The organism is Arthrobacter silviterrae (assembly GCF_011045165.1).
GTDB classification, from domain to species: domain Bacteria; phylum Actinomycetota; class Actinomycetes; order Actinomycetales; family Micrococcaceae; genus Specibacter; species Specibacter silviterrae.
In genome coordinates this window covers 225736-281371 of record NZ_JAAKZI010000001.1, presented here as the reverse complement: position 1 = coordinate 281371, position 55636 = coordinate 225736, and the positions used below count along the sequence as shown (strand labels likewise).

Sequence of the window (55636 nt, the reverse complement as noted above, 5' to 3'; positions counted from 1 at the left end):
CACCCTGGCGGGCCAACGGGGCTCCACTTTACGGGGCGTCGCGCACTGCGGCGGCCATTTCCGGGCAGCCGCGCCCCTCCAGCCCGGCCACGATGCCCGGAATGTCAGTTGCGGGCCGGTTTTGGCTCAACTTGGCCTTCGCCTCAATCCGCGTGATGACCAGCTCCAGCCCCACGATGGCCCGCAGCTGTCCGGCCACGAACTTTTCGGGAGCGTCCTCCACGGCCCAGGGCTCTGCAAATCCGGCCTCGTTGGCGTCGGTCAGGGCGCGGACGTGGGCGCCGAGCCAGGCGGCGTCGTCGTGGATGAGAAGCCGGCCGTAAACGTGCGCCGTCGTGTAGTTCCAGGTGGGGACCACGCGCCCGTGCTCGGCCTTGGCGGCGTACCACTGCGGCGAAATGTACGCGTCCGGGCCCTGCACAATGGCCAGTGCTTCGCCCAGCGCGGGCTCGGACCATTGCGGGTTGTTGCGGGCCATGTGTGCCTGCAGCGCGCCGTGTTCCCCCACGGAGGGGTCGAAGTGGAACGGCAGCAAGGTGGCAAGCAGCCCCCGGGAAGTCATCGTGACCAGGTTCGCTGCGGACGGCGCGCTGAGCAGCCTCGCCGTGGCAGCGGGCGTGGCGGCAAAGTGTTGGGGAATGTACATGGAAGTTCCTTTCCTTGTGGTGGATTCAGGGCCGGGCAGGGGGAGCGAGGCGCACCCGGACAGCCGTGCCCGCGCACAGCACCACGGCGGCTCCGCCCAAAACTGTAGTCCAGCTGAGGCTTTCGCCCAGCAGCAGCCACGCCCAGGCCAGGCTGAGGACGGGCTGCACCAGCTGCGTTTGGCTGACCGGCGCCATAGGGCCCAGCGCCAGCCCGCGGTACCAGGCAAAATAGCCCAGGAACATGCTCACCACGCCCAGGTAGGCAAAGGCTGCCCACTGCATTGGCGAGGCCGACGGCGGCTGGCTGGCCATGGTGGCACCGGCCAGCACCGCCATGAGCGGCAAGGCGACAACAAGGGCCCACGAAACGGTTTGCCAGGCACCCAGTTCGCGGGCCAAGAGGCCGCCTTCGGCGTACCCGATGGCCGCGGCCAGCACTGCGCCGAACAGCAGTATGTCGGTCACGCCGATGGTGCCGAGGCCGCCCGACTGGACGACGGCGAAGCCGATGGCGGCCAGGGCGCCGACAGCGGTGGCGGCCCAAAACGCAGCCGAGGGGCGCTCACGCCCGCGCAGCACCGCGGCGGTGGCCGTTGCGGCCGGCAGGAGTGCCACCACCACGGCGCCGTGGCTGGCGGGTGCGGTGGCGAGGGCGAAGGACGTCAGGAGCGGGAAGCCCACCACGATGCCGCCGGCGATGACCGCGAGGCGCAGCCACTGCTTCCCCTGCGGAAGCTGCTGGCGCGTCAACGCCAGGGCCAGCACCGCCAGTGCGCCGGCAACCACGGCCCGGCCGGAGCCGACGAACAGGGGCGACAGGCCGCCGTCGGCCACTCGGGTCAGGGGGACGGTGAAAGAAAAGGCGGCCACGCCCAGCAGGCCCCACCACAGTCCGGCGGGGGAGCGGCGAGGTAGCACATCACGCACCAGAAGAGTAGCGCTATCATTGGTTCTCATGAACAACGATAGCAGTTCCCGGATCGTGGCGCGACTGAAGGAACGGATCGCCCGGTCGTCCCCGGGGTCGCGCCTGCCGTCGAGCCGCTCGCTGGTTGCGGAGTTCCAGGCCAGCCCCGTTACGGTCCAGAAGGCCCTGCAGGCGCTGGCGGTGCAGGGCCTGGTGGAGAGCCGGCCCGGGGTTGGGACGTTTGTGCGGGCGGCGCGGACGGCCCGGCCGTCGGACTATGGCTGGCAGAGCGCCGCCCTGGGCGCCGCCCCCATGCCGCCGCTGGCTGCCTCCGCCACCATGCGCAGCGTCCCCAATGACGCCATTGCCCTGCATTCGGGGTATCCGGACCGCGAGCTGCTGCCGGAACGGCTGGTCCAGGCGGCGCTGGTCCGGGCTGCCCGCAGTGACGAGGCCCTGTCCCGCCCGCCGGTGGCCGGGCTGCCGGAGCTGCAGTCCTGGTTCGCGCGTGAACTCGGGGCTGCGACGCCGTCGGGCATCAATCCGCCGGCGCCCAGTGACGTCATTGTGCTGCCGGGGAGCCAGGGCGGGTTGAGCTCCATTTTCAGTGCCCTGGTGGGACGCGGGCGCCCCCTGCTCATTGAGTCGCCCAGCTATTGGGGTGCCATCCTGGCGGCCAGGAACGCCGGCGTCGAGCTTGTTCCGGTGCCCAGCGGGATGGGCGGCCCGGCACCGGAGGACGTGGAGCGGGCCTTGGAGGAAACCGGTGCGCGGATGTTCTACGCGCAGCCGCATTATGCCAACCCGACGGGCACGCAATGGGCGCCGGGGCGGGGCGCGGAGATCCTGGAGGTGGTGCGCAGGCATGGTGCGTTCCTGGTGGAGGACGACTGGGCGCATGACTTTGGCATTGATTCCACCCCCGTCCCCGTGGCCGGGCAGGACGATTCGGGGCACGTCATTTATGCGCGCTCGCTGACCAAGAGCGTGTCGCCCGCCATCCGCATAGCGGCAGCCATTGCCCGGGGCCCGGCCCGCGAACGGATCCTGGCGGACCGCGGCGCAGAGACGATGTATGTCAGCGGGCTGCTGCAGGCGGCCGCGCTGGACGTGGTCACGCAGCCGGGCTGGCAGACGCACCTGCGCAGCCTGCGCCACCAGCTCCGGGCGCGCCGGGACCTGATGGTGGCCGGCGTGCAGGAGCACGTGCCTCAGGCGCACCTGGAGCAGATTCCCAAGGGCGGGCTGAACCTCTGGCTGCGCCTGCCGGACGGCACCAACCTGGAACGGCTGACGCGGGACTGCGAGGATGCTGGCGTCATCATTGCGGCGGGGACCGATTGGTTCCCGGCCGAGGCAGCGGGGCCGTTCATCCGCCTCAACTACTCGGGCCCCAACCCCGGGGCGTTCCGGGAAGGCGCGCGCCTCCTGGGTGCGGCATTGGAACGGAACGGCCGGTAGCTCCCGGCCCGCCCCGCAATTTAGTGGAAAAGACACCGCGGACAGTCCTTGATAGGCTCAAGTGTCTTTGGGGGTTAGACACTTTTCCTTGCTGCCAAAGACTGGCCGTCGTTCGCCCCCGCCACTCTTTGCGCAAAGGTTTTTCTCATGTCCTACGATCTGTCCGTCTACGCTGCCGGGCCCCTGTCCTTCGACGACTTGGTTCGGCTGGTGCGAGGCACCATCGGGCTCGACGTCGACGGTTCGCCTTCCAGCGATGCCCAATCCTTGATGGTGGTCCGGGGCGCACGCCGGGCTTACTGTTTCACGATTGACGGGCCGTTTGGGGTGGAGGCCGAGGACGTGCCGGAGGACGTGACGGCCTCTGTGATTGGCGCCAAGGCCGTGTACCAGGTGTTGGTGGAGGGCAGCGAAGAAGCCTCGATTCCGCACGCCGTGAAGTTTGCCCGCAAGCTCGCCAAGGCCACCGGCGGCGCCCTGTTGGATGAACAAACCGACGAGGTGTGGCCCAGGGCGAAGGGCAGCCGCGTGGCCCGGCCCCGTGAGGCGGCTCGGCCAACCGAGCTCGTGACAGTCAACTTCTACACACTCATGAGTGAGCTCCCGGAGGATCTGCCCGGCAACTACATTGCCCTGGCCCGGAAGTACCTGCCAGAGGCGCTCCCTACGCGTTTTGGCACCTATGAACCACATCAGGGCAAGCTGGACCGGGACGGGGACCAGGCCTTCACCGATATGTGGTCAGAGAATCCTAGAAGCAGACTTTTCTTCAAGTGCGATTATCCGATTGCTTGGGGAGCGATACCTGGGCCTGAATACCCCAGTTCTGTATGGCATGCAAGCTTATATTTGGACGGGGCTGCGCTTGCCGATCCGGGGTGGCTGGATGGCCTGCGCAGGTTCTTCGTGGCGTTCGCGCTGGAATCCAACAGTTTCTTTGCCTCGGTGGAGGTGTTGCGGAACTATGAGTGGGTGTCCCGGTCCTACGAACGGCTGCCCGGGGCCGAGGAGGAGATCTGGCCGATCCATGTTGGCGAATGGAAGGGATTCGTTCCCTACCCGCAGTCCTGGACATGGTTTGGACCGGAGCAGGCTGGCATCGTGTCCCCGTATCTGACCGGTCGCCGCGAACAGCATGGCGAGTACCTGTTCCATGTCCTGGCGGAGAAGCCCGTCGACCGGGACCAGCTCACAGCACTGCTGCCGGACCCGACCCGGCCCTGGATCCCCAAGGAACTCGCCACGCCCTGCACTCGCTGACGCGCTGCCCGTGACCGAAACTTTCTTGAGTAATTCCGTCCTTTCCGAATCGCCCACCCACCAAAGGTTTTTCTCATGTCCTACGATCTGTCCGTCTATGCTGCGGCGCCATTGTCCTTTGAGGGGTTGCTGGAGTTGTTGCGGGGCACTGCCGGGCTCGCCGTCGAGGGTTCGCCTTCCAGCGATGCCGAATCGTTGATGGTGGTCCGGGGACGACGGCGGGCTTACTGCTTCACTGTTGACGGGCCCTTCGAGGTGGAGTCCGATGACGTCCCCGAGGAGGTTGCAGCTTCGGTGACTGGCGCCAAGGCCGTGTACCAGGTGTTGGTGGAGGGCAGCGAGGAGGCCTCGATTCCGCACGCCGTGAAGTTTGCCCGGAAGCTCGCCAAGGCCACCGACGGGGCCATGTTGGATGAACAAACCGGGTATGTCTGGCCCAAGCCGAAGCCAAATCGAGTGTTGGTTCCGGCGGAGGAACGCAGGACGGATATGGTTGCGGTTCGTTTCTACATGCTCAATGAGGACAGGCCGGCGGACCTTCCGGAACTCTACATCCGGACGGCGCGGGAGTTCTTTCCGGCCATGCTTCCAGCCAACTTCAACGACAAGGGATTCCTGAACGCATGTGCCAACGCCGATACTTACGGCGTTTTGGTGAAAGGCGGGTACCCGCTTGGGGCTGTTTCCTACAATCCGTTGGACAGTAAGAATCGAGTTTCCTATATTTCTTTTGAATTCGACAAGGCCGGGCTGACCGACCCCGCCGTGCGCCAGTCCTTGAAGGCCTTTTTCATTGAATTTGCCCAGGCCACCCGAAGCTTTCATGCAAGTGCCGAGGTGCGACGGGGATTCATCTGGAAATCAGGCACCTACTACGGAACCGGTGACTCCGAACGATCCCAGCATCCCAACAATCCCGGCAAGTGGGCCGGCCTTCATGCCCATCCGCAGTGGTGGGCCTGGTTTGGCCCCGAGTACGCGGATTTGGTGTCACCGTACCTGATTGGCAATCGTGAGCGCTTCGGTGAGTGCTTGTTCCATTCCTGGGCTGAGGAGCCCCTGAATCGGGACGAAATCTCGGCCGTGCTTCCCGACCCTTCCCGGCCCTGGCTGCCTACTGTCTTTACTTTCGGCGCCGACGAAGACGACATCATTAATAGTTACGCCAAAATTATTCCGGCACGCCTCCAATAACGGCCGGAACGTCGGGAGCGTGGACCTGGATCATCATTGCTTCCTAATGTGCCTTCCTTCCCGTACGGCGTCTGTCGCTTGCCCAGTATCCACATGGTGCTGAGTTCTTCCTACCTCCCCGCATTGCCCACCCACCAAAGGTTTTTCTCATGTCCTATGACCTGTCCGTCTATGCTCCGGCGCCATTGTCCTTTGAGGGGTTGCTCGCGCTGGTGCGGAGCGCTGCCGGGCTCGACGTCGACGGTTCGCCTTCCAGCGATGCCCAGTCGTTGACGGTGGTCCGGGGCGCACGCCGTGCGTACTGCTTCACGATTGACGGCCCGTTCAGGGTGGAACCGGAGGACGTGCCGGAAGAGGTTACGGCGTCGGTGATTGGCGCCAAGGCCCTGTACCAGGTGTTGGTTGAGGGCAGCGAGGAACCCTCGATTCCCCACGCCGTGAAGTTTGCCCGGAAGCTTGCCAAGGCCACCGGCGGCGCCCTGTTGGATGAACAAACCGACGAGGTGTGGCCCAAGGGCAACCGCGTCGCACGGCCCCGTGAGGCGGCGCGGCCCACCGAGCTCGTGACCGTAAACTTCTATACACTCACGGCCGAGCTGCCGGAGGATCTGCCCCGCAACTATCTGGCGTTGGCGCGCAAGTACCTGCCCGAGGCGCTCCCTACGCGTTTTGGCACCTATGAACCACATCAGGGCAAACTGGACCGGGATGGGGACCAGGCATTCACTGATATGTGGCTGGAAAATCCCAACAGTATTCTGTTCTTCAAGTGCGAGTACCCTATAGCGAGAGGATCAATGAATGGTCCACAGCGAAATAGATCTGTCGGGCGCACAAGCCTGCACCTGGATAATGCGGCGCTTGCCGATCCGGGGTGGCTGGATGGCCTGCGACGGTTCTTCGTGGCGTTCGCGCTGGAATCCAAAAGCTTCTTTGCCTCAGTCGAGGTGCTGAGGAACTATGAATGGGGATCCCGGTCCTACGAACAGCGGCCCGGGGCCGAGGACGAGATCTGGCCGATCCACATTGGCGAATGGAAGGGATTCGTTCCCTACCCGCAGTCCTGGACCTGGTTCGGACCGGAGCAGATCAAGATCGTGTCCCCGTACCTGACCGGTCGCCGAGAGCAGCATGGCGACCACCTCCTCCATGTCCTGGCAGAGAAGCCCATCGACCGGGACCAGCTCGCTGGGCTGCTGCCGGACCCGACCCGGCCCTGGATCCCCCAGGAACTCGCCACCCCGTACGGGCCCTGACAGGCCGTAACCCCACCAGATCCCCGGGGTCACGTCCGCCCAATTTCATTCACCACCCAGATCAAATAAGTCATCACTGATGAGCAAGGAAACAACCACCCCATGGCACTTTTCCGCAGGAAACCCAAGGACCCCGACGCGACATTCCCGCAGCTGACCCGGCAGCAGGGGGAAACGATGCGTCGCATCTGTGTCGAGACGCTGACCGGCATGGGCCACGCCGTCGAACTCGCCGAGGACCACGTCGCGCTCTCCGACGGCCGCATGTTCGGCCTGGAAACCATTGCCCGGACAATGCCCAAGGCACCCGAGCGGGAATGGAAAGACATGATCGAGGACTACTTCGCCCGGATGACCGCCAAGACCGGCCGCTCCATCCTTGACCAAATGCCCGCCGAAGAGCTGCTGGCCAGGACCACGGCCAAGATCATCGACCCGACCCTGATCACCGAGGAGGACGGCGACCGGCACTACAAGTACACCCAATGGGTGGGCCTGCTTCCCCTCGTCATGGCCTATGACGGGGAAGAAACCGTCAACTACCTGCGGGACGACCACGTTGAGCGCGTCGGCGAAGACCTGGCCTGGAGGACGGCCTATGCCAACCTGCTCGCCGAAGGAACCGGCACGCCCCAGCAGGCCACCGGCACCGACGGCGCCTCGTTCCTGGGCATCATGGGCGAGTCACTCTTCCAGTCCACCTGGCTGGCCTACCCGGCCGACCTCCTCCAGGCCCTGGAACTGACGGCCGGGCCCAAGGGGATCCTGATGTCCGTCCCCGCCGCGACGGCGCTGAACCTGCACGTCATCAACGACGACACCAGCGTGAAGGACCTGTTCTTCATGACCCAGGTGACCCGGGCGCAGTACGACGACATGCCCCACAGCCTCAGTCCTCACCTCTACTGGTGGAACGGCGGCCCGGTCCAGCCCATCACCGAGGTCTTCGAAGGCGACCTCGCCATGACACTCCCCGACGAACTCGAATACCTCCTCAGCAAATAGCGGCTGCGGCCCCGGCCGCTCAAAGCCCAGGCGCGTGGCGACGGGCCGCATTGAACAGCCTCGGGTACGCCCAGAGCGACATCTGCCGAGCAATCGGGAAAACCGGGAGGCGCCCTGGGCTATCTGGAATAGGACGACGACGGCGGGGAACGACGCTTTGCCAATACATTGCTGAGGATCCATGGCTCACATTGTGGCGCGGGCGTACAAAGTAACCAGTCTGGTGGGTTTGTACATCTGAGAGTAGTGTTGAAGCATGACTGAGATTTCCAGCACCATGAGCGTTGCCGAGCTGCGCGCCGGCTTATCTGATGCAATCAGCCGAGCCACTTTCGGCCACGAACGCATCGGCATCACCCGTCGCGGCAAGGTTGCGGCCGTCCTCATTGGCCCGGAGGACCTGGAAATGCTCGAAAGACTGGAGGACCGAGAGGACCTGGCAGCCCTCCGCCGTGCCCGGGTGGAAGACGACGGCGAAAGAATCAGCCTGGACGAGGTGCTGGCTGCGAACGGCATCACCCGTTGAGCCGATACACCGTCAACTTCACCCGAGCCGCCGTCAAGGAGCTCAACAAGCTCGACAAACCGCTCCGACAACGCATCCTCGCCGCAATCACCCTGCTGGAAGAGAACCCGAGACCGGACGGGGTGAAGAAACTCGCCGGAGACGACAACGCCTGGCGGATCCGCATCGGGGATTACCGGGTGCTGTATGAGATCCACGACGGCCAGTTACTGGTTGTGATCTTCCGTGCAGCACACCGGCGCGAGGTCTACAGGAGCCACTGAAACAACCAGGAACGTCCCTGGACTTGCCCGCCGCGGCAAGGGATGTGCAACACCTGCTCAAGGGAAGAATCGCTTCGCGGCACTGGACCCGCAAAAATTGCCGCCCCGTCACGACACCACGGTCCGGGCGAAGCGGACAGTTTTGCCGCCGTCGTTGATGTAGGCGTAGGGCTGGGAACTGGCGTACATCGCGTGCTCGCCTGCGCTGAGCTGGAGGGAGCTGCCCTCGAAGTCGATGCGCAGCCGGCCCTCGATGACAAGGATCATTTCGTGCCAGCCCGCGGGATCCGGTTCGGCGTCGTAGCGGTCGCCCGGGCCAAGCGCCCACGTCCAGAGCTGGGCTTCGTGGGACGCCGGCGTCGAGCTCAGCAGCGTCGCGACGCTGTCCGGAGCCCGCCCCCGCCAGGCAACTTCATTGATTGCCGCGGCGGGCGCCGTGGGTGATGCGACGAGCAAGGCGAAGGTGGTCCCGAGCGCGTCGGCGAGGCGGTCCAGCCCGGACAGGCTGATGTTTGCCTCGCCCGCCTCAAGGTTGATGATGGTGCGGCGGCTGATGCCGGAGCGTTCGGCCAGCGTTGACTGGCTCAGGCCGGCGTCGCGGCGGAAGCGCCGGAGGTTGCTCCCGACATGTCCCAGGACGGTGGCGGCAGGGTTGTCTTGCATGTGCACTATTCTGCACCATAAAATGTGCAGAATGATGCACATGTGGGACCGGGTGTTGGCCGGGGCGCGAAAGTCCCCGCTGAGCCGGCAGGAACTGGCCCTCGTGGCGATCACTGCCGTCTGGGGCGGGACGTTCCTGGCCGTCCATGTTGCCATGCAGCACAGCGGGCCCATGTTCTTTGTGGGGCTGAGATTCGCCGTCGCCGGGCTGGCAGCCTGCATCCTGTTCCGCCGGTCCCTGCGCGGGATGGGCTGGGCCGACGTCGGCGCGGGCGCGGCCATCGGCGTCATGATCTTCTTCGGCTACGGGCTCCAGACGTTCGGCCTGCAGTCCATCGCCAGCAGCACCTCCGCGTTCCTGACCGCCCTCTACGTGCCCATCGTGCCGTTGCTGCAATGGGCGGTGTTCCGGAAGCGGCCGCGGGCCATGACATTCGTGGGGGTGGTCCTCGCCTTCGCAGGGCTGGTTCTTTTGGCTGGGCCCGACGCCGTTCACGTCGGCTTGGGCCCGGGGGAGGTTGCAACCGTGCTCAGCACCCTGCCGATAGCGGGCGAGATTATCCTGATCAGCCTCTTCGCCGGCAGGGTCAACCTGGGTCGGGTTACCGTAGTCCAGCTGCTGGTGTGCGGCATTTTGGGCTTTGCTGCGGTGCCGGTGACGGGGGAGGCCGTTCCCGCGTTTTCCTGGGGCTGGGTGGTGACAGCGGTGGGGCTGGGCGTGGCCAGCTGCGTCATCCAGGCCACCATGAACTGGGCGCAAAAGTCAGTGACGCCCGCCCGGGCCACAATCATTTACACGGGTGAGCCCGTCTGGGCAGGCATCATCGGACGCATTGCCGGCGACCGTCTCCCTGGACTGGCGCTGGTGGGTGCGGCGCTCATTGTGGTCAGTGTGCTCGTCAGCGAACTCAAGCCGCATTCAAACCCCCGGCCGCGAAGGGACCAGCCTAGGCGTGCCGAAAATGGGCCTGAGGCCGGCTCGCCAGAAACAACGCCAGGGAACCGGCCCCAACTGCGGCAATGATGCCGGAACCCAGGAGTCCCAGCACGACTCCCGGCGTGGCGTAGCCCATCACGTTTAGCGCAATGAACGCGGCAACCACCAGCGCCAGGAATGCCAGCAGGCACCCCAGCATGCCGCGCAGCCAGCCGTACCAGGCGGGACCAAATTCCCCGCGGCGAAGAGGCATGGCAAGCCGCAAGGCGATGAGGGCAACGGCCTGCCAGCAGGCGATGGCGACGACGCCCCAGATGATGGCCGGCGCGGCGAGCCGCTCGACTTCGGGGAATGTGGCGGCCACGCTTCGGATTTCCGCGGGAAGCAGCCAAAGCTGCGCGCCTACGGACAGCAGCAGGACAAGCAGCACCCCAACAACTGCAAAAGCAATTCCCCTGCGCATCATTTTCCCCGCTCCCCAAGCCTTGCCCGCTGTATCAATACGGTACCCACCTCAGTGGCGCTTGGATAGGTTAAGGCCCGACGGCGGCCGCCGTCGTCGGCGCCAGTGGGTGGCCAAGGGCAAATAGACTCGTTCACATGCCAGAGGATTCGCTGCCTGACCCCTTCCGAACCGCCACCGGGGCATTTCTGCCTCCCGCGGAACATTGTCCGCCGCGGTTCGTGGAGATTCCGGGTGCCAGGGCCAAGCAAAAGCTGATGCTGTGGGGACTGCTTGCCCTCGTGTTGTCTGTTTTCCTTCTGACGGCAGTCCTTACAATCGCGGATGGGGCCTCCGCACCGCGCGACGTGGCTTTCCCGGTCCTCGCCGTGGGAACTGGATTCGTCCTGGCCGCAGCCATCTTCACCTTGATCCTGGGACCTGTCGTTTTGTTCATGCGCCGGAAGCAGGCCGGGGCCAGGGCTGCCCGGCCCAATGCTGCGGTCTTTTTGAGCCAACGCACGCCCGAGCTCCGCGCTGCCTTGGGAACCATTGGCCAGGAACGGCCGCGGCTTGGCTTGATGCCGGTGGTCACTGTTGGTCTGGCGGGAATCGAGTTGTGGCGCTCGCCCCGTTCAGGCACACCGGGCACCACGTTGTCGTGGGCCGACATTGCCTACGTGCACCCGGACCATTTCATTATCTCCAACGGGCGACGGCGCTTTCCCGTCGTGACCATGCAGGTGTCCCACAACGGCAGCGGACAGCTGGTGGACCTGCCGCTGCCCATCATGGGGCGCAACGGGCTGATGTTCGCAAACGCTATTTACGCCAACCAGCTCCTGGGAGCCTTTGCACGCTACACCGCCGTCGTCTGACGGGCGCCGCCGGACCTGGTCCCGCCAATACGGCGGGAATGGACAAGCGCGCCTGACACCATCAATGCTGTAAAGCATGCTTGTCACATGATTTCCGAGGTCAGAAGCAGACGCCTGGAGGCCGGCCTGTCCCAGGCAGCCCTCGGCTTGGCCTTGGGGGTTTCGCGACAGACCATCAACGCCATCGAGACGGGGCGGTATGATCCCTCCCTTGTCCTGGCAGTCCGCCTGGCCTGTTTCTTCGGGTCCGCCGTTGAGGAAGTGTTTCGCATTGAAGCTGACTAGCCGCATTCCGATCTCGAGAATCAACCAGGTCCGTGTCGCCACATTTGTGGTTGGCGCCGCGGCCACGGCGCTGGCCGGAAATTGGTTCGGCGCTTTGCTCCTGTTCCTGTGCGGGGCGGGCGGACTCGCGTGCGCCGTGTATGCGCGCCGGCCGGATTCCCTGGACATCAGCAGGCTCAACGCGATGGAGTACAGGGATGAACGTGACCGTGTCCTGGCGCGCCACGGATTCGCCGCCGTCGGCGTTGCCGCCTTGATCCTGTCAGTGATTGAGTTTGTGGCGGCCGTGGTCCTTGACCGGTCGCTGTCGCTGGCGATGGTCCAGGTATGTCTGCTCACTGCCGTGTGGTCCGTGGCAAATTCCCGGGCAGTCAAGCGCTCTTGACGCCCGACGGCGGGACTTCGGGTGGCATCCACCGCCTGGGCGGCGCTGCCCCTCACATAGCCGCGGCGGCCATTTCGAGTACGTGGAAGAAGTTTTCCACGAGGCTGGGGTAGCTGTGGCTGAGCCTCCTTTGTGCCACGTGCACGACGTCGACGGAGTCCTTTGCGGTGAAACGGACCTCGGGGAAGCCACTGGCCACCACTTTCCAATGCGCGCCGGTAATGCTGTGGGTGAGGACGTCCCCGTAAAACATTCCAATGGACCGGGCGAGGTCTGGGAACGCCTCGGCGGGAATGCCGCCATCGATCGCCGCATCGACGGCGGCCAGACCCTCCCTGCTGCGCGGCAGGCTTTCCCCTCGTGAGCGGAAATAGTTGAGCAATTCGTCATAGCCGCCGACGTTCGTTACAGGCGGCGCAGGAACAGCTTCGGCAACGGGCTTGTATTCAGCGAAATGCCGTGGCATCCCGGGTGGAAGGCGTTGCAACGCCTCATCAGGCTCCACTTGATCGCTCATGCCCATAGCCTATGCCCTGGCTATTGTCCGCCGATCAGCACGCAGCCAAACAACCCTCGATCCGTTCGGACAACGATGGTGGTGCCTGGGCCCAGGGAAGCGGCGTGTGCGTAGATGTCGCCGCCGCCCGCGGTCCGGCCCTGGATGGTCAATCCGTCCAGCGACTGGTTCTCCGGCGATGCAGGATGCGGGCAGCTGTAAACGCGGCCGGAAAATTGCACCTTCGATGGAACAGCGGCGGGCCACAACGCCCAGTCCGAGGTTTGTTGATGGACGGTCCACAGCCGCACCCCAACCGCGGCGGCCGCCGCCATGAGAGCAGCAATGGCCACGAATGACAGGATGCGGATGGGCCGGCTCATGGGGCAACCCTCGTCGGTGAACGCGAGGGTGTCAATGGTTGCCAAGTTTGCCGCCGTCGTCAGGTCAATTCATTGACGCGGACGGGCTACCCATCTTCGCCGTTCGCGACAGCCTCGATCCAGTCGACGGCTTCGTCGGAGAGGGAAAAATGGGCCGGGTCGGCGTCGCCAAGCCATGAAGAATCCGCAGCCGGCGCGCCCGCGGCGGTGGCAATCCGGGCCTGAATGTCCGGCGGCACGGTGTCACCGTTGTTCTCGATCAGCCACTGCTGCGTTGGCGCGTCCAGCCGGGGCCACCAGTCCTGAATGTTCATCCCCCCAGTCTGGCACCGGCCACGGGGGATGTCAGCCGGACTCTCGGATACGATTTTGTAATGGCCACACTCATCACACCTGACCCACGCCTGCACACGTCCTGGTTGGAGGGCGCCGAGGAATTTGCGGGCGCCCACAGGGACGGCGGCGGCGGCGAGGACTGGCCGCTGGAAAAGCTGCGGGATCCCGAGGAGTTCGCCAGGTTCGTGGACCAGCTCATTGCCGACGCGCTGCCGGAAACACCCCGGAAAGCCGGCTATGTGCCGTGCACCTACCTCTGGATCGCCGACGGCGGCACCGTCCTGGGATCCCTGGCCATCCGCCACGAACTCAACGAATTCCTCCTCAACGAGGGCGGGAACATCGGCTACAGCGTGCGGCCCTCGGCACGCCGCCGCGGACACGCCGCCCAGGCGCTCAAGGACTCGCTGCCCATCGCCCAGGCGCTGGGCCTGAAGCGGGTGCTGCTCACCTGCGACGAGGACAACGCCGGTTCGCGGGCAACCATTGAAAAGAACGGCGGCGTCTACGAAGACAGCCGCAACGGCAAGCGCCGCTACTGGATCGACACCCACTAACCACCAACCATCCGGCAGCTCCCGTACGGAAAGTGGTCCTGCCCCGCCTTGCCCGGGCAGCCATTCGCTGTGAGACTGGCGGCATGGCAATTTCCCAAGAGGTGTCCTGGCAGCTTGACGGCATCACCATGGAAGGCACGGTGGTGAAACCCGACGGCGAGGGGCCAGTCCCGGCGGTGGTCCTTGTCGCCGGCAGCGGACCCACGGACCGGGACTGGTGCTCCCCGATGCTCCCCGGCAGCAACGGCAGCGGGCGGCTCTTCGCGGAGGCGCTCGCCAATGCCGGGATCGCTTCGCTGCGCTACGACAAGCGGGTGTCCGGCCCGCACGCGATGGAGAATGTCCCCAAGCTCATCGGGAAACTGAGCATGCAGTCGCACCTGGACGAACTGGTTTCCGCCGTCCAGGTGCTCGCCGGCCAGGATTTCGTGGACCCCGCCCGGATTGCCGGTTTCGGCAACAGCGAGGGCAGCCTCCACGTGCTCCACTATGCCACCAGCACCCAGGCCGTCCCGTTCGCCGCGATCGTCCTCGCCGCGCCGCCCGGACGCCCGGTCCAGGCAGTGCTGCTGTCCCAGCTGGCGCTCCAATCCGCCCAGATCCCCGGCGGCACTGAGCTGATGGGGAAGGTGGAGGAGGCTGCGGCACGCTACTCGGCCGGGCAGCCCATGGCTCCCGATCCCGCCCTTCCCGACAGCGTCAAGATGGTCCTTGCCAGCTTCGAGACGCCGGCGAACCTGCCATTGGCCCGCGAGCTGTGGAACGAATCCGCCACCGACGCGCTGGCCAAGGTCCGGATTCCCACGCTGGTCCTGATCGGCCGGCGGGACGTGCAGATTGATGCCAAGGACGACGGCGGCCCCCTCCGGGAAGCTGCCGCCGGCATGGCGAACGTGACATTTGCCTTCCCTGCCAACGCCAACCACGTGTTCAAGGAAGACCACCGCACCCCTGCCGAAGTCGCCGCGTCGCCGGGCAATGGCTATAACGACGCCGGCACGCGGCTCGACCCCGAAAGTGTCGACACCATACTTGCGTGGCTCCAGGGTTCGCTGGCAGGTTGAACCCACGTATGGCCCGGCCCGGCCTGGAAGTTCTTCACGAGCCGAGGTTCTCCTGGAGGAACACCGGCGACGCGTGAATGCACATCATGCGCAGCCTGCCCGCACCTGTGGCGCGGAATCGGTGGGGCGTCCCACCTTCGACAATGAGGATGTCGCCTTCTTCCGCAAGGGTGTCCGTCCCGTCCGCGGTGACCACCGCCGTCCCTTCGAGAACCACCCAGGTCTCGCTGTAGGGATGGCGATGGAGATCCGGTCCCTGGCCAGGGTCGTTGTCGACCAGGAAGAAGGAAACTCCGGATCCGTATCCTTGGCCTTCGAATTTGGCGGTGCGCCCGGAGCCGATGACGAGTTCACTTGCCTTAACCTTGTTGAGCATTTTGTATCTCCGTTATTTCAAAGCGGTATGCCGAGATGAAAGCCTTGACCCCCAGTTCGATAACCTCCTTCAACTCGGTCTCCGCTTCGAATTGATCGGGGATACCGCAGAACATGACCCTGTTGCTGGGGATCCACAGCAATATTCCGGCAAGGTGCTGCGCAGCGACGGCGGGGTCGGCGATTGCCAGCAGTTGGCGCTCGGCCAATACCCGCAGGCAAGCGGCGACCGACGCCAGGACCCTTTCGAATCCGCGTTGCCAGTAAAGCCGTCCCAAGTCCGGGAATCGGGCAGCTTCGGCAATGACCAGCCGCCGGATTTGCTGTACCTGTGCGGACATGATGGAGTGCGCGAATTGTTCCGCCAGGATCCTGACGGCGGCTTCGGAATCCGGGGCAGTGCCCATTGCAGCAGTGAGTTCTTGAAACGGATCGTGTATCCGGTCGCTCACTGTGGTGATCAGGGCAGTGAACAGGCCTTCCTTGTCATGGAAGTACTTGTAGAGTGTTTGTTTGGACACCGAGGCTGCCGCTGCAAGCTGATCGGTGGTGGTCCCCAAATATCCATTGGCTGTGAACACCCTGCGGGCGGCGTCGAGGATGGCCTGGCGCTTTTCCTCACTACGCCTTCCGGTCCCGCTGGCGGACTCCATCCAAGCCTCCTTAGTACTAGACGGTACCGTACCATTTGGATACAGTGACGTCTATCACCTCACTAGCAGGCCAAGTTCAAGGAGACGGAAATAATGTCCTTCCAGGCATACCTCGACACCATCGAATCAAAAACCGGCCTCACGCCGCGCGAACTCCTCACCTTGTTACACGAGCGCGGGCTGTCCGAACCGCCGGTGCGGGCCGGAGCAATCATTGACTGGCTGAATGAGGAATACGGACTCGGAAGGGGCCATGCAATGGCCATTGTGCATGTCGTCAAAAACGGGCCAACCATCAGCGAAAAGCGCGTCGGCACGGACGGAACGCACCGTGATGAGTCCACGGAGTTGTGGCTGGACGGCAAGGACCACCGCCCCCACTAGCAACCGTTCAAAGGTCCCATTTCGGACACTGTGCCTTTCAGCCGTTGCTGCTCGGTGACGAAAAAGCCGCCGCAACATGGAGTTGCGACGGCATTCGTTGGGCAGCGGGATTAAACGGTGAAACCCGCATGTGATTCCTCGCCCACGCTGACCGTGAACATGTTCGGTCCGCTGCGGACCACCCTGACATGTTCCTTCGGGGCGTTGGCCCGGGCGGAGATGTGGGTAATGGCAGATTCCAAGGTGGGCTCCATGGTGGAGTGGTCCCAGATCTTGAGGGTCATGGAGTGCGATTCAAAGCTCATGCGCCGTTGCTTCCTTTGATTGTCTTCCGGCTGCCTCGTCGTTGAGGCAACGCCTTCAACGCTACTCGAAGGCCCGCGCGCCGGGGGAGCCAGTGTGATTGAAGGCACACGCCCGGGCGCTCCCGGGACGTAACAAATGGCTGCCGCCATGGCCCGGCCTACGGAGACCGAACACGTCGAAAACAAGGGGGGCGTTCGGGGTGCTTTTACGGCAAGATGGAACAGTGACTAGCCAGCCTGTGAATCCCGCCGAAGAAGTGCCCGCAGTGGAAGGGGCCACTGCCCCTGGACCCGGTGGCGCCGCCGTCGAGCCCCCCAGCACCCCATTCACCCAAGTCCGGGAGCGGTACGCGGAGCTGGTGGAACTAATCACCAAGTACCGGGCCGCCTACTACAACGACGACGCACCCCTGGTCTCGGATGCCGAATTCGATGTCCTCTACAGCGAACTGGAGCAGCTCGAGGCACTCCATCCTGAACTGGTCACCAACGACTCCCCGACGCAGGTGGTAGGCGGCGATGTCTCGGTGGCATTCGCCGCCGTGGACCATCTGGCCCGCATGTACTCGCTGGAGGACGTCTTCTCCCTCGAGGAGCTGGAAGCCTGGCTGCTCAAAGCCGCGGCATCCGTGGAAAAGCAGCACGGAACCCCACCGAAGTGGCTGACGGAGCTGAAGATTGACGGGCTGGCCGTGAACCTGCTCTACCGCGACGGCGTGCTGGTGCGGGCGGCCACGCGCGGGGACGGCACCACGGGCGAGGACATCACGCACAACGTGGCCACCATCAAGGACATCCCGCAGAGGCTGCACGGCAGCGGATTCCCCTCCGAGGTGGAGATACGCGGCGAGGTGTTCATCGCCTCCAAGGACTTCACCGCCCTCAACGAGCAAATGGTGGCCGCCGGCAAGGCGCCCTATGCGAACCCGCGCAACACCGCGGCAGGATCGCTGCGGCAGAAGGACCCCGCTGAGACCGCCAAGCGCCCGCTGCGAATGTATGTGCACGGCATCGGCGCCCGCGAAGGCCTGGAAACGGCGACCCAGTCGGAAACCTACGCCCAGCTCAAGGACTGGGGCATGCCCACCAGCCCGTACTTCAAGGTGCTGGACACCCTGGCCGAGGTGCTGGAGTTCATTGCCCATTACGGCGAACACCGGCACGACCTCATTCACGAAATTGACGGCATTGTGGTCAAGGTGGACGACCTCGCCACCCAGCGGGCCCTCGGCAACACCTCCCGCGTGCCCCGCTGGTCGGTGGCCTACAAGTACCCGCCGGAGGAGGTCCACACCAAGCTGCTGGACATCCGGGTCAACGTGGGGCGCACAGGCCGCGTCACCCCGTACGCCGTCATGACCCCGGTGAAGGTGGCCGGCTCCACCGTGGAAATGGCCACCCTCCACAACCAGGACGTGGTCAAGGCCAAGGGCGTGCTCATTGGCGACACCGTGGTGCTGCGCAAGGCCGGGGACGTCATCCCGGAAATCGTGGGCCCCGTGGTGGCGCTGCGGACCGGCGAAGAACGCGAATTCGTGATGCCCACCCACTGCCCGTCCTGCGGCACCGAACTTGCCCCGGCCAAAGAGGGCGACATTGACATCCGCTGCCCCAACGCGCGGTCCTGCCCGGCCCAGCTGACCGAGCGTGTGGCGCACCTGGCCGGCCGCGGCGGCTTCGACATCGAGGCCCTGGGCTACGAAGCAGCCGCCGCCCTGACCAACGGGCCCGGCCCCGACCCGGCGGAGAACGGCGGCGCCATTGCGCCCGCCGGCCCGGGGCCCCTGGTGAGTGAGGCTGAAGTCTTCAACATCGCCCAACTGGACCTCTCCGGCGTGTTGGTGTGGCGGGAAATCCGGTCCAAGGGCGAAGGGACCGGCCGCTTCCAGCAGGTGCCGTATTTCTACACGAAGGCGACGGCGAAGAAGCCGTCCGTGCCCACCAAGACCACGGAAAAGCTGTTTGAGGAACTGGAGAAGGCCAAGTCGCAGCCGCTGTGGCGCGTCCTGGTGGCGCTGTCCATCCGGCATGTTGGGCCCACCGCGTCCCGCGCACTGGCCACGGCGTTTGGCTCGATGGACGGCATCCGGGCCGCGTCGGAGGAGGCACTGGCAAACGTGGACGGCGTCGGGCCCATCATTGCCGAGGCGCTCATCGAGTGGTTCGGCGTGGACTGGCACCGGGACATTGTGGATGCCTGGGCCGCGGCCGGGGTGCGGATGCAGGACGAGGTGGACGAATCCACCCCGCGCACGCTTGAGGGCCTGACCATTGTGGTGACCGGGACGCTGCCCAACTTCAGCCGCGACGAGGCCAAGGAGGCCATCATCACCCGCGGCGGCAAGGCTTCCGGCTCCGTCTCGAAGAACACCTCCTATGTGGTGGCGGGGGAGAACGCCGGCACCAAGCTGGACAAGGCCGAATCGCTGGGCCTGAAAGTGCTGGACGAGGACGGCTTTGTGCAACTGCTGGCTGAAGGGCCGGCCGGCGAACCCGCTGAGGGGCCCGCCGGCCCGTGACCGGCCTGCCCCGTTAGCTGGGCGAGAAGGGCTTGAGCTGGTGCCCGGGCTGGGTGGGCTTGACCTTGTAGTCCTGCCCGTTCATCCGGACCGTGATGTTGCCCTGGTTCGGGGACCTGTCGCCCACCACCGTCACCGAGGTGACCTTGCCGCCGGCCCACGTGCAGCTGACCTCGTAGCCGCCCCGCGCGCGCAGGCCCGTGAAGGAGCCGTCCTTCCACGCTGCCGGAAGTGCCGGCAGCAGGTGGATGGTGCCGGTGTGGCTTTGGACCAGCATCTCCGCCACGGCGCCCGTGATGCCGAAGTTCCCGTCCATCTGGAACGGCGGGTGGTTGCAGAACAGGTTGGGCAGGGTGTTGAAGCGCAGCAGCCCGCGCAGCATGAGGCGGGCGTGCTCGGCCTCGCCCAGCCGGGCAAACAGTGCAGCCCGCCACGGCCACGTCCAGGAGCGGCGGCTGTCGCCGGAAACGGTGGCCTCGGTGAACGGCACGCCGTCCTGCTCGCCGCAGCGGGCCTTCAGTGAGACCAGGGCGGCGGCGGCGAATTCGGGGGAACCCGCCGGGGTGATCTGCCGGCCCGGGTACACCGCGAAGAGGTGCGAGGTGTGCCGGTGGATGTCCTTCGGATCATCCATGTCCTCCTGCCATTCCTGCAGCTGGCCCCACCTGCCGATCTTGTTGGGGGCCAGCCGGGACTGGAGGGAGGCCACCCTGGCCCGGTAGCCGGCGTCGTCCTTGGCGGCATCCTCACAGTCGAGGTAGTTCTGGAACAGGTCCCAGATGATCTGCTGGTCGTACATGACCCCGTTTTCGCGCGGGCCGTGCTCGGGTGACCAGCCGTTGGGGGATTCCAGCAGCCCGTTGGAGTCGGGCACCAGGCGGTCCTCCCAGAACTGGCAGATTTCCTTGAGCATGGGCAGCGCGGTGGACCGGAGGTAGTCCCCGTCCTGGGTGAAGGCCCAGTGCTCGTAGACGTGCTGTCCGTACCAGGCGCTGGCCACGGTGTTCCACTCCCAGGAGTTGCCGCCAAAAATGCTCTGGCTGGTCCGGGCCGTCCAGCCGCGGGTGTCCCTGCCGAAGGCGTTCCGCGTTGCAAGCCGCGAAGGCACGGCCACCTGGCCGATGAAGTCGATGAGGGGCTGGTGCGACTCGGAAAGGTTGGTGGTTTCCGCGCCCCAGTAATTCATCTGGATGTTGATGTTGGTGTGGTAGTCCGATGCCCAGGCGGGGGAGTTGCTGTCATTCCACAGCCCCTGCAGGTTTGCCGGAAGCCCGCCGGGGCGCGAGGAGCCGATGAGCAGGTAGCGGCCGTAGGTGAACATGGTTTGTTCCAGCGAAGGGTCCTCGCCCCCGCCGCCGTAGGCCAACAGGCGCAGGTCAGTGGGGGCCTTGGCGGCGGCGTCCGGCGTCGTCCCCCAGTTGACGGAGACGCGGGACATGAGTGCGGCCACGTCCGCCTGGTGCTCGGAACGTAGGTCCGCGTAGGGGCGGGCGGCGGCCGCAGCGAGAGCCTTGGTGATGCCGGGCCCGGGGTCGGCACCTCGCCAGCCCGCGGCGGCGTCGAGCTTGTAATTGGTGCGGGCGTCCAGCAGCAGTGTCATGGTGTGAGCGCCGGCGATGTGCAGGGACGCGCCGTCGGCCGTCAGGGTGCCGTCCGTGTCCACGAGCTGCAGGGTGGCCGCGTGCTTGAGCTGGTTGGCCATGGTGCCGGAATAGGCCAGCGTGGCTGCAGCGGCGCTGGCCGTGGTGGCCACGCCATCCTGGCCAGAGGTCAGGGAAATGGTGCCCGAGAGGCCGCCGGGCCGCTCGGTTTCGTAGCGGAACACGATGATGTCAGCGGCGCGGCTGGCGAACGCCTCGCGCAGCACGCGGTTCCCGGCGGTGCCGAACTGGGTGACATGGACGCCGATGGTCGGGTCCAGGGCGCGCCTGTACTCGGCAACGGCGGAAGCGGTGCCGGAATCGAAGCCGGGGCCGGCCAGCCCCACGCCCGACAGGCGCAGATTGGCGGCGCTCCCGCGGAGGGTGAGCCGGTAGGAGCTGTACGCCTTGGTGCCCGCGAGGGTGAATGCCAGGGTTTGGCCGCGCGAGGCGAAGGGCGCCCCTGGCTGCCGGCTGTCCAGGACGGTCCAGGACAGGCGGTCCGTGGACCCTTCCAGGGTCCACGCCGTGGGGTCTTCGGCAGGGGTGTCCGCGGCCGAGGTGAGCGAGTAGGAAGTAAGCACCCTGCCCGTGCCAAGGTCTGCCTGCCAGACGACGCCGGCAGCCGGCTGGGGTGCCACCCACGCCGTCGCGGTGCTTCCGTCAAGCGTGCGCATGATGTCGGCGCCGCTGCCGTCGCCGTCGGCCTGGCCGGAGGGGGAGGAGAGGTAGAGCGCGGACTGGCCGCCGAAGCTGACGCCGCCCAGGACGATCTCCGCGACCTGGAAGTGGCTGACGCCGGCCTTCGGGGTGAAGTCGAACTTGTACCAGCTGTACGCAGCCGTGTTGGCGGCGGTGAAGTCCTTCGCCAGGAAGCGGCTCTCGAACGGCGCGGGCAGGGTGCGGCTGTCCAGCGCGGTCCACTGCGTGCCGTCGTTGGAGGCGGAGAGGGTCCACTGCTGGGGATCGCGCGCAGGGACGTCGTTGGCGCTGGTGAGGGTGTACTTGGAAACCGCGACGGCGGAGGGCAGCCTGACCTGCCAGGTCACCGTGGCGGGCGGGCCGTCGATGCACCACTTGGTGGCCGGGTTCCCGTCAATCGTCGCAGTGAATGTTTCGGAGGACGAGTTGTTGTAGGGGCCTCCGGGCGCCGTGACCACGGGCTGTTCGGCGAAGGTGACCACCACGTCGCCGAAGGTGCGGTAGGAGCCGAAACCGGTCACGGAGGTGTCGTAGGCTTCGTCGTCGAGCCCGGCCAGGGCGTTGTCGTAGTTGTTCACCCCGCCCCACAGGCTTTGCTCGTTGAACTGGATCCTGTCCCGGGACGGGTCGCCGAAAAACATGGCGCCGAGCCGGCCGTTGCCCACGGGCAGGGCACCGGACTGCCAGTCGGTGGCAGGGAGCTGGTACCACAGCGCCTGCTTGGAGAGGGCGGGATGGGGAGCCAGCACGGCGGCCGGCACTGCTGTCGGCATCGCTGTCGGCGTGGCCGAGGCGGACCGGGCCAGGAACTGGGTGAGGAGGGGTGTCAGTGCCAGGGCGCCGCCCAGCTTGAGGATCTGGCGACGGTCGGGTTGGGGGAAAGTCATGAACAACTCCTGAGCTACATTGATCGGATGTTTGACGGCGCAAACCCGCAAGAGACTTGAGTTGCGCAACTCGAAAACAGTTTGGCATGCATAACATCCGATGTCTACGAAGTTCCCTACATTCCTCTGCCGGGCCCACTTTGTGTCGCCGTGCGTCCAAATTTCCAGGCTGCATCTTATTTTGTGCGGGCGGGCGGTGCCGGTGCCGGTGCCGGCGCCGAGCGGTTCGGGTTGAGGGGAGCCGTGCCGTGGAGCCCGGCCTTACATCCGACAAATTTTTTGCCGGTGACATTCCGGCCGTGCAGCCCGGCACCCCGTAGAGTGGAGGCGGAAACGTGCCGCGTGGAGAAACCCCAAGATTCGTGGAACGCTTCACGCCTGGACCCAGCGAAGGACAGCCATGACACCCCATTCCGTATCCGTTGATGAACTGTTGGAAGTGGCGCTGCGTGCGGCTGCGGCCGGGGCTGCCGTGTTGGCAGCGCGCGACCCGGAGGGATTTGGGGCCACGGAAAAGTCCTCCGACGCCGATTGGGTCACCGCCTTCGACCTCGCCGCCGAGAGGGCCGTGCGCTCCGTCATCACCGACGCCCGCCCCCACGACGTCATCACGGGGGAGGAGCTGGCACCGGCCCTGCCCGCGGAACCGTCAGGCTACCGGTGGAGCATCGATCCGCTGGACGGGACCATGAACTTTATCCGCAACATCGCCTACCACTGCACCTCGGTGGCCGTGATGGGGCCCGACGGCGGCTGGCTGGCCGGCGTGGTCAACGCACCCGCCCTGCGGCGGACGTATTTTGCCTCCAGCGGCGGCGGCGCGTGGCTGGACGAAACCCGGGCCGACGGCGCCCAGGATGTGCGCCGGCTGCGGGGGCCGCTGGAAGCCCGGGGCGGCACGCTGCTGTCAACGGCCCTGACCTACGATCCTGTGGTGCGGCGCCGCCTGGTGTCCGAGCTGAACGGGCGCATGGACAACTTCGGCGATTTCCGCCGGCTGGGCTCCGCGGCCCTGGAGCTGTGCGCCGTGGCCGAGGGCGGGGTCGATGCGTACCTGGAATACGGGCTTTTTGAACATGATTTCGCGGCGGCCGCGCTGATTGCCGAGGAGGCGGGGGCCTGGGTGCACCGGCCGGAACTCAGCCCGGCCATCAACGGGCTTCCCTCGCGCGACGAGGCGCTGTCCGTGTGGACAGGCGCCTGCGTGCCGGGGCTGGAAGGCAACTTCGCGCCGTCGCACTGACCGGGTGGCCGCTCCGGTGGTCGAGCTTGTCGAAACCCCGGTGGTCGAGCCTGTCGAGACCCAGGTGGTCGAGCATGTCCCGGTGGTCGAGCCTGTCGAGACCCAGGTGACGGCGCCAATGACCAGGATGAAAGGATTGCGACGATGGAAACTGACGGTGTGGTGCTTTCGCGGGTGGTGGCGGATGCGGCCCGCTCGCTGGCCTTTTACCGGGACGGGCTGGGCATGGCGGACGCCCGGCTGATGCTGGGCCTGGTGTGCCTTGAACTGCCCGGGCTGACGTTGTTCCTGGCCCAGCCGGAGGATTTTGCCCGGAACACGGGGCTGGTGCCTGGTTCGGCTGCCGGCCGCAGCGACGGCGTGCTCAGCTGCGCCATCGGGTCCACGGGCGAGGTGGACCGGCTGCTGGAAACGGCCCGTTCCGCCGGGGGCACGGTGGTGGAGCCGCAACTCGTTGACCACGCCAGCGGACGCAGGCAGTACATCGGAACGGTCACCGACCCTGACGGGTACGTGTGGCAGCTGGTGTGCAATGTCCCGGCTGGTGGGCAGCCGTGACGGGCCAAAGCGGCACGCCGTGGCAGCCCGTGGTCGCGGCGCTGGCCAACGACCAGCTAATGAAGGTGTACGCAACGCGGGTGCTGGGCATCGGAGATGTGGCCTCGGAAAAGGAGCTGCGGCGGCTGGTCCAGGTGGGGCTGCTGGCGGAGGACACGTTCGAGCCGGTTCCCGGCGCGCTGGCCGCCGTCCTGGCCGCGAACACGAAACCCAAGCCAGAGGGCAGTGACAAGTATTTCGACGGCGGCCGGTTGACCCACCTGCCGGTAAACCCTGCCGTACGACTCCAGATACTCGAACAGCTGGCGGAGCGGCTGGTCCCGGCAGGGGAGGTACTCGCCGAACGGGACATCAACTTGCTGCTGCGAACCGTCACGGCTGACATCCCGACGCTTCGCCGCGCCCTGGTGGACCACGGCCTGCTGACGCGAAACTCCAACGGCTCCGAATACACCCGGCCCTGACAGCTACAACGGCAATCTCACACTTTGCCCTCGGCAAACGTCTGCACAGTGGTGCCCCGATTGCGGAGGTGCGCTGAATCCAAGGGCGTCCAACGGCTGTTGTAACGAAAGATGCGAATGTCGAACAAGAGTTTCGCCAACAAGTGGCCGCTGGCCCAATTTGTCACACTGGCCGTGGTCTGGGGTGCCAGCTTCCTGTTCATCGCGATTGGCCTTGAGGGGCTGTCGCCGGCACAGGTGGTGCTGGGACGGCTCGGCTCGGGAGCCGTGGCACTGGCCGCCATTTCCCTCGTGAGGCGGCAAAAGCTGCCCGCCGAGCCCGTGGTGTGGGCCCACCTCGCCGTCGTCGCCGTGCTGCTGTGCGTGGCGCCCTTTCTCCTGTACGCCTGGGCCGAGCAGACCATCGGCTCGGGACTGGCCAGCATCTACAACGCCACCACGCCCCTCATGACCACGCTGGTGGCACTCGTGGCGCTGCCGCAGGAGCGGCCCAGCAAGGTGAGGTTGCTGGGCCTGCTGGCCGGGTTCCTCGGAGTCCTCATTGTCCTGGGCCCCTGGCGCGGGGCGGGCGGCGGCTCACTCGCCGCCCAGGCGGCCTGCCTGGCGGCCACAGCCTGCTACGGGCTGGGCTTCGTCTACCTCCGCCGCTTCGTCTCGCCGCGCGGCCTGCCCTCGCTGTCCCTCGCCACGGTGCAGGTGGGGCTGGGTGCCGTCATGATGCTGGTCCTGACGCCGTGGATTGCCATGGCGCCCGTCCACCTGACGCCGCGCGTGGTGGCCAGCATTCTCATACTGGGCATGGCCGGCACCGGCCTGGCATACGTTTGGAACACCAACCTGGTGGCCGCATGGGGAGCCGCCAATGCTTCCACCGTGACCTACCTGACGCCTATTGTCGGCGTCAGCCTGGGCGTGGCCATCCTGGCCGAGCCCGTGAGCTGGAACCAGCCCGTGGGCGCCGTCGTCGTGGTGGCAGGCATCGCCATCAGCCAAGGCCGGCTGGCAGCGATCACCCGGTGGCGGCGCAAGCCGGCGCCCGCCCAGCGGCAACCGCTGGATCAGTCCAGCAGCGGCCGCACGGAAGCGTAGCCGTCCTCCACCACTGACGACGGCGTGTCGAAGACCTTTGTGCTGCGGCCCTCGGAGTAGCGCGGCCAGCCCGTGGCCCCAGGGCCCGAAATGGAGCCCGGATCCCCTCCCGAGACGAAGGAGACGGCGGCCGCGTGGACGTCATCCGCCAGCGCCTGCGGGGGATTGCCTCCGGCCAGTGCGTCAACGCGCCCCGCGCCCAAGCAGTCAAAGAAGAACGGCACATCCAGGCAGTGCACGGCGCGGCCAAACACGGGCGAGCGCCAGGAAAAGCGGTACAGCCACGTGCCCGCGGAGCCGGCCCCCGCCCGCGCCTCGGCAACCTTCAACGCGGTGCTCCGGAAGACGGCGTCGCTGATGTACCTGCCCAGTACGGCCGCGGAGCCGAGCCGCGCCAGGTCCCGGTTGGCGGACAGGTAGGCGCTGCGCCGCCCCCGCTCCAGCCCTGCCTGGCCCAGCAACAGGCGCGAGGGAACCAGGCGAAGCTTGGTCCGCACGGCGTCCAGGGCCATGGCGAATTCGTCGTCTGCAGTGCCCAGGACCAGCGGCTTGTCCGCCCCGACCCCGGCCAGGAGGGAGCTGGGCGTGGGCGCGGTGATGAGCTCGCCGTCGACCATGGGGCCCAACGACAGCCCACCGGAAACCACGCGCCGGAGCATGCCGAACACGCCGTCACGGCCGCCCGGCGATTCCTGTGCCTTGGGCTGCAGTTCCAGCAGCCGTCCCTCCGGCACTGAGGCAAACCCCGCCAGGGAAGGCTCGACGCCGGCCAGCCCGGCCAGGCGTTCGGCCAGCCCGTGCGCCCTCCCGACCGGGACGTCGCCCAGAGCCCCGGAGATGCACCAGGCCTGCGCGAACAGCGGCTGGGCCCGGGGCATGCCCAACAATGTCAGCACCGCGCCGCCGCCCGCAGACTGCCCGGCAATCGTCACCCTGGCAGGGTCCCCGCCGAACGCGGCGATGTTCTCCTGCACCCATTCCAGCGCAAGCAGCCAGTCCAGCACGGCACGGTTGTCGGGGGCGCCGTCGATCCTGCCGAAGCCGTCAAAGCCCAGCCGGTAGGAGAGGTTTACGGTGACCACGCCGTCGCGGTTGAACGCGGCGCCGTCGTACCAGGGGCTGGCGGGGGAGCCGGCCGTGTAGCCGCCGCCGTGGATGTAGACCATGACGGGCAGGGCGGCCGCCGTGGACGGCGCCGGCGTAAAGACGTCCACGTTCAGGGTGGACCCGCCCGGCACTGAGGGCTCCGGGATGAGGGTGGGTTCCGGCGGGCCGGGGCGCTGGGGGGTGGGGCCGTGTTCCTCGGCGCTGCGCACGCCGTCCCAGGGGGCATGCCGCACGGGGGCGGCAAAGCGGAGATCGCCGACGGGCGCCTCCGCAAAGGGAATGCCCAGAAAGGCGGCCGAGTGCGTGAATTTTGCCTGATCAGGCGTTGTGCCCGGGCACGGACGCCAACTGCCGCGGACCTTTCCTGCGGTGGTGGAGGCCTCGGGAGCCGTGGTGAAATCGGTCGGGGGAGTCACGTCAGCCATGCTTCCATGCTACGGATTGCGGGGGCCGTTCCCGGGAACCGCGCCACGGCGTAGCCTGTTGCCATGAACCTCACGGTCGGCAACGGAAACTTCGCCACGGACAGCAGGGTACAGCTGACAGGGACCGGCTCGCTACCATCCGCCTTTGACGTCACGGGGCTGGCGGTTGCCTCCATGGCTGCCGCCGGAACCGCCGTGGCACAGCTGTGCGGCCGGCTCGGCAACCTCACTCCTGCCGTGGCTGTGGACCGGGCCCTGGCCTCCGCCTGGTTTGGGCTGTCCTTCCGGCCCGACGGCTGGGACCTGCCGCCTGTCTGGGACTCCATCGCCGGCGACTACCCCACGGCCGACGGCTGGATCCGCCTCCACACCAACGCCCCGCACCACCGGGCCGCGGCGCTCGCCGTCCTGGGACTGCCCGCCGGTGCCGAGCGGGAACACGTGGCCCGGGCTGTGGCGTCGCGGTCCGGCGTGGAGCTGGAGGATGCCATTGTGGCCGCCAACGGGTGCGCCGCCGTCATGCATTCCCGGCAGCAGTGGCTGGCCCATCCCCAGGGGGCGGCGATCGCCGCCGAGCCGCTGGTGCACTGGGGACCGGAACGCCGTGTGCCGCCGTTTGGCAGGCACGACGCCGGCGCCCGCAGGGTTGGCCCGCGGCCTGCAGTGACTCCCGCCCGGCCCCTGGCGGGAGTCCGCGTGTTGGACCTGACCCGCGTCATTGCGGGCCCGGTGGCCACCCGCTTCCTGGCGCTGTACGGGGCCGACGTCCTGCGGATCGACCCGCCGGACTGGATCGAGCCCGGCCTGGAGCCGGAAATGACCCTGGGGAAGCATTGCGCCCGCCTGGATGTGAAGTCGCCGTCGGGCCTGGCCCGTCTGGAGGAGCTGCTGGCGGGCGCCGACATTTTCATCCACGGCTACCGCCCCGACGCACTTGACCGGCTGGGGCTCTCCGACGCAGTGCTGGCCGGACGGCACCCGGCACTGGTCAACGTTGCCCTCGACGCGTACGGCTGGACGGGCCCGTGGGCGCAGCGCCGCGGCTTCGACTCGCTGGTGCAGATGAGCTGCGGGATCGCTCATGCCGGCATGGAACACTTTGGCCGGGACCTGCCCTTCCCGCTTCCCGTCCAGGCGCTGGACCACGCCACCGGATACTTGACGGCCGCCGCGGCCATTGATGCGTGGCGGGAGCGCCTGGACGGCAGGGTGCGAAATGCCCGGCTGTCCCTGGCCCGGACGGCCGTGGAGTTGATGCGGACCGGGCCATCCCTGGACGCTTCGGACCTGCCGGCAGCTGAAAGCTTTGCGTGGGAGGCTGAAAGCACCGGCTGGGGACCGGGTCAACGCCTGCCGCAGGCCGTGGTGGTGGATGGCGTGCCCGCCCGGACATCCGTGGAGGCACGCGGCTACGGTTCGGCGGTGGCCGCCTGGGCAGGCGGCTGACTGCCTCTGGGCTGCCAACGGGCGCTGGCTCGGCGGCCCACGCGATTTCATGCTCAACCTCGGTAGATGATCTGCCTCGCGCCAGGTTGCGCGCGCTTGTTTTGGTTGAGGTGTTCTGGAGCGTAGCAATGATCGCTTTCGAAACACTGACCCTCGTCCTGCTCCCCGTCCAGCTCTCGCGCGAATTGATGCGAAAAACCATATCAGCGGCTATGATTCGAATATTCGTATCACGGCATCGCCCGTGTCGCTGGGGAGGCTCAACGTGTCGAAACAAATAGCGAAGATCCATTCACCGGCTGATCTGGGGATGGCTTTGCAACAGGCGAGGCTGGCGGCCGGGATGTCCCAGAGGGAGCTTTCCGCTCGAACCGGCGTCACCCAGAGCGCCATCAGCAATCTGGAGTCCGAGAGCTACACCCTCTACGCGGAAAGGCTTTTCAAGCTCTTGGGCGAATGCGGTGTGACCATCACTGCTGAGTGGGACGACAGTGCTGACCCGCTTCGCAGCGCTGAGAGTGGGGGACCGCGATGAGGCTTCACGTTGAGCTGTGTGGGCAGTTCATTGGGGAGCTGAACGGTGACGAGCGCACATTCGACTTCACGCCGGCGCGCGCCGCCATCGACCATTTCGGGCTGGGTAGCCGGGCTTTATCCGTCGCTGTGCCATTGGTCCCCCGGCCAAACAAGGCGCACGCGGCGCGGCGGCGAAACTTCTTCGAGGAACTCCTCTCGGAAGGTGACCAGCTTGAGTTCATGCTGGCGATGGCCGGGTTGCGCAGGCGCGACACCCTGGCGTTCCTGGGCCGGTTCGGGCGCGATATCGCCGGCGCGCTTCAGATCTGGGACGCTGACGATCCTACGGAGCCGCAGACCCCAGAAGCTCGACCGGTGTCGGAGGAGGACGTGCACGTTCTGCTTACTGAGCGCGCCGCGAACCCGCTCGCGAACTCCGGCGTCCAGGGCAAGACGTCGCTCGCCGGCATGCAGCCGAAGATCGTTCTTACCCAACTGGACGGCAGGTGGCACCAAGTCTTCGGCGGCTTCCCTTCAACGCACATCGTGAAGCCGGTGGTTTCAAGCCGGCCCACGGAAATATTCGACGAAGAGTACGGGGCGCGGTTCACCCGTGCGCTTGGCGTTGCCAGCTTTGACACGCATCTTGCAAACTTTGGCGGAACCGACGCGCTCGTAATCCAACGGTTCGACCGCGATCTCGCAGTCCCTGGTGGGAGAGTTCACCAAGAAGACTTCAACCAGGTCCTCGGGGCGGGCGGGAACCAGAAGTACCAGATGTACGGCGGCATCGTGAATCTTAAGCGCATCGCTGACGTGCTGCGAACCCATGGTGAGGCGGGCGATATGCGCCAGCTTGCCGTCATCACAACCCTCGGCGTTGCCATTTCAAACCTCGACATGCACGCGAAGAACCTGGGTCTCCTACATCATGCCGATGGGCACATTGCGTTGGCGCCGGCGTACGACTTTGTACCTCACGGTCTTCGCGAGGGGCTGGACGGGAAGCTGGCCCTCGCTGTGAACAAGAAGTACCTGCACGCGACCGTCACCAGGGATGATCTCGTCAGCGAGCTCAGCTGGTGGGGCCTCCGCGGCGCTAAAAGCATCGTGGACGACACGCTCGAACAGGTGCAAGCCGTCTCTGCCAGGGAGGAGCCTGTTGCCCAGGCTGCGGCAGGGTTGGCCGAGAACACGAATGCCACCGTGCAGAATCTACTCGACGGACGCGCAGCGGGAGCAGGGTCGTGACGACCATCGACGACAAATGGATGCGCTAGCTCCAGCAGGACGTCGCGGACTTTCCGGCTGGACTCGAGGTTTTGGTCCGACTGTCGTGAAACGGGACAGCGGGGTTACAGGCCCGACACCAAATAGCTTCGCTTGATGCCTGCCGTCGCCCGGCCCCATTCGCTTGCCTTGACCCGCGCCTGGTGAAACTCAAAGGACAGCACGTCCTGAAAGCACTCTGAGACGTCCCACACCAGCGGATCCTCCGTCTGGGTCACCTCGAAGGAGATACACCCGGGTTCTGCACGGGTGGCTTCAATGTGCCGGGGCAGCTGCTTTGCAACGATGGCAAGCTCGCCTTCGTCTTGGCAGATGAGCTGGCCCGTCAGGGTGATGGTGTTCATGACGGGGATTCTCCCACATTGACCATGGCTACAGGCGGCCCTCCCTGCCGCACAGCTCCGACAGCCCTGCCAGCAGGGGCGCAATGGGTCCAAGGTCGACGGCGGCGCTCCCGGCAGCGCGCTCGCGGGCTGCCGGGAGCAGGGCGCCATGGGCGCGACGGGCAGCGTCCAGGTGGGCGCCGTCAATCGCGGCACGGCCAATGAGGAACCACGACACCTCGAGCATCAGGTCCTGCGGGGGATCGGGAAACGCGCCGAGGGCCGTGGCGGCCTCCTCACGGCGGCCCCTTCGGACCAGCAAGAGGGGGCGCACCCACGGTTCATACGGGCCGAAGTGGCCATCCGGGAGCTCCGTCCCCGCCCGAACAGCAGCCGCGAGGGCCGCCAGTTCGGGCAGCCCGGTCCTGAACCCGGGCATCTCACTGCCCCCTGGCGGTGCAGGGCCATCCAGGAACGTCCAGCGAAACCACGCCGTGAAAACGGAGGCAAGCCCTCGGTCAAACCGCGCGGCCAGGGCGTCAATCGCGTCGGCCTCGACTGCTGCGGCAGGGATGTTGCCGAGGGCGCACAGAGCCTGCATCCTGACCAACCGCCCCTCAATCTCGAAGGTTGGCAGCTCCGCCTCCACCGCCTGGGCAGTGATTTCAGCGCCGAGAGCCTCCCGTGACCCCGCAAGCCCTGCTCTTCCGAAGGTCTGCAGGTAACGCGCGCTGAGCGCCAGGCACAGCAGGGCGGGATCGCCCAGCCGGCGGGCAATCGCCTCGGCTTCAGCAGCTTCGGCCAGCCGGCCCGCCGTGCCGCGCGACTCCATCGCCACGGTGGCCAGCAGCCGGGCCCTCACCCGCGGTGAGGCCTCCGGGGGCAGGGCTGCAAGCGTCCGGAGTGCAGCCGCGACGACGGCCGCCGACTGCGCCGGATCGTCGGAGCGGGTCCAGCTGCCGGGCACGTCAAAGCCGCCGATGACCCGTGCCGCCAGATCCGGGTCGCCAAATTCCTCCGCCGCGGCGATGGCGGCCAGGCGCTGTTCCCCGGCAAACCGGACGGCGCCCGAAACGGCCAGTCGGGGCAGCAGCACGGTGGCGCTTTCCAGCTGGGACCGCGCGCCGGTGTGGGCGGTGGCCGTGGCGGCCCGCAGCAGGATCGATCCGCCGCCGTCGGGCAAGTCCAGCGAAGGGGAACGGCGCAGGATGTCCCGTTCCAGCCCGGCCAGCGGGCTGCCGGGCTCCAGGCCAAGGTTTTCCCGGAGGGTGGTGCGGGCCTGGGCGAGCACGGCGAGGGCGTCCCGCTGGCGTGCCGTGCGGTACAGGGCCAGCGCCAGCAGCCGCCACCCTTCCTCCCGCCAGGGATGCTCGGCGATGTGCGTATTGAGCAGGGGCGGGACGTCCTCCGGCCGGCCAAGCTCCAGGCGCGTTGACGCCAGCTGCTCCACCGCCCCGGCGCGAAGTTCGGCAATCCAGGCCCTTTCGTCCCGGGCCCATGGGCGCGAACTGAATTCCTCGAAGGCAGGCCCCTGCCACTCCTGCAGCGCGGCAGCCAGCAGCGGTTCCCGCTCGGCAGCAGGCAGCCCTGCCGCGGCCCGGACGGCTTGCTCGGCCCGCCACAGGTCCACGCCCGCTCCCGGGATGGTGAGGGCATAGCCGCCGGCCGCCGTCACCAGGACTGCCGGGGGCGTGCGGGGACTCCGGCCCGGCTCGATGATCCGCCGCAGCTCGCCGATGAAAGTTTGCACAGTGCCCACGGCACCGGCCGGTGCAGCGTCCTCCCACAGCTCGTCCACCAGCCGCGCCGTGGACACCGTTCCGCCGCGGGCAGCCACCATTATGGCGAGGAGCTCACGGTGCCGCGGCTTGGAAATTTGCAGGGGAGTGCCGCCGATCTCCGCCCCGATGGGACCAAGGACGCGGATTCGAAGCGGACTCATCCGCCCAGTCTAATTCGATGCGGACCCCGCTGATCGGGCGCTGATCCACGGCTGCCAGAGTGACGGCAAGTGCGCCGGAGTGGCCGGTGCCTGGGAAGGATGCCGCGGCTGCCCGCGGCGGGAAAGGGACAACACATGGATCTGCAACTTGGCGGGAAAAGGGCCTTCATCAGCGGGTCAAGCCAGGGAATTGGATTTGCCATCGCAAAGGGGCTTGCCGCGGAAGGGGTTGAGGTGGTGCTCAACGGGCGCACCCGGGAGAAGCTGTCGGCGGCAGTGGAGCAACTGGGCAGTGAGGTGCCCGGCGCGTCCGTTTCGGCCATCGCGGCCGACTTCGACAAGCCGGAACAGGTGGACAGGCTGTGTGCCGAGTTGGGCGAGGTGGACATGCTCATCAACAACGTGGGGCTCTTTGGGCTCAAGGCCTTTGCAGACATATCCGACGACGAATGGCGGCAGTACTTCGAGGTGAACGTGCAGAGCGGCGTGCGCCTGGCCAGGCAAATCATGCCCGGCATGCTGGAGCGGGGCTGGGGCCGGATTATTTTTGTGGGCAGCGAGTCGGGAGTCAACGTTCCCTCGGACATGATCCACTACGGCGCCTCCAAGGCGGCCATGCTGGCGGTGGGCAACGGACTGGCCAAACTCACCAGGGGCACGGGTGTGACCGTCAACTCCGTGCTGGGCGGCCCCACCTACTCCGACGGCGTTGCCCAAACAGTGGAGACACTGGCGCGCCAGTCGGGGGTGCCGGCAGCAGAGCTGAAGCAGCAGATCATCGCCGGCAACAAGACCACCCTGCTGGAACGGTTCATTGAACCAGCGGAGATCGCCAACATGGTGGTTTTCCTGGCCAGCCCGGCAGCCTCCGCCAGCAACGGGGCAGCCGTACGCGTGGACGGCGGGGTCTTGACGGCAACGCTCTAGCGAGCCGGCCGTGGCCGCAAATTTCCTGCGCGGCACCCGGGTGCGGGAAAATGGGGAAGGCGAGTCCCGCCGTCGTACTTCCCTAGGAGAACCAAGACCGCATGAATGTTTCCGTCCGCCCCGCCACCGCTGAAGACTACGACGCCGTTGCCCGCATCACCGCCGACGCCTACCTGGGTGCGGGGTACTTTGACAGCGTTGCCCACCCGTACGTGCAAAAGATTCTGCGCGTGGCGGAGCGGGCGGCAGTGGCTCCGGTGATTGTGGCCGAGCGCGACGGCGTGGTGGTTGGCTCCGCCACGCTGGCCGTCAACGGGGACGAATGGGCGGACATCGCGCTGCCCGGGGAGCTGGAATTCCGGCTGCTGGTGGTGGACCCGAAGGTGCAGCGCAGCGGGGCGGGGGCGGCGATGGTGGGGGCCATCCTGGAGCGGGCCAGGCACACCGAAGGGATCCGCGCCGTGAGCCTGACCACGGGGGATGACTGGCACGGCGCCCATGCGCTCTACCGCAAGCTTGGCTTCACCCGCGTGCCGGAGCGCGACTGGCCCATCCCGGAAAACGGCAAGATGCTGCGCGTCTACCGGATGGAGCTCTAGCCGGATTTATCCCCGTCCACGGGCGACTAAGCTGGTGGGGACACAATTTTTCTTTTTCTGCAGGGGAGATCCATGGCTGCGATCAACCGTGAGGACGTGGCGCACTTGGCGCAACTGGCTCACATCGAGATGAGTGACGACGAACTGGACCGCATGGCCAATGAACTGGCAGTGATCGTGGATTCGGTGAAAAGCGTCAGCGAGGCTGCCGGGGACGACATTCCCGCCACGTCCCACCCGATCCCGCTGACCAATGTGATGCGCGAGGACGTGGTGGGCCATGTGCTGACCGCTGAAGAGGCCCTTTCCGGCGCCCCCGACGCCCAGGACGGCCGCTTCAAGGTCCCCGCCATTTTGGAGGAGAGCTAATCCATGAGTGCAACTGACCTGATCCGTTTCAGTGCCGCCGACATGGCAGCCAAGCTGGCCGCGGGTGAAATCACTTCCGTGCAGCTGGTCCAGGCCCACCTGGACCGCATTGCGGCCGTCGACGGCGGCGACCGTGGCGTCAACGCCTTCCTGCACGTCAACGCCGAGGAGGCGCTGGCCGTTGCGGCCGACGTCGACGCGCGGCGCGCCGCCGGCGAGGAACTCCACGAACTGGCCGGCGTGCCGATCGCCGTGAAGGACCTCATCGTGACGAAGGGCCAGCCCACCACGGCCGGCTCCAAGATCCTCGAGGGCTGGATGAGCCCGTATGACGCCACCGTGGTGAAGAAGCTCCGCGCCGCCCGCATGCCCATCCTGGGCAAGACCAACCTTGACGAATTTGCCATGGGCTCCTCCACGGAGCATTCCGCCTACGGCCCCACCCGCAACCCGTGGGACCTGGACCGCATTCCCGGTGGTTCCGGCGGTGGCTCCGCGGCCGCCGTCGCCGCCTTCGAGGCGCCCCTGGCCCTGGGCACCGACACGGGCGGCTCCATCCGCCAGCCCGGCGCTGTCACCGGCACGGTGGGCGTGAAGCCCACCTACGGTGCGGTTTCACGCTACGGCGCCATTGCCATGGCCTCCTCCCTGGACCAGATCGGGCCGGTCTCCCGGACCGTGCTGGACTCCGCCCTGCTGCAGGAAGTCATTGGCGGGCACGACCCCTTCGACTCCACCTCGCTGACGGACCCCTCCACCGGCCTGGCCGACGCCGCCCGCCTGGGCAACGTTGCCGGCATGAAGATCGGCATCATCAAGGAACTGCACGGCGAGGGCTACCAGGCCGGCGTCGAAAACCGCTTCAACGAATCCCTGGAGCTGCTCCGCGGCGCGGGTGCTGAAATCATTGAGGTCTCCTGCCCCAACTTCGGCTACGCGCTTGGTGCCTACTACCTGATCATGCCGTCCGAGGCCTCCTCCAACCTGGCCAAGTTCGACGGCGTCCGCTTCGGCTTGCGCACGCTGCCCACCGAAGGCCCGCTCACCATTGAGCGCGTCATGGGCGCCACCCGTGCCGCCGGCTTCGGCGACGAGGTCAAGCGCCGCATCATCCTGGGCACCTACGCCCTTTCCGCCGGCTACTACGACGCCTACTACGGCTCGGCCCAGAAGGTGCGCACCTTGATCCAGCGCGACTTCGCCGCCGCGTTTGCGCAGGTGGACGTGCTGATTTCCCCTACGGCGCCCACCACGGCGTTCAAGCTGGGGGAGAAGCTCAACGACCCGCTCGCCATGTACTTGAACGACGTGGCCACCATCCCGGCGAACATGGCCGGCGTCCCGGGCCTGACCCTGCCCGGCGGCCTGGCGGATGAGGACGGCCTGCCCGTGGGCATCCAGCTGCTGGCCCCGGCCCGCGAGGACGCCCGCCTGTACCGCGTGGGCGCCGTGCTGGAATCCCTGCTCGAGGCACAGTGGGGCGGCCCCATCCTGGACCAGGCGCCGCCGCTGGCCGAATCGGTGGTTGAGCCTGTCGAGACCGCAGCCAAGGAGGCAAAATAATGAGCGTTGACACCATTTTGAGCTTCGACGAGGCCATGGAAAAGTACGATCCCGTCCTTGGCTTTGAGGTCCACGTGGAGCTGAACACCAAGACCAAGATGTTCTCCTCCGCGCCCAATGAATTTGGCGACGAGCCCAACACCAACGTCAACGAGGTGTGCCTGGGCCTGCCCGGCGTGCTGCCCGTGGTCAACAAAAAGGCCGTCGAGTCCTCGATCCTGATCGGCCTGGCGCTGAACTGCAAAATCGCCGAGCACTGCACCTTTGCCCGCAAGCAGTACTTCTACCCGGACACCCCCAAGAACTTCCAGACCTCCCAGTACGAAGACCCCATCTGCTACGACGGCTGGCTGGACATCGAACTGGAGGACGGCACCGTGTTCCGTGTGGAAATTGAGCGCGCGCACATGGAGGAGGACGCCGGAAAACTGACGCACATGGGCGGGGCCACCGGCCGCATCCAGGGCGCCGACTTCTCCCTGGTGGACTACAACCGCTCCGGCGTGCCGCTGGTGGAAATCGTCACCAAGCCCATCGAAGGCGCCGGCTCACGGGCCCCGGAACTGGCCAAGGCGTACGTTGCCGCCGTCAGGGAAATCGTGAAGAACCTGGGTGTATCCGACGCGAAGATGGAGCGCGGCAACGTCCGCTGCGACGCCAACGTCTCCCTGCGCCCGCACGGCCAGGAGAAATTCGGCACCCGCACCGAGACCAAGAACGTGAACTCGCTGCGCGCCGTCGAAAACGCCGTGAAGTTCGAGATCCAGCGCCACGCGGCCGTTTTGGATTCCGGCGTGCTTATCACGCAGGAAACCCGCCACTGGCACGAGGACACGAAGTCCACCACGTCCGGGCGCCCCAAGTCCGACGCCGACGACTACCGCTACTTCCCCGAACCGGACCTGGTCCCCATCGTCACCACCGCTGAGTGGGTTGAGGAACTGCGCTCCCGCCTGCCCGAGCCGCCGGCCGAGCGCCGCAAGCGCCTCCAGTCCGACTGGGGCTACACGGACCTCGAGTTCCGCGACGTGGTCAACGCCGGGCTCATGGACGAGATTGAGGAAACCGTTGCCGCGGGCGCCTCGGCCGCTGCCGCGCGCAAGTGGTGGATGGGCGAGATTGCCCGCCGCGCCAAGGTGGCCGACGTCGACCCTGCGGCACTGGGCGTCACGCCCGCCGTCGTGGTGGAAATTGAAAAGCTGATCGCCGCCGGAAGCATCAACGACAAGCTGGCCCGCCAGGTGCTCGACGGCGTCCTCGAGGGCGAAGGCACCCCCGCCGAAGTGGTGGCCAAGCGCGGCCTGGCCGTGGTGTCCGACGACGGCGCCCTGCAGACAGCCATCGACGAGGCCCTGGCCGCCCAGCCCGATGTTGCGGAGAAGATCCGCGGCGGCAAGGTCCAGGCCGTTGGCGCCATTGTGGGCGGTGTCATGAAGGCCACCCGCGGGCAGGCCGACGCCGGCCGTGTCCGGGAGCTGATCCTCAAGACGCTCGGCGTCGAAGGGTAGCTTCCTTGCCCGGTTTTCCTTGTGGCAGCGTTTCAATCCTTCGTCCGCCGTGCCCAGCCTCGGTGTAAACTCGCCACCATGAGCTTCCGAATCCCTTGCCTACCCTGCCCATCCGGGTGGGGAACGTCTCGGAAAGGAAGCCGCCATGGCTCATTCACCACACCGCCGCTACAAGGGCTGCACCATCTGCCGCCCGCACCAGTGGCGCGGACAGGGGCGTCCCGCGAAGTCGCCCTGGGCCGTTAACCGCAAGATCGGTCGCAAGCGCCGCTGGGGACGCCGGGTCGGCGACAACGAATAGTGGCCGCGCCCGTCCGCGCTTTTTGCACCCCTACCAACGGGCGCGGAAAGCGGGGGCGGGCGCGGTTTTCGTTGTGGCAGGATGAAAGCATGAATCTTGCCTGGGAAACCCGTGCACGCGTGCTGTTTGAGGGCGATGCCCACGTCATGGAGGATGCGTGCGGGTTCAAGGGCCCCAACGCATGGGTCATTGACGGGGCCACGCCGCTGCTGGAACCGCTGGGGCTGCCGGCGTCGTCGGACCCGCAGTGGCTGGCCCAGGCCCTGACCATGATCCTCGCCGGGCCGGGCACCGACCTGGTGCGGACGGGCGTGCGGGCCAGGCTCGCCTCGGCGCTGGCCGCGGTGGACGCCGCGGCGATGCCGCTGGTCGGTGCCGAGCGGGTCCGCTTTCCCAGCGCCGCAATCTCCGTGGCGCAGCTCAACGCCGACGGGGTGGAGGTGGCCAGCCTGGCGGACTGCTCGGTGGTGGTGCGCACGGCCGGCGGCGCCACCCACTTGGTGCGCTCCGGTGACGCCAACGCCGCCGTCGACGCCGCGCTGGCGCCCGCGGCGGAGGAGCCGCCTGCGGCTGGTCCCGAGCAGGGCCGGCCTCCCGTGGACCCGGCCGAACGCCGCCGCCTGCTCATCCACGACCGGCAACTGCGCAACACCCAGGGACGGCTGTGGGTGGCCCGGCGCGAACCTGAAGCCGCAGACCATGCCCATGTGGTCCAGCTGGACCGGCCAGAGCTCATGGTGATGGCCACGGACGGTGCCTGGCGTGCCGTGGACCTGGGCCTGGTCAGCGGCCCGGAGGAGTTCCTGGAACGCACCCAAACAACCCTTGGCGCCCTGGGCCTGATGCATGAACTGCGCGCCCGGCAGGCCGAAATCGGGGAGGTTGCCGACGACGCCTGCGTCCTTACCCTGGCGCCGGCCACACCATGAATTCACGGATCGGCTGGTCCGAACTGCCGGCATCAGTCCGCTCAGGCATCGAGGAAATCCTGGGTGGGCCGGTGGTGGAGGCAGCCACCCAGTCCGGAGGCTTTTCGCCCGGTTCCGCCGACCGGGTGCGGCTGGCCTCGGGACGCCGGGCCTTCGTCAAGGCGGTCAGCGCGGACGTCAACGCCACGTCCGCCACGCTGCACCGGCGTGAGGCAGCCATCACCGCCTCCCTGCCGCCCGCCCTGCCCATGCCCCGCCTCCTTGGTACGTACGACGACGGCACTTGGGTTGCGCTGGCCCTCACCGACGTGGACGGCCGGCATCCGAGGGAACCCTGGCAGGAGGACGAGCTCGGCGTTGTGCTGCATACCCTGGCGGAGGTGGCCCGGGTGGAACTGCCTGCCGGGCTGGACCTTCCCCTGTACCAGGACTCGCTGCGCGGCGCATTCATGGGGTGGGAAAAGCTGCAGCGCAGGCCCATGGAGGGGCTGGACCCGTGGGCATTGGTGAATTTAGCGGAGTTGGTTGCGCTGGCCCGGGCAGGAGTGGAATGCCTGGCCGGCACTTCACTGGTCCACGGGGACTTGCGCACGGACAACATCCTGCTGACCGGTGGTCCGGGCGGGGACACGGGAGGTTCCCGGGCGGTGCTGGTTGACTGGCCGTGGGCCGCCGTCGGCGCATTCTGGGTGGATGCCCTGAGCGTGCTCATCAACGTCAAGTCCCTGGACCCGGACAGCCGCCCGGAAAGATTCCTGGACAGCCATCCGGCTTTTTCCGGTGTCCCCGCTGCAGCAATCAACGGGGTGCTGGCAGGGTTTGCGGGCTACTTCATGGACATGTCCCGCCGGCCAGACTCGCCCGGCATGCCCACGCTGCGGGCATTCCAGCGCAAGCAGGCCGACGCGTTGGTCGGGTGGCTCAAGCTCCGCCTCGACACGCCTTGACGCCCTAACCGCCCCTCCACCCCTCGCGAACCGGCACTTAACGTGGATGTTGCGCCGAAAAATCCACGTTAAGTGCCGGTTCGCGGGAGGGGGCGGGAGGGGCAGGTGGTTCGAAATGCTCAATATGAGTGATTGAGATTCGTAATGCCACTTTACGATCGCAAAGATTCACGGAAGCATGGGATGACCACTGCCAACCCTGGAGCTGATCACCCCATGCACGTCCCTGCCACTGCAACCCACCCCTCCCTCCCCGGCGCGACAGCCACAAAGCTCCACCCCGAGCTTGCCTGCGGCGTGGGGGAGTGGGACAAGCTTCTGTACGGAAACCACCGCATTGTGGTGGAGGTCTCGGAAGTCCCTGCCGGCCCCCGAGCCAACACGGTGGTGCTGCCCTGGCGGCGGCAGGATGAAAACCCGGAGGGCGTGGATGTCATCGTGGTGTCCGCAGCGTCCGGCCGGCGCGTGCGCAATGTCACCGCTTCGGAAGTGACCAGGGAACGCGGTGCATTCACCTTTGAACCCCTGGACGGACCCGGCAGCTATTACTTTTACTACCTGCCCTACGCCATGGGCGGGCACGCCCACTACCCCCAGGCCCGGTACCTGCCGGCCAGGCCGACGGCGGATCCGGGCTGGGTGCACGAGGTTGCCGGCGGAGTCTGGCCGGCAGAAAACGGGCCCGCCAACGGCAAATTCCCTGAAGCGAGGGCTGTCCGCTACGAGGCGGCCAGCGAATGGGACTCCTTTGCCCCGATGAATTTCACCCCCACGGCGGCTGAGCTGGACGGGTTGCACGCCGGGCACCGCGGCGCAGCCTTTCTCCTCTTTGCCCAGGACCGGGAGCACCTCATCTCCATGAAGGACGGCGTTCCAGCGCACTGGGCCATCGGGGGCCCCGTCGCCGCGGCCGGAACGCCGGCGCAGGCCACCGTGACCGGGCAAGCACAGCCCGGCGAGGACTACGTCCTGCAACTGGGCCTGTATGCCCTCACGGAAGTGGCGGGGGTTTCAGTATCCGTGGCGGCAAGCTCCGCCGGGCAGGAAGTGGCCGGCCGGTGCATCAACACCGAGGGCGTGGACCGGCTGGGCATGCCGTTCAGCAAGGAATTGGACGTCACGGAAGGAACGGTCCAGGCACTGTTCATCATTTTGCCTGTCCCAACTGGGGCGGCCGGCGGCACGCTGCAGGCCGCCGTCACGGTGGCCACCCCGGCCGGCAGCGCCACCGTCCCGGTTGAGCTGACTGTCCTGCCGGGAGCGGAGCCCGACATTGCCGCGGGCGGTTATGGCGACCCTGGCAAGCTGCGCCGCCTGGCATGGCTGGACTCGACGCTGGCACAGGATGACGAACTGGTCCGCCCCTACACGGCCATTTCACTGGATGAACAGGCCCGCACGCTGGGCATTCTAGGCCGAACCCTGGCCCTGGGCGCCAACGGCCTGCCGGCCCAAATCACCTCCACTTATACGCCCGCCGTCACGGCTGTGGATGGACCTGCCCGCGAACTGCTGGCCGGACCCTTTGCCTTCACCCCCGTGTCCGGCGGCCAGGCCGCCTGGCAACATTCGCCGCTGCGGTTCAGCGTTCACGGCCCGGCCCGCATCGGCTGGAGTTGCACCTGGTCCAACAAGCTAACCAAGCTGCAGGTCACCGTTGACGGTGAGCTGGAGGCCGACGGCGCAGCCTCCTTCGCCGTCCGGCTCACCAATACCGGGGATGCCCAGGCGGAATTGGGCGACGTCCGCCTGGCGGTGCCGTTCCGCCAGGATGCGGTGCCATATTCCATGGGTCTGGGCACGCCCGGCGGCAACCGCATGACCAGCCTCGACTGGACCTGGGACGTCACCGCACGCAACCAGGAGTCGCTGTGGCTGGGGGATGCAAACATCGGCGTCCAGCTCGCCCTGCGCGACGACAACTACGAGCGCCCGCTGAACACGAATTTCTACCACGAAAAGCCGCTCAACGCCCCCGTCTCCTGGGCCAACACCGGTGACGGTGCCGGTGCCGCGGGAGTCACCCTGCGTGAGGCGGCCGCGGAAGGGGGCGCCGGCGTCGTGCGCGTTGAAGCCTTTAGCGGACCCCGGACCCTCGCAGCAGGGGAAAGCCTCAACTACGGCTTCCGACTGCTGCTGACCCCGTTCAAGCCAATCCAGCCGGGTCGCCAGCTTGCCAACCGCTACTTCCACGACCAGGGCAGCGTGGAGGCTATTGCCGAAACCGGGGCCTCGGTCATCAACATTCACCACGCCACCGCCCTGGCGCCGTTCATCAACGACCCCTTGCTGCATGCGGAAACCCTGGCCAGCTACACGGCGGAGGCTCATGCTGCGGGCCTCAAGGTCAAGGTGTATGACACTGTGCGCGAGCTGACGGCGCACAGCCCGGACCTGCTGCCGATGCTGTCGCTGGGCGGGGAAATTTTCAGTGGGGGTCCGGGCCTGGGGCACATGTGGCTGCAGGAACATGCCGGCCGCAATTACGTTTCCGCCTGGCATGCACCCAATGTGGATGATGTGGCGGTTGTGACGGCAGGGGAGTCGAGGCTGCAAAACTGGTACATCCGCGGGCTGGACGAGCTGGTGCGGCGCACCGGCGTGGACGGCATCTACCTCGATGACATTGCCTATGACCGGCAGGCCATGAAGCGCGTCCGCAAGGTGCTCGAGAGGCGGTGCCAGGACCCGGAGATCGATCTCCACTCCGCCAACCAATTCACCGAGCGCGACGGCTGGAACCCGTCGGCGAACCTGTACATGGAACAGCTGCCGTACACGGACAGGCTGTGGCTCGGCGAGTACTTTGACTATGACAATACGGACGCGGCGTTCTGGCTGGTGGAAGTCTCCGGCATCCCGTTCGGCCTCATGGGGGAGATGCTTGAAGGGGGAGGCAACCCCTGGCGCGGCCTGGTCTTTGGCATGACGGGGCGGGCCCCGCGGGTGGACAACCGGCCGCTGTGGCAATTCTGGGCCGACCACGGGCTGGCTGCGGCGGACATGGTGGGGCACTGGGACCCGGGCTCGCCCGTGCGCACCAGCCATCCCGGCGTGCTGGCGAGCAGCTGGATCACGCCCGCCGGGCTGGTCACCGCATTGGCCAGCTGGGCTGAGGCGCCGGTGGCTGTGACGTTGGAGTTTGCGCCGGGGTTTGCGCACCTGGGCGGGGCCTGCGCTGCGGCGCCCGCGATCGCCGGCTTCCAGGACGCAGCGGGTTATGCACCCGGTACTGCCATCACTGTTGAACCGGGCCGCGGTGTTGTGCTGGTCATCAAGGGGCGACAGTTCTGAAGCCGAGGTTGCCGCTGGCCGACTCGGGGGAATTGGAGCTGCGCGCGGCCAGCCGGTAGCGGTTGCAGTAGGACTCGTGGCACAGGTAGGAGCCGCCCCGCATGACCCGGCCCCGCCCGATGGTGGGGCCGGGGGGATCCGCCACGGTGCCCAAGTCCTGGCAGGATTTGTAGTACTTGGGCAGGAACCAGTCGGAACACCATTCCCACACGTTGCCGCTGGTCTGGAACAGCCCATGGCCGTTGGGCCCGAAGGTGCGCACAGGCGCGGTGGTGAGGTGGCCGTCGTCGCCCGTGTTTTCGGTGGGAAAGGTGCCTTGCCAGATGTTGCAGTGGTGGACAGTAGTGCCGTCCGCCGCGATACCGTGAAGCTCGTTGCCCCACGGGTACCGGGCCTGGGCGAGACCGCCGCGGGCTGAGTATTCCCACTGCGCCTCCGTGGGCAGGGCGCGGCCGGCCCAGGCACAGTAGGCCAGTGCGTCAGTGTGCGAAACCTGCACCACGGGATGGTCGGGGATGTCTTCCCAGAAAGAGAGCCGCCCGGCCGGATGGGCCCAGTCCGCGCCCCGGACGTTCAGCCACCAGGGCGTCCCGGAGGCGGTGCCGAGGATGTCTTGGGTGCCCGCCTGGACGGCCAGGTGGAAAACGGCGGAGGTCCCGTACACCTCGGATTCGGTGCGGTACCCGGTGGCGTCGATGAATGTTGCGAACTGCGTGTTGCTGACGGCCGTGGCATCGATCCGGAACGCGGACATGGCAACGCTGTGCACGGGCGTTTCGCCGTCGGCCGGGTAACCCTCGCCGAAAGGGTCGCCCATGGCAAAGGTGCCGGCGGGAATGGCCACGTCCTCGTGGGCAGGTGCGGCCGCGTTCGCAACCGCCAGTGGGGTGGTGGCTTCCGGTCCGTGTCCGTCGTGGGCGTTCGGGGATGCCTGGCGGCCTTTCGGGCTGCAGCAACTGGACACTGGTTCTCCTTCTCAGGCCTGGGCACGCGTCCGTCCGGCCGGCCGTCCGGAGCTGCGCGGGGCTCTACCCTCCATTGTGACGCATCACGCGCGGTGGCGCCGGATGGCAGACCGGCAAGGGAAGTCCAGGCAGGAAACGCAGCGGGAAATCCCTCACCATGCGTGATTGTGACTTATTTGGAGAATTTGAATCATGATCTTGCATGATTCATTTTCATGGCTTATCTTTGTTAAACGATTAACACGTGTGGCAGGCATCACAGTCCTGTGACTCCTCCCACCCTTGGAAGCCACCCACCGAACCCAAGCCAGGAGCACCAATGAGCCCGACGACACGTCAGGAAACCCTGGAGACTTCGGCTCCCGCCGCGGAGGCCGGGCCAATGAACGCAAGAGGCGAGACGGCGTCTCGCCGCCGTGGGCGGGCATCCCGCAGCAAGAACCCCGCGCAATCGAAGACCCACGCAGTCCCGTTCAAGGTCCGCTGGCGCCGCGACTGGCAGATGGTGCTCATGATGGTGCCCGGCGTGCTGGTCATGCTCCTGTTCGCCTACATCCCGATCCTCGGCAACGTGATCGCCTTTCAGGATTACCAACCGTACCTGACCGTCTTCGAGGCCCCTTTCGTGGGCATGGAAAAGTTCGTGGGGCTGTTCGATGACCCCGCCTTCCTGGACGCCTTCCGCAACACCATGGTTCTTGCAGTCACCCAGCTGGTGCTGTTCTTCCCGGTGCCGATCATCCTGGCCCTGGTGGTTGACTCGCTCTCGCCACGGCGCATCCGCAACGTGTTCCAGTCGATCGTGTACCTGCCGCACTTCCTGTCCTGGGTCCTGGTCATCACGTTCTTTCAGGAATTCCTGGGCGGCGCCGGCTTCATCAACAACATGCTCAAGCTGATGGGGATGGGGTCCATCCCGTTCATGACGGACCCCACCACGTTTCCGCTGATGGCCACCATCCAGCTGGTCTGGAAGGATGCCGGCTGGGCCATGATCATCTTCCTTGCAGCCCTGTCCACGGTTGACGTCTCCCTCTACGAAGCGGCAGCGGCCGACGGCGCGGGACGCTGGCGCCGCCTGTGGCACGTCACGCTGCCTGCCCTGCGGCCGGTCATCATCCTGTTGCTCATCCTGCGCATCGGCGACATTCTCAGCGTCGGCTTCGAGCAGTTCATCCTGCAGCGCGACAACGTGGGCCCCGGCGCCGCGGAAGTCCTGGACACCTACGTCTACTATTCGGGCGTGATCGGCGGCGACTGGAGTGCCGGCGCCGCGGCCGGCCTCGCCAAGGGCGTCATCAGCGCGCTGCTCATTTGGGGCGCCAACTCCCTTGCCCACAAGTTCGGCGAAGCCGGGCTCTTTCAGAAGAAGGTCGGCTAGGCACCGCCTGCCGGAAGGAGAACTCACATGACTTCGCTCTTGAAGCGCAAGGCGTCCGGGCTCAGCTATTCCCCCACCAGGCCAGCCTGGAAGGAAAAGCCGTCGCGCCTGTACTCAGGGCTCAAGGTCCTGATCGTGGTGGTGGTCACCGCCTGCATCGGCCTGCCCGTGCTGGTGGTCTTCGCGACGTCGTTCGCGGACAACCAGCAGATCATCCAGTCCGGGGGCTACGTGCTGTGGCCCACGCACCCCAACCTTGATGCGTACCGGACCCTCTTCTCCGGGAACCTCATGATCCGCGCCCTGGGGGTCAGCGCCTTCATTACGGTCGTTGGCACCGCCATTGCCCTGTTCGTCACGATCCTGCTGGCGTACGCCACCAGCCGCCCGGTGCTGTTTGGCCGCCCCGTGGTCCTCGCCGTGCTTTTCACCATGCTCTTCAGCGCAGGGATCATTCCCATGTATCTGATGATCAAGCAGCTGGGCCTCATTGACAGCCTCTGGTCGCTGATCCTGCCCGGGGCCCTGGGCGGCTTCAACTTTGTCGTCATGCGCTCCTTCTTCATGAACATCCCCGGCGAACTGATCGAAAGCGCCCGGATCGACGGGGCCAGCGATTGGAAGATCCTGTGGACCATGGTGCTGCCGCTGTCCAAGGCCGTGACCGCCGTCGTCGGGCTTTTTTACGCCGTAGGCATCTGGAACTCGTTCTTCAACGCGCTCCTGTACCTCAATGACACGGCCAAGTGGCCTGTCCAGGTGGTGCTTCGCTCCTACGTCCTGCAAGGGAAGTCCATGGCGGCAGACCAGTTGGGCGTTGCGGTACATGCCCAGCCGCAGTCACTCCAAATGGCAGTGGTGGTGGTGGCGCTGGTGCCGATCCTGCTTGTCTACCCGTTCCTGCAGCGGCACTTCACCAAGGGCGTCATCACCGGCGCCGTCAAGGGCTAGGCCCTCCCAAACCAACCAGCCAGACCAACCGATACGAACACCAACGAAAGGCAAGCACGATGTCATCAGCTACCACCACCGGCTACAGCCGGAGGGGATTCCTGGGCATGCTCGGCGTCAGCGCCGCGACCATCGCCATCGGCACCTCATTGACGGGCTGCGGCCCGTCCGCATCCGGCGGCGACGCAGCCGCCTCGGCCGCGGTCAAGCTGCCCACCTACAAGGAGTTCACCGGCATCAAACCGGACCTCCCGGGCAATGCGGAAGGCCTGCAGCCGGCCTTTCTGTCCATGCCGAGAACGTTTGTCAAGACAACCAGCAAGGCGCCCCTGACGCAGAGCCTCTCCGCGTACACGGAAACGTTCGAAACGCCGCCTCCCGGAATGGACTCCAACCCGTTCTGGAAGCGCCTCAACTCGGCCCTCGGCGCCAATCTGAACCTGACCATCGGCACAGACCCGGGCTACCCGGACAAGTTCGCCACCATGCTGGCCAGCGGTGACATCCCGGACCTCATGTGGCTGCCGCCGAACCAGGGCATCCCCAACGTCGGCCCCATGCTCGAAGCCAAGTTCACCGACTTGACTAAATACCTTTCAGGTGACGCCGTGCTGCAGTACCCCAACCTCGCTGCGCTGAAGCCGGCCTCCTGGAAAACTGCCGTGGTCAACGGGAAGATCTGGGGTGCGCCCATCCCGTCCACCCCCATGGGCCAGGTCATGATCGGAAACCCGCAGATGTGGAGCAAGGTGGGGGGCTTCAAGTTCACCTCCACGGACGACTTCATGGCGAAGGGTGCCGAGGTTGCCAAGGCATTCCCCGGGAGCTTTGTGCTAGGCAGCGACTACATCAACGAAATGCACATGTTCGGCGAGTGGTTCGGGGTGCCCACCACGTGGCGCCTGAACAAGGACAAGACGCTGACCCACATGTATGAGACACCTGAATACAAGGCCATGCTGGAATTCGCCGCCAAGGTGTTCAAGACCGGATTCTTCAACCCGGACACCACCCTTTCCAGTTTCAGCACCCCCTTCGTGGCCAACAAGCTGGCCGCGTATGTTTCGGTGGGTCCCAAGGGCATCAGCGAGGCCCGGTCCGCCGACCCCACCCGTTTCGGGGAGGTGCTCATTCCCTTTGGCCATGACGGCAAGATCACTCCCGTGTATGACATGGGCTACGGCACCGTTGGCTTTACGCCGCTGAAAAAGACCTCGGATGACAAGCGAATCCGCGAAGTCCTGGACTTCTACAACTGGATGGCCGCGCCCTTCGGAAGCGCGGAATACCTGCAGAAGAACTACGGCACGGAAGGAGCCGACTTCACCTTCGACCAGTCCGGCAACCCCGTTTTCACCAAGGACGGAAACACCAATGCCCCTGGCCTGGTCAGCGCCCTGAACATCATGTCCAGCCCGGAGAACCCGATCTACAGCGCGCAGTTCACCAAGGACACCCAGGCCATCTATGACGCTTCCAAGGAACTGCTGAAGTACGCCAGCCGGAACCCCACTGCCGGCACGTACTCCGACACCAACTCCAAGGTTGGCGCCAAGCTGACCACTGCCGCCCGGGACACGGCCACGGACATCCTCACCGGCCGGGCCGGCGTGGACACCTGGGACGCGGCCGTCACCAAGTGGAAGAACGGCGGCGGAGACAAGATGCGCGAGGAATACCAGAAGGCGCTCGCCTAGGACGCCGGGCGGGCCTTCCAGAAGGCCCGCCCGGCCGGGCCCACCGGCTGCAGGGGAAGGGGCCGTGGCGGCAGGAAATCCTTGACGCCACGGCGCATGTAGGCTCGACAAAAGTGCAGTCAAGCGGTTTACGGACCATGTCAGAGATGGCCCGGATGCCGGGAATCATCCAAGGAAACAAGGGGAGCCCATGAATTCGCCAGTCACACCGGCGCGGCGCGCCACCATCCGCACCGTGGCCCAGGCCGCCGGGGTCTCCACGGCCACGGTTTCCTACGTGCTCTCCGGACGGTCCGGCAAGGCTGGTTCCCCCGGCGTTTCGAGCCAGACAGAACTCCGCGTGCGGCAGGCGGCATTGGGTCTGGGCTACCGGCCCAACCAGGCGGCGCGGACCATCCGCACCGGAAAATCGAACCTGATGATGCTGTCGCTGACCATGCTCTCCGACCCCTGGTCGCTGTCCGTGAGCAAGGCCGTCGGTGCGGCCGTGGCGGATGTGGGCATCACGCCCATGATCCTTGCCGACACCGACTGGCGGACGGCCATCCGGCGCCAAGGGGCCGACGTCGTCTTCATCGACGCAGCGGACCAGGAGGGCGACGCCGGACTGCTCGCCGAGCTGGCCGGCAGCAACAGGCTGGTCGTGTTCAGTGAAACCCTTGAACCCAACGGCTTCGACGTGGTCCGCTCCATGGCCGGAACGACCATGGACCAGGCCATGGACCACTTGACCGCCACGCACACCAAGGTGGCTGCGCTGGCTTCGACAAGCAGCCTCAAGAATGCGCGCGCGGGCCGGTATGGCGCCTACGTGCGGGGCCTGGAAAGGGCGGGACTGGCGCTCCAGGACAAATACGTGGCGACCTTTGACGGCGACGAACTGAGTGCCTACCAGGCCGCTGTCCAGCTGCTCAGCCAGCCGGACCCGCCCACCGCCATCTTCGCCACCTCCGACTTTGTCGGCATTGCGGCGATACATGCGGCCCAGCGGCTCCGGCTGTCAGTGCCCGAGGACGTTGCTGTGGTGGGCATCGGCAACACCCTGCAGGGCGAGGCCATGGCGCCGTCGTTGACCAGCGTGGGTCCGGCAGGCTTCTTTGACGGCCTGGCCCGCTTCCTGGTTGACAGGGCCAAGGACCCCTCCGCGCCGGCGCAGGTCCTGGAGTTCCCATGGCAGCTGTTTGTGCGGGACTCCGCACCGGGCTCCACACATTGATACAAGGCCATGAATTTCAAGCAAGAGAGAAGAAGTGTTGTGACAGATTTGGTTGAAGCTGTGCCCGGGCCTGCCCGGACCACCCGCGACATGCGCGTTGGCCTTGTTGGCTTCGGGTTGCGGGCTTCGCTGTGGCGCCACGTGCACCGGCCCGGCGAAGGTTCGGAAGTGGTGATGGTCTGCGATGTTTCGGAGCGCGGCCGTGCGGACGCCGCAGACAAGATTCCGACGGCGGCTGTCACGGGCGACCTTCAGGAACTCCTGGACGCCGGGCTGGATGCGGTGCTGGTGTTGACGCCGGACAACAAGCATGCGCTGATTGCCTTGGAAACCCTCAAGGCCGGGATCCCCACCTTCTGCGAGAAACCCCTCGACGTGACACTGGAGGCTGCCGATGCCATTTTGACCACTGCTTTTGAGACCGGAACCCGCCTGTACGTGGGGCACAACATGCGCCACATGCCCGTTGTGGTGCAGATGCGCGAGCTCATCCAGTCCGGGGCCATCGGAGAGGTCAAGGCGGTCTGGTGCCGGCACTTTGTGGGCAACGGCGGGGACTACTACTTCAAGGACTGGCACGCCGAGCGCGCCAACACCACCTCGCTGCTGCTGCAAAAGGGTGCCCATGACATTGACGTGATCCACTGGCTGGCCAGCGGCTACACCCGGCGCGTGTCCGCCATCGGCGACCTGGCCGTGTACGGGGACGTGAAGAGCCGGCGGGACAACTCGGACAGGCGCATGTGGGACTGGTTCTCGCTGGAGAACTGGCCGCCCACCGAACAGACAGACCTGAACCCCGTCATCGACGTCGAGGACATCTCCATGATGCAGATGGTCCTGGACAACGGCGCCCTGGCCTCCTACCAGCAGTGCCACTTCACGCCCGACTACTGGCGCAACTACACGGTCATTGGCACCAAGGGCCGCATCGAAAACTTTGGCGACAACCCCGGCGACAAGATCCATGTCTGGACGACTAGGTCCCAGGACGGCTTCGTGGAGCCCGACCAAAAGGTGGAGATCCGGGACGGTGACGGCGGCCACGGCGGTGCGGACCCGCTCCTGATCGCGGAGTTCCTGCGCTTTGCCCGCGACGGCGGCGCCACCGCAACTTCCCCGGTCGCGGCCAGAGAAGCCGTGGCCGCAGGCGTGCTTGCCGCCCAGTCGCTGCGCTCCGGCGGTGGCGCCCTGGAAGTGCCTGAACTGCCCGCGAAACTCGTGGAGTACTTCAAAGCCGGCCAGCCCGTCCGCACCGCCGTCTAACGCAAAGGCTTCGCCATCCATCCATCGCTGACCGCCACGTCCTGGGAGGATAGGATGCACTTCCACTGGGCAACGGGCTGCTGGGCGGGCTCCTGTGGGGTGAGGGAAATGTGCTGCGCCTTTCCCTGGACCGCGGTGACCTCTGGGATGAGCGCACCCATGGCGAACAGGAGTGGTGGAAAGAGCATCCATGGAACGGGGCCGGCGACGACCCCGATCCATGGGGCAAGTTCTACCGCGGCCTGACACCCACCAAGCCTCCGGCCGGACGCTTGGAACTTCGCTTGGAGCCCGGGCAGAGGCTGAAAGAATTCGAGCTGGACCTCGCCACCGCCCAAGGCACCGCCACAACAACTGCCGGGCAAGCGTCCATGCAACTTCCCGACGCGGGCATCCAACGCAACTTCCGGTTCAACCGTTACCTTTGCGGCGCCGGTTCGCGGAAGGGTGCCCCCGCCCAGGCCGATCCAGGGAGTGCGGACGGCGGCCTGCCCCCGTGGAAGGGCGATTGCCACAATGGCCTCAACGCAGCTGAGGTAGTCGGTATGCCAGGCGTCGGGGGATTTTGAGTCGGGGGAGTCCAACCTGGATTTTCTGTGGGAACCGGCCCCCGTATTCCGCCAGTTTGCTTGGGACTTTTAGGGCACGTCCGGGCTGGCCTCACCGGGGGGAATGTCCGGCAAAGGCCAGCCACTGGCCGGGTGGAGCCAGTATGCGATGTCGCCATCCATGGGCGCCTGGAACGGGCATAGGTTTTACCTGCACTGACGTTTTGCCCGTGGCTCGGAGATTCTGGCCAAACGCGCCTACCCCTGGTGTGCCGAAGTGGGACAACGCCTCCAAAGGCGACCAGTCCGGACTGAGACACTCGGCCTACACCCATCGGCCGTTCACCCTGGAAGGCAATTTCGCAGCGATGCAGGTGGTCCAGGAAATGCTGCTGCAAAGTTGGAGTCCGACGCCGGGCACACCGGAATCGGAGGTCCTGCGGATTTTCCCCGCCGTTCCAGCACAACGGGCCGGCGCCAGCTTCACCGAGCTGCGCGCGGCGGGCGGGTTCGGGGTTGCGGTCGGCAGGCAAGGCAACGTCACCACCTCGCTCACGGTTGTTGCCGGCCGGGACGGCACGGTGCGGATCCGGAACAACGTCGACGGCCGGGAGCCGAGCTGGTCCGTTGGCGGTGTTGTAAAAATAGGCCACGATTTCCACCTTGCGATGCTCCGCGGCGATGTGGCGACCGCATGAAGGGGCGCAGACCATGAATGCACTCCGGGATGACCTGGCCATGTCCGATTTGAAGGCCGGCCCGGCAGGCAGCGCGCACACGCCGGAGAACACAGGGACCGCGCCCACCCTCCGCAGCCGGCGCCAAACGGCGACGCGATGCCGGGACGTGACATGGCGCGCGGCGGTGGAGTCTTGGCAACATGGCGGTCGACTGGGTCTGAATGCCATCTCGGTCATGAAAATTTTCATTGTGTTATCGATATCATTTCTGTAATCTAGAGCGTACTTCACCCCGTTCCGGCCCTACCATCTCAGCTAGGTAACGTCATGTCACACTCAAATCACATGAAAATCACTCTCGCCGCAATCGCGGCCGCCGTGGCCCTTTCCGCCGCCCCTCTCTCCGGCATGTCCCCCGCAGTAGCGGCCACCTCGGCGCCTCCCGGTACGGTGATTCCGGAGAGCCAGTACTCCATTGCCAGCTTCGACTCCCAGTCGCCCGCATACCCGGCCCCACCGTCGCTTGACGGCACGGCCAAGGCGGCCATCGACGGGGACGTGAACACGGAATGGACTTCGCTGGCCACCGCGATGCCGCACTGGCTTGCCGTGGACCTTGGCGCTACATACAACGTGACTGGCCTCGAGTACTCGGTGAAGAACCAGTCAAATGGTCCCATCCAGAATTACAAGGTCTTCGCCACCAACAACGTCGCCACTGCCCAGTCCACCACCGGCGACTGGGGGCAGCCGGTGGCAACGGGCGCCTTTACCCAGCCAAACAGCAACACACAGGTACAGTCCGTCTCCTTCAACATGCCCGTCACCGCCCGTTTCATCAAACTGGAGGCTGACAGCACTGTCAGCGGCTCCAACTATGCCGCCATCTCCGAGATCAGTGCTTTCACATCCGGCGCGGCGGTGGCGCCTCCGCCATACGGCGTCACAGTGGGGACGTTGGGGCCATGGTCCAACCCGGACGACACGTCAGCGAGCCCCTTCATCGACAAGGACGGCACGTTCCACTACGAATCGGCACACTCGCTTTACGGCCTCACGGACTCGCGCAGTTGGTCCTTCAACACCGGTGACAACTTGGACACTGCTGTGCCCGACGCCGCCATCAACCAGGCGGTCAGCCCCACCAACCCTGCTGACAAGAACAGCGACACAACCGAGCGCTGCAACAACAGTCCCACAGGACTGACGGCCACATTTGCGCCAGCCGGTTCCAACTACGCCCAGCGCGACTACTGCGACCTGACCCAGCTCTGGGTCGACCCGGACACCGGGAACTGGTACGGGCTGGTCCACAACGAATTCACGCCGCAGCCGTTTGGCGACGGACTGCACTTCGACGCCATCGACTTCGCCGTCTCCGCCGACCAGGGCAAGACCTGGACCATCAAGAACCAGGTCATCACCACCCCTTTCAGCACCGTCAGGGGAGACACCTCCACGTTTCCGCAGCAGACCTACGACTACGGGGACGGCGACCCGCGCCTCTTCGTAGACACCGCCTCCGGCTATTTCTACATGTACTACGGCTCGCGGATCGTGGATAAGACCGGAAGCTGGGCGGCATTCTACGAACACGTAGCCCGCGCACCGATCGCTGACAAGATGGCCCCAGGATCGTGGAGCAAGTACTACGACGGCTCCTGGCAGCAGCCGGGACTAGGCGGCAAGGAGAGCAACCTGGTTCCCGTCAGCCCGGCCAACACCACCGGCTACACCCCCACGGCTAGCGAGTACAACCCGCTCATGCCCGGCACAGCGTCCGTGCAAATTGCAGCGGGCCTGATGCCGGCAACTTCGCCGCTGTTCGTCATGGATGTCACTTACGACGCCTACCTGGGCCTGTACATTGGCGAGCCGCAGAATCCTGACCAGAGCGGCAACGCCCCGCAACAGTATTACGCCACCAAGAGCCTGGCAACGCCCAAGTGGACCCTGCTGGGGGACACCGGGTCCTACACTACGGCCTCGTGGTACCGCTGGTTCATCGACCCTGCCAACGCCACGAGTTCGAACATCGTGGGCAAGTCCTTCCGCTCCTACTGCTCCTTCGGCTGCTCCAACGGATCCGCCAGCGAGTACGCGAACGTCACCATCGACCAGAACGCGGCCCCGCCGGCCCCCGTGATCGACACCAGCAAGAGCTACACGGTCACCAATGGCCTTGGCCTTGCCCTAGCCCAGCAGGGCGGTTCAAGCGCCACCAAGATCATTTCCAGCACCTCGGCCAAGGCATCGGCAGCGTGGACCTTCACCAGTAACGGCGATGGTTCCTACAGCCTCACCAATGCGGCAAGCGGCGATGCGCTCGGGGTCTCGAACGACACGGCAGGCCGCGCTTGGGGTACGAATCTCTCGGTCACTCCCACCGCCAAGCCAGGCCAGACGGCCCAGCAGTGGTTTGTCATCCCCGGAACCACACCGGACGGCACGGCAACGGGCAATTACCGTGTGGTTAACCGCTACAGCGGCCTGGTCATTTCGCTGCCGGCCGGCTCCGGGCAGGCCTTGACAACACCCTTCCGCAGTTGGACCGATTCCTCTGGCAGCACAGTGGGCAACGGAGCGCAGGCGGCCGCGCAAACCCTGACGTTGACCCCGCTCAACTAACGACGACGGCTGCTGGCCGAAAAAGACAGGCGCTGGGCGGTTCCCGGCGGTTGCTCCCGGGAGCCGTTTCCCTGTGCACCCCGCACCCTGTCAAGGCCGCTGCCATTGGACTATCCCCACGGGGAGTCGCACCATTGTGCCTTACCTTCAAGGTGCCTTCACGGGGCCTCGCCGCTCCTTCGCATCGCTCGTGCGCCTGGCCGGCGGTGCCGTGGAGACAGGGCCCGCGGACGTTATGGTTGAAGATACGGGCAATGCCATCACCGTTTCAGTCACCGCTCCGGGCGGAACTGTCCTTAGTGTGCGGCTCAACGCCTAAACTGCTGAGTGCTTGATACGCCCAGCTAGTGCACGTCTCAAACCTACGGACCCTATAAAGGAGATGCTTTCCAGCGATGGGCAAGCCAAATGTCATCTTGATCTGCGTCGATGAATGGCGGGGCGACTGCCTTTCAGCCGACGGCCATCCGTACGTGGAAACTCCCCACCTGGACGAGCTGGCGCGGGGCGGTGTCAGGTTTTCCAAGGGATATTCGGCCACGCCAACCTGTGTCCCGGCCCGTGTTGCACTCTTCACCGGCCAGTCGCAGGAGAAGCACGGCCGGGTCGGATACAACGAAGGCGTCCCCTTTGACGTGGCACACCCGGTGACCATCCAAGGAGAATTCAGGAAGGCCGGATACCACACCCAGGCCATTGGAAAGATGCATGTGTACCCGGAACGGTCGCGCATAGGGTTCGACGACGTCATCCTGCACGACGGGTTCCTCCACTACTCGCGGAAAAACTTCAAGCAAAACTTTGCCTTCTTCGACGACTATGTGCCGTGGCTGCGCCGCCAGCCCGGCAGCACCCCCGAAGGGGAGTACTTTGACAACGGGGTCAACTGCAACTCTGTCGTGGCCCGGCCGTGGGACAAGGCCGAACACCTGCACCCGAGCCACTGGATCGGCACCCAGGCGATCGATTGGATGTATCGGCGCGATCCCTCCAAGCCATTCTTTCTCTATCTTTCCTGGCACCGGCCGCATCCGCCCTACGACCCGCCCCAGTG

55 protein-coding genes and 1 pseudogene (1 of these 56 cut by a window edge) are annotated in these 55636 nt (G+C 66.2%); 40 read left to right on the top strand and 16 right to left on the bottom strand.

Annotated elements, in window-relative coordinates:
- Positions 1–28: 28 nt before the first annotated feature.
- Together G6N77_RS01355 and G6N77_RS01350 are read right to left on the bottom strand one after the other, a co-directional pair.
- On the bottom strand, positions 29–646 hold the full coding sequence (locus G6N77_RS01355) for an FMN-binding negative transcriptional regulator (protein WP_165180186.1): 618 nt from the start codon (positions 644–646) through the stop codon (positions 29–31).
- Between the two features lie 25 nt (positions 647–671).
- A complete protein-coding gene (locus G6N77_RS01350) occupies positions 672–1604 on the bottom strand; it encodes a DMT family transporter (RefSeq protein WP_165180185.1) in 933 nt (310 codons plus the stop codon).
- Here G6N77_RS01350 and G6N77_RS01345 point away from each other — a divergent pair.
- The 7 genes from G6N77_RS01345 to G6N77_RS01315 all read left to right on the top strand — a co-directional run bounded on the left by G6N77_RS01345 (position 1603) and on the right by G6N77_RS01315 (position 8519).
- Complete coding sequence (locus G6N77_RS01345; protein WP_165180184.1) at positions 1603–3015, top strand: aminotransferase-like domain-containing protein; 1413 nt, start codon at positions 1603–1605, stop codon at positions 3013–3015. The two genes, G6N77_RS01350 and G6N77_RS01345, sit on opposite strands and share 2 nt — an antisense overlap.
- Positions 3016–3162: 147 nt before the next feature.
- The gene (locus tag G6N77_RS01340) at positions 3163–4275 is read left to right on the top strand and encodes a hypothetical protein (protein WP_165180183.1); all 1113 of its coding nucleotides are present in this window, start codon (positions 3163–3165) and stop codon (positions 4273–4275) included.
- Between the two features lie 75 nt (positions 4276–4350).
- On the top strand, positions 4351–5469 hold the full coding sequence (locus G6N77_RS01335; RefSeq protein WP_165180182.1) for a hypothetical protein: 1119 nt from the start codon (positions 4351–4353) through the stop codon (positions 5467–5469).
- A gap of 149 nt (positions 5470–5618) precedes the next feature.
- Positions 5619–6725, top strand: coding sequence for a hypothetical protein (locus tag G6N77_RS01330; RefSeq protein ID WP_165180181.1), 1107 nt, complete (start codon positions 5619–5621; stop codon positions 6723–6725).
- Between the two features lie 102 nt (positions 6726–6827).
- Entirely contained in the window at positions 6828–7730 is a 903-nt protein-coding gene (locus G6N77_RS01325; protein WP_165180180.1) for a hypothetical protein, read from the top strand.
- 256 nt (positions 7731–7986) lie between these two features.
- Positions 7987–8256 (top strand): type II toxin-antitoxin system Phd/YefM family antitoxin, encoded by a 270-nt coding sequence (locus G6N77_RS01320; protein ID WP_165180179.1) that lies wholly within the window; start codon positions 7987–7989, stop codon positions 8254–8256.
- Positions 8253–8519, top strand: coding sequence for a type II toxin-antitoxin system RelE family toxin (locus tag G6N77_RS01315; protein ID WP_165180178.1), 267 nt, complete (start codon positions 8253–8255; stop codon positions 8517–8519). The genes G6N77_RS01320 and G6N77_RS01315 overlap by 4 nt, the downstream gene beginning before the upstream one ends.
- A gap of 108 nt (positions 8520–8627) precedes the next feature.
- Here G6N77_RS01315 and G6N77_RS01310 read toward each other — a convergent pair whose 3' ends face one another.
- The gene (locus G6N77_RS01310; protein ID WP_165180177.1) at positions 8628–9182 is read right to left on the bottom strand and encodes a helix-turn-helix domain-containing protein; all 555 of its coding nucleotides are present in this window, start codon (positions 9180–9182) and stop codon (positions 8628–8630) included.
- A gap of 31 nt (positions 9183–9213) precedes the next feature.
- On the opposite strand from G6N77_RS01310, the gene G6N77_RS01305 reads away from it, so the two are divergent.
- Entirely contained in the window at positions 9214–10206 is a 993-nt protein-coding gene (locus G6N77_RS01305) for a DMT family transporter (protein WP_165180176.1), read from the top strand.
- Here G6N77_RS01305 and G6N77_RS01300 read toward each other — a convergent pair.
- Positions 10130–10585: a DUF2975 domain-containing protein gene (locus G6N77_RS01300; protein WP_240901567.1), complete on the bottom strand. Its 456-nt coding sequence runs from the start codon at positions 10583–10585 to the stop codon at positions 10130–10132. The two genes, G6N77_RS01305 and G6N77_RS01300, sit on opposite strands and share 77 nt — an antisense overlap.
- Positions 10586–10719: 134 nt before the next feature.
- On the opposite strand from G6N77_RS01300, the gene G6N77_RS01295 reads away from it, so the two are divergent.
- The 3 genes from G6N77_RS01295 (at position 10720) to G6N77_RS01285 (ending at position 12109) form a co-directional block, all read left to right on the top strand.
- Positions 10720–11439 (top strand): hypothetical protein, encoded by a 720-nt coding sequence (locus G6N77_RS01295; RefSeq protein ID WP_165180175.1) that lies wholly within the window; start codon positions 10720–10722, stop codon positions 11437–11439.
- A gap of 87 nt (positions 11440–11526) precedes the next feature.
- A complete protein-coding gene (locus tag G6N77_RS01290) occupies positions 11527–11724 on the top strand; it encodes a helix-turn-helix transcriptional regulator (RefSeq protein ID WP_165180174.1) in 198 nt (65 codons plus the stop codon).
- Positions 11711–12109 (top strand): hypothetical protein, encoded by a 399-nt coding sequence (locus tag G6N77_RS01285; RefSeq protein ID WP_165180173.1) that lies wholly within the window; start codon positions 11711–11713, stop codon positions 12107–12109. Before G6N77_RS01290 ends, G6N77_RS01285 begins: the two co-directional genes overlap by 14 nt.
- 52 nt (positions 12110–12161) lie before the next feature.
- Here G6N77_RS01285 and G6N77_RS01280 read toward each other — a convergent pair whose 3' ends face one another.
- The 3 genes from G6N77_RS01280 to G6N77_RS01270 are packed head-to-tail and all read right to left on the bottom strand — an operon-like array spanning position 12162 to position 13302.
- Complete coding sequence (locus G6N77_RS01280; RefSeq protein ID WP_165180172.1) at positions 12162–12626, bottom strand: DUF6278 family protein; 465 nt, start codon at positions 12624–12626, stop codon at positions 12162–12164.
- Positions 12627–12646: 20 nt separating this feature from the next.
- On the bottom strand, positions 12647–13033 hold the full coding sequence (locus G6N77_RS01275; RefSeq protein ID WP_240901566.1) for a hypothetical protein: 387 nt from the start codon (positions 13031–13033) through the stop codon (positions 12647–12649).
- A gap of 41 nt (positions 13034–13074) precedes the next feature.
- Positions 13075–13302: a hypothetical protein gene (locus G6N77_RS01270; protein WP_165180171.1), complete on the bottom strand. Its 228-nt coding sequence runs from the start codon at positions 13300–13302 to the stop codon at positions 13075–13077.
- A gap of 60 nt (positions 13303–13362) precedes the next feature.
- Here G6N77_RS01270 and G6N77_RS01265 point away from each other — a divergent pair, with 60 nt between their 5' ends.
- Both G6N77_RS01265 and G6N77_RS01260 read left to right on the top strand, forming a co-directional pair.
- Positions 13363–13881 carry a GNAT family N-acetyltransferase gene (locus G6N77_RS01265; protein WP_165180170.1) on the top strand — a complete coding sequence of 173 codons (519 nt, stop codon included), beginning with the start codon at positions 13363–13365 and terminating at the stop codon, positions 13879–13881.
- Positions 13882–13964: 83 nt separating this feature from the next.
- Positions 13965–14945: an alpha/beta hydrolase gene (locus G6N77_RS01260; protein ID WP_165180169.1), complete on the top strand. Its 981-nt coding sequence runs from the start codon at positions 13965–13967 to the stop codon at positions 14943–14945.
- A gap of 34 nt (positions 14946–14979) precedes the next feature.
- Here the strand turns inward: G6N77_RS01260 and G6N77_RS01255 are convergent, their stop codons facing one another.
- Both G6N77_RS01255 and G6N77_RS01250 read right to left on the bottom strand, forming a co-directional pair.
- Positions 14980–15321, bottom strand: a complete 342-nt coding sequence (locus G6N77_RS01255) for a cupin domain-containing protein (RefSeq protein ID WP_165180168.1) — start codon at positions 15319–15321, stop codon at positions 14980–14982.
- Entirely contained in the window at positions 15305–15973 is a 669-nt protein-coding gene (locus G6N77_RS01250; protein WP_165180167.1) for a TetR/AcrR family transcriptional regulator, read from the bottom strand. The genes G6N77_RS01255 and G6N77_RS01250 overlap by 17 nt, the downstream gene beginning before the upstream one ends.
- 93 nt (positions 15974–16066) lie before the next feature.
- Here G6N77_RS01250 and G6N77_RS01245 point away from each other — a divergent pair, with 93 nt between their 5' ends.
- Positions 16067–16357: a DUF4287 domain-containing protein gene (locus G6N77_RS01245; protein ID WP_165180166.1), complete on the top strand. Its 291-nt coding sequence runs from the start codon at positions 16067–16069 to the stop codon at positions 16355–16357.
- 110 nt (positions 16358–16467) lie between these two features.
- On the opposite strand, the gene G6N77_RS01240 is transcribed toward G6N77_RS01245, so the two are convergent.
- The gene (locus tag G6N77_RS01240) at positions 16468–16662 is read right to left on the bottom strand and encodes a hypothetical protein (protein ID WP_165180165.1); all 195 of its coding nucleotides are present in this window, start codon (positions 16660–16662) and stop codon (positions 16468–16470) included.
- A 257-nt stretch (positions 16663–16919) separates the two neighbouring features.
- Between G6N77_RS01240 and ligA the strand changes: the two genes are divergently transcribed.
- Positions 16920–19181, top strand: coding sequence for an NAD-dependent DNA ligase LigA (gene ligA, locus G6N77_RS01235; RefSeq protein ID WP_306987564.1), 2262 nt, complete (start codon positions 16920–16922; stop codon positions 19179–19181).
- 13 nt (positions 19182–19194) lie between these two features.
- Here ligA and G6N77_RS01230 read toward each other — a convergent pair whose 3' ends face one another.
- Positions 19195–22410: a glycosyl hydrolase family 95 catalytic domain-containing protein gene (locus tag G6N77_RS01230; RefSeq protein WP_165180164.1), complete on the bottom strand. Its 3216-nt coding sequence runs from the start codon at positions 22408–22410 to the stop codon at positions 19195–19197.
- A gap of 400 nt (positions 22411–22810) precedes the next feature.
- Between G6N77_RS01230 and G6N77_RS01225 the strand changes: the two genes are divergently transcribed.
- From G6N77_RS01225 to G6N77_RS01210, 4 genes are all read left to right on the top strand, one after another.
- Complete coding sequence (locus tag G6N77_RS01225) at positions 22811–23653, top strand: inositol monophosphatase family protein (RefSeq protein ID WP_165180163.1); 843 nt, start codon at positions 22811–22813, stop codon at positions 23651–23653.
- A 144-nt stretch (positions 23654–23797) separates the two neighbouring features.
- Positions 23798–24211, top strand: coding sequence for a VOC family protein (locus tag G6N77_RS01220; protein WP_165180162.1), 414 nt, complete (start codon positions 23798–23800; stop codon positions 24209–24211).
- Positions 24208–24675, top strand: a complete 468-nt coding sequence (locus G6N77_RS01215; protein WP_165180161.1) for a DUF2087 domain-containing protein — start codon at positions 24208–24210, stop codon at positions 24673–24675. The genes G6N77_RS01220 and G6N77_RS01215 overlap by 4 nt, the downstream gene beginning before the upstream one ends.
- Positions 24676–24792: 117 nt before the next feature.
- Positions 24793–25764 carry a DMT family transporter gene (locus tag G6N77_RS01210; protein ID WP_165180160.1) on the top strand — a complete coding sequence of 324 codons (972 nt, stop codon included), beginning with the start codon at positions 24793–24795 and terminating at the stop codon, positions 25762–25764.
- On the opposite strand, the gene G6N77_RS01205 is transcribed toward G6N77_RS01210, so the two are convergent.
- Positions 25734–27296: a carboxylesterase/lipase family protein gene (locus tag G6N77_RS01205; RefSeq protein WP_165180159.1), complete on the bottom strand. Its 1563-nt coding sequence runs from the start codon at positions 27294–27296 to the stop codon at positions 25734–25736. The two genes, G6N77_RS01210 and G6N77_RS01205, sit on opposite strands and share 31 nt — an antisense overlap.
- Before the next feature lie 63 nt (positions 27297–27359).
- Here G6N77_RS01205 and G6N77_RS01200 point away from each other — a divergent pair, with 63 nt between their 5' ends.
- The 3 genes from G6N77_RS01200 to G6N77_RS01190 all read left to right on the top strand — a co-directional run bounded on the left by G6N77_RS01200 (position 27360) and on the right by G6N77_RS01190 (position 30509).
- Positions 27360–28742 (top strand): CoA transferase, encoded by a 1383-nt coding sequence (locus G6N77_RS01200; protein ID WP_165180158.1) that lies wholly within the window; start codon positions 27360–27362, stop codon positions 28740–28742.
- Positions 28743–29052: 310 nt separating this feature from the next.
- A complete protein-coding gene (locus G6N77_RS20410) occupies positions 29053–29277 on the top strand; it encodes a helix-turn-helix domain-containing protein (protein ID WP_165180230.1) in 225 nt (74 codons plus the stop codon).
- Entirely contained in the window at positions 29274–30509 is a 1236-nt protein-coding gene (locus G6N77_RS01190; RefSeq protein ID WP_165180157.1) for a type II toxin-antitoxin system HipA family toxin, read from the top strand. The genes G6N77_RS20410 and G6N77_RS01190 overlap by 4 nt, the downstream gene beginning before the upstream one ends.
- 104 nt (positions 30510–30613) lie before the next feature.
- Here the strand turns inward: G6N77_RS01190 and G6N77_RS01185 are convergent, their stop codons facing one another.
- Together G6N77_RS01185 and G6N77_RS01180 are read right to left on the bottom strand one after the other, a co-directional pair.
- Positions 30614–30892 (bottom strand): putative quinol monooxygenase, encoded by a 279-nt coding sequence (locus G6N77_RS01185; protein ID WP_165180156.1) that lies wholly within the window; start codon positions 30890–30892, stop codon positions 30614–30616.
- Positions 30893–30920: 28 nt separating this feature from the next.
- On the bottom strand, positions 30921–32813 hold the full coding sequence (locus G6N77_RS01180) for an AfsR/SARP family transcriptional regulator (protein WP_165180155.1): 1893 nt from the start codon (positions 32811–32813) through the stop codon (positions 30921–30923).
- A gap of 135 nt (positions 32814–32948) precedes the next feature.
- Between G6N77_RS01180 and G6N77_RS01175 the strand changes: the two genes are divergently transcribed.
- The 9 genes from G6N77_RS01175 (at position 32949) to G6N77_RS01135 (ending at position 43250) form a co-directional block, all read left to right on the top strand.
- Positions 32949–33740, top strand: coding sequence for an SDR family NAD(P)-dependent oxidoreductase (locus G6N77_RS01175; RefSeq protein WP_165180154.1), 792 nt, complete (start codon positions 32949–32951; stop codon positions 33738–33740).
- 101 nt (positions 33741–33841) lie between these two features.
- Positions 33842–34339, top strand: coding sequence for a GNAT family N-acetyltransferase (locus G6N77_RS01170; RefSeq protein WP_165180153.1), 498 nt, complete (start codon positions 33842–33844; stop codon positions 34337–34339).
- Positions 34340–34411: 72 nt separating this feature from the next.
- The gene (gene gatC, locus G6N77_RS01165; RefSeq protein ID WP_165180152.1) at positions 34412–34708 is read left to right on the top strand and encodes an Asp-tRNA(Asn)/Glu-tRNA(Gln) amidotransferase subunit GatC; all 297 of its coding nucleotides are present in this window, start codon (positions 34412–34414) and stop codon (positions 34706–34708) included.
- A 3-nt stretch (positions 34709–34711) separates the two neighbouring features.
- A complete protein-coding gene (gatA, locus tag G6N77_RS01160) occupies positions 34712–36271 on the top strand; it encodes an Asp-tRNA(Asn)/Glu-tRNA(Gln) amidotransferase subunit GatA (protein ID WP_165180151.1) in 1560 nt (519 codons plus the stop codon).
- Complete coding sequence (gene gatB / locus G6N77_RS01155; protein ID WP_165180150.1) at positions 36271–37779, top strand: Asp-tRNA(Asn)/Glu-tRNA(Gln) amidotransferase subunit GatB; 1509 nt, start codon at positions 36271–36273, stop codon at positions 37777–37779. Before gatA ends, gatB begins: the two co-directional genes overlap by 1 nt.
- A 145-nt stretch (positions 37780–37924) precedes the next feature.
- Positions 37925–38080, top strand: a complete 156-nt coding sequence (locus G6N77_RS01150; protein WP_165180149.1) for a hypothetical protein — start codon at positions 37925–37927, stop codon at positions 38078–38080.
- Between the two features lie 89 nt (positions 38081–38169).
- Positions 38170–39009 (top strand): hypothetical protein, encoded by an 840-nt coding sequence (locus G6N77_RS01145; RefSeq protein ID WP_165180148.1) that lies wholly within the window; start codon positions 38170–38172, stop codon positions 39007–39009.
- Positions 39006–39956 carry a phosphotransferase family protein gene (locus G6N77_RS01140; protein ID WP_165180147.1) on the top strand — a complete coding sequence of 317 codons (951 nt, stop codon included), beginning with the start codon at positions 39006–39008 and terminating at the stop codon, positions 39954–39956. The genes G6N77_RS01145 and G6N77_RS01140 overlap by 4 nt, the downstream gene beginning before the upstream one ends.
- A 183-nt stretch (positions 39957–40139) precedes the next feature.
- On the top strand, positions 40140–43250 hold the full coding sequence (locus G6N77_RS01135) for a glycoside hydrolase domain-containing protein (protein ID WP_165180146.1): 3111 nt from the start codon (positions 40140–40142) through the stop codon (positions 43248–43250).
- Here G6N77_RS01135 and G6N77_RS01130 read toward each other — a convergent pair.
- A complete protein-coding gene (locus G6N77_RS01130; protein ID WP_240901589.1) occupies positions 43231–44133 on the bottom strand; it encodes a formylglycine-generating enzyme family protein in 903 nt (300 codons plus the stop codon). The two genes, G6N77_RS01135 and G6N77_RS01130, sit on opposite strands and share 20 nt — an antisense overlap.
- Positions 44134–44534: 401 nt before the next feature.
- Here G6N77_RS01130 and G6N77_RS01125 point away from each other — a divergent pair, with 401 nt between their 5' ends.
- The 7 genes from G6N77_RS01125 (at position 44535) to G6N77_RS01095 (ending at position 51972) form a co-directional block, all read left to right on the top strand.
- Complete coding sequence (locus G6N77_RS01125; RefSeq protein ID WP_370875245.1) at positions 44535–45596, top strand: ABC transporter permease; 1062 nt, start codon at positions 44535–44537, stop codon at positions 45594–45596.
- 27 nt (positions 45597–45623) lie between these two features.
- The gene (locus G6N77_RS01120) at positions 45624–46547 is read left to right on the top strand and encodes a carbohydrate ABC transporter permease (RefSeq protein WP_165180145.1); all 924 of its coding nucleotides are present in this window, start codon (positions 45624–45626) and stop codon (positions 46545–46547) included.
- A gap of 59 nt (positions 46548–46606) precedes the next feature.
- Positions 46607–48244, top strand: a complete 1638-nt coding sequence (locus tag G6N77_RS01115) for a type 2 periplasmic-binding domain-containing protein (protein ID WP_165180144.1) — start codon at positions 46607–46609, stop codon at positions 48242–48244.
- 190 nt (positions 48245–48434) lie between these two features.
- A complete protein-coding gene (locus G6N77_RS01110; protein WP_165180143.1) occupies positions 48435–49460 on the top strand; it encodes a LacI family DNA-binding transcriptional regulator in 1026 nt (341 codons plus the stop codon).
- A 90-nt stretch (positions 49461–49550) separates the two neighbouring features.
- On the top strand, positions 49551–50726 hold the full coding sequence (locus tag G6N77_RS01105) for a Gfo/Idh/MocA family protein (protein WP_165180227.1): 1176 nt from the start codon (positions 49551–49553) through the stop codon (positions 50724–50726).
- Positions 50727–50836: 110 nt separating this feature from the next.
- Positions 50837–51295: a hypothetical protein gene (locus G6N77_RS01100; protein ID WP_165180142.1), complete on the top strand. Its 459-nt coding sequence runs from the start codon at positions 50837–50839 to the stop codon at positions 51293–51295.
- Positions 51296–51543: 248 nt separating this feature from the next.
- Complete coding sequence (locus tag G6N77_RS01095) at positions 51544–51972, top strand: hypothetical protein (RefSeq protein ID WP_165180141.1); 429 nt, start codon at positions 51544–51546, stop codon at positions 51970–51972.
- A gap of 36 nt (positions 51973–52008) precedes the next feature.
- On the opposite strand, the pseudogene G6N77_RS20250 reads toward G6N77_RS01095, so the two are convergent.
- Positions 52009–52182: pseudogene (locus G6N77_RS20250) on the bottom strand (Chromate resistance protein ChrB); the annotation flags it as partial.
- A 117-nt stretch (positions 52183–52299) separates the two neighbouring features.
- Between G6N77_RS20250 and G6N77_RS01090 the strand changes: the two are divergent.
- On the top strand, positions 52300–54582 hold the full coding sequence (locus tag G6N77_RS01090; protein ID WP_205677868.1) for a discoidin domain-containing protein: 2283 nt from the start codon (positions 52300–52302) through the stop codon (positions 54580–54582).
- Between the two features lie 395 nt (positions 54583–54977).
- Positions 54978–55636, top strand: partial view of an arylsulfatase gene (locus G6N77_RS01085; protein ID WP_165180140.1) — the 5' portion only. It continues 823 nt past the right edge of the window; only the first 659 of its 1482 coding nucleotides appear in the window; it begins with the start codon at positions 54978–54980; its stop codon lies off the right edge, out of view.

What these genes read in the sequence shown, in the direction of transcription:
- G6N77_RS01280 (WP_165180172.1), bottom strand. Translation starts at nt 12,626, where the DNA reads ATGAGCGATCAAGTGGAGCCTGATGAGGCGTTGCAACGCCTTCCACCC.
- G6N77_RS01170 (WP_165180153.1), top strand. Translation starts at nt 33,842, where the DNA reads ATGAATGTTTCCGTCCGCCCCGCCACCGCTGAAGACTACGACGCCGTT.
- G6N77_RS01295 (WP_165180175.1), top strand. Translation starts at nt 10,720, where the DNA reads ATGCCAGAGGATTCGCTGCCTGACCCCTTCCGAACCGCCACCGGGGCA.
- G6N77_RS20410 (WP_165180230.1), top strand. Translation starts at nt 29,053, where the DNA reads ATGGCTTTGCAACAGGCGAGGCTGGCGGCCGGGATGTCCCAGAGGGAG.
- G6N77_RS01180 (WP_165180155.1), bottom strand. Translation starts at nt 32,813, where the DNA reads ATGAGTCCGCTTCGAATCCGCGTCCTTGGTCCCATCGGGGCGGAGATC.
- G6N77_RS01290 (WP_165180174.1), top strand. Translation starts at nt 11,527, where the DNA reads ATGATTTCCGAGGTCAGAAGCAGACGCCTGGAGGCCGGCCTGTCCCAG.
- G6N77_RS01250 (WP_165180167.1), bottom strand. Translation starts at nt 15,973, where the DNA reads ATGGAGTCCGCCAGCGGGACCGGAAGGCGTAGTGAGGAAAAGCGCCAG.
- G6N77_RS01190 (WP_165180157.1), top strand. Translation starts at nt 29,274, where the DNA reads ATGAGGCTTCACGTTGAGCTGTGTGGGCAGTTCATTGGGGAGCTGAAC.
- G6N77_RS01175 (WP_165180154.1), top strand. Translation starts at nt 32,949, where the DNA reads ATGGATCTGCAACTTGGCGGGAAAAGGGCCTTCATCAGCGGGTCAAGC.
- G6N77_RS01255 (WP_165180168.1), bottom strand. Translation starts at nt 15,321, where the DNA reads ATGCTCAACAAGGTTAAGGCAAGTGAACTCGTCATCGGCTCCGGGCGC.
- G6N77_RS01335 (WP_165180182.1), top strand. Translation starts at nt 4,351, where the DNA reads ATGTCCTACGATCTGTCCGTCTATGCTGCGGCGCCATTGTCCTTTGAG.
- G6N77_RS01225 (WP_165180163.1), top strand. Translation starts at nt 22,811, where the DNA reads ATGACACCCCATTCCGTATCCGTTGATGAACTGTTGGAAGTGGCGCTG.
- G6N77_RS01330 (WP_165180181.1), top strand. Translation starts at nt 5,619, where the DNA reads ATGTCCTATGACCTGTCCGTCTATGCTCCGGCGCCATTGTCCTTTGAG.
- G6N77_RS01240 (WP_165180165.1), bottom strand. Translation starts at nt 16,662, where the DNA reads ATGAGCTTTGAATCGCACTCCATGACCCTCAAGATCTGGGACCACTCC.
- G6N77_RS01140 (WP_165180147.1), top strand. Translation starts at nt 39,006, where the DNA reads ATGAATTCACGGATCGGCTGGTCCGAACTGCCGGCATCAGTCCGCTCA.
- G6N77_RS01345 (WP_165180184.1), top strand. Translation starts at nt 1,603, where the DNA reads ATGAACAACGATAGCAGTTCCCGGATCGTGGCGCGACTGAAGGAACGG.
- G6N77_RS01105 (WP_165180227.1), top strand. Translation starts at nt 49,551, where the DNA reads ATGCGCGTTGGCCTTGTTGGCTTCGGGTTGCGGGCTTCGCTGTGGCGC.
- G6N77_RS01110 (WP_165180143.1), top strand. Translation starts at nt 48,435, where the DNA reads ATGAATTCGCCAGTCACACCGGCGCGGCGCGCCACCATCCGCACCGTG.
- G6N77_RS01090 (WP_205677868.1), top strand. Translation starts at nt 52,300, where the DNA reads ATGAAAATCACTCTCGCCGCAATCGCGGCCGCCGTGGCCCTTTCCGCC.
- G6N77_RS01200 (WP_165180158.1), top strand. Translation starts at nt 27,360, where the DNA reads ATGAACCTCACGGTCGGCAACGGAAACTTCGCCACGGACAGCAGGGTA.
- G6N77_RS01145 (WP_165180148.1), top strand. Translation starts at nt 38,170, where the DNA reads ATGAATCTTGCCTGGGAAACCCGTGCACGCGTGCTGTTTGAGGGCGAT.
- G6N77_RS01260 (WP_165180169.1), top strand. Translation starts at nt 13,965, where the DNA reads ATGGCAATTTCCCAAGAGGTGTCCTGGCAGCTTGACGGCATCACCATG.
- G6N77_RS01355 (WP_165180186.1), bottom strand. Translation starts at nt 646, where the DNA reads ATGTACATTCCCCAACACTTTGCCGCCACGCCCGCTGCCACGGCGAGG.
- G6N77_RS01350 (WP_165180185.1), bottom strand. Translation starts at nt 1,604, where the DNA reads ATGAGAACCAATGATAGCGCTACTCTTCTGGTGCGTGATGTGCTACCT.
- G6N77_RS01135 (WP_165180146.1), top strand. Translation starts at nt 40,140, where the DNA reads ATGACCACTGCCAACCCTGGAGCTGATCACCCCATGCACGTCCCTGCC.
- G6N77_RS01305 (WP_165180176.1), top strand. Translation starts at nt 9,214, where the DNA reads ATGATGCACATGTGGGACCGGGTGTTGGCCGGGGCGCGAAAGTCCCCG.
- G6N77_RS01310 (WP_165180177.1), bottom strand. Translation starts at nt 9,182, where the DNA reads ATGCAAGACAACCCTGCCGCCACCGTCCTGGGACATGTCGGGAGCAAC.
- G6N77_RS01120 (WP_165180145.1), top strand. Translation starts at nt 45,624, where the DNA reads ATGACTTCGCTCTTGAAGCGCAAGGCGTCCGGGCTCAGCTATTCCCCC.
- G6N77_RS01300 (WP_240901567.1), bottom strand. Translation starts at nt 10,585, where the DNA reads ATGATGCGCAGGGGAATTGCTTTTGCAGTTGTTGGGGTGCTGCTTGTC.
- G6N77_RS01210 (WP_165180160.1), top strand. Translation starts at nt 24,793, where the DNA reads ATGTCGAACAAGAGTTTCGCCAACAAGTGGCCGCTGGCCCAATTTGTC.
- G6N77_RS01340 (WP_165180183.1), top strand. Translation starts at nt 3,163, where the DNA reads ATGTCCTACGATCTGTCCGTCTACGCTGCCGGGCCCCTGTCCTTCGAC.
- G6N77_RS01325 (WP_165180180.1), top strand. Translation starts at nt 6,828, where the DNA reads ATGGCACTTTTCCGCAGGAAACCCAAGGACCCCGACGCGACATTCCCG.
- G6N77_RS01230 (WP_165180164.1), bottom strand. Translation starts at nt 22,410, where the DNA reads ATGACTTTCCCCCAACCCGACCGTCGCCAGATCCTCAAGCTGGGCGGC.
- G6N77_RS01205 (WP_165180159.1), bottom strand. Translation starts at nt 27,296, where the DNA reads ATGGCTGACGTGACTCCCCCGACCGATTTCACCACGGCTCCCGAGGCC.
- G6N77_RS01265 (WP_165180170.1), top strand. Translation starts at nt 13,363, where the DNA reads ATGGCCACACTCATCACACCTGACCCACGCCTGCACACGTCCTGGTTG.
- G6N77_RS01125 (WP_370875245.1), top strand. Translation starts at nt 44,535, where the DNA reads ATGAGCCCGACGACACGTCAGGAAACCCTGGAGACTTCGGCTCCCGCC.
- G6N77_RS01220 (WP_165180162.1), top strand. Translation starts at nt 23,798, where the DNA reads ATGGAAACTGACGGTGTGGTGCTTTCGCGGGTGGTGGCGGATGCGGCC.
- G6N77_RS01185 (WP_165180156.1), bottom strand. Translation starts at nt 30,892, where the DNA reads ATGAACACCATCACCCTGACGGGCCAGCTCATCTGCCAAGACGAAGGC.
- gatA (WP_165180151.1), top strand. Translation starts at nt 34,712, where the DNA reads ATGAGTGCAACTGACCTGATCCGTTTCAGTGCCGCCGACATGGCAGCC.
- G6N77_RS01115 (WP_165180144.1), top strand. Translation starts at nt 46,607, where the DNA reads ATGTCATCAGCTACCACCACCGGCTACAGCCGGAGGGGATTCCTGGGC.
- G6N77_RS01320 (WP_165180179.1), top strand. Translation starts at nt 7,987, where the DNA reads ATGACTGAGATTTCCAGCACCATGAGCGTTGCCGAGCTGCGCGCCGGC.
- G6N77_RS01270 (WP_165180171.1), bottom strand. Translation starts at nt 13,302, where the DNA reads ATGAACATTCAGGACTGGTGGCCCCGGCTGGACGCGCCAACGCAGCAG.
- gatB (WP_165180150.1), top strand. Translation starts at nt 36,271, where the DNA reads ATGAGCGTTGACACCATTTTGAGCTTCGACGAGGCCATGGAAAAGTAC.
- G6N77_RS01150 (WP_165180149.1), top strand. Translation starts at nt 37,925, where the DNA reads ATGGCTCATTCACCACACCGCCGCTACAAGGGCTGCACCATCTGCCGC.
- gatC (WP_165180152.1), top strand. Translation starts at nt 34,412, where the DNA reads ATGGCTGCGATCAACCGTGAGGACGTGGCGCACTTGGCGCAACTGGCT.
- G6N77_RS01245 (WP_165180166.1), top strand. Translation starts at nt 16,067, where the DNA reads ATGTCCTTCCAGGCATACCTCGACACCATCGAATCAAAAACCGGCCTC.